This window comes from Beijerinckia sp. L45 (assembly GCF_009765775.1).
Lineage (GTDB): Bacteria > Pseudomonadota > Alphaproteobacteria > Rhizobiales > Beijerinckiaceae > RH-AL1.
Map to the genome: position 1 here is coordinate 27,166 of NZ_LMUU01000195.1, position 54,264 is coordinate 81,429.

Below are 54,264 nucleotides of genomic sequence, written 5' to 3' on the forward strand. Positions count from 1 at the left end.
GCGTGTCCTCTGGCCGGATGTGCGCTCCATCGTCATGCTCGGCATGAATTACGGCCCTGACGCCGACCCGCTGGCCCTCCTCGCCGACCGCGGCGCGGCCAACATCTCGGTCTATGCCCGCCACCGCGACTACCACGACGTCATCAAGGGCAAGCTCAAGGAACTGGCCGGCTGGCTGGTGGCGCAGGGCGGCTCGGGGACGGAAGTCAAAGTCTTCGTCGACACCGCGCCGGTGATGGAAAAGCCGCTGGCGGAAGCGGCAGGGCTCGGCTGGCAGGGCAAGCACACCAACCTCGTGTCGCGCGGCTTCGGCTCCTGGCTCTTCTTGGGCTCGATCTTCACCACCCTCGACCTCGCGCCCGACATGCGGGAAGCCGACCACTGCGGCAGCTGCCATGCCTGCCTCGACATCTGCCCGACAGCGGCGTTTCCGGCCCCCTATCAACTCGATGCGCGGCGCTGCATCTCCTACCTCACCATCGAGCACAAAGGGCACATCCCCCGCGAATTCCGCAGGCCGATCGGCAACCGCGTGTACGGCTGCGACGACTGCCTTGCCATCTGCCCGTGGAACAAATGGGCGCAGGAGGCGAGCGAGGTAAAACTCCGCGCCCGCGTCGATTTTTTGGCTCCTCGCCTCGCCGATTGGCTGAGCCTCGACGATGCAGGCTTTCGCACACTGTTCTCCGGCAGCCCGGTCAAGCGCATCGGGCGCACCCGCTTCATGCGAAACCTGTTGATCGCGGCCGGCAATTCGGCGGAGGCCGCGCTTGTCCCCCTCGTCACGGCGCATCTTGGCGATCCCTCGCCCTTGATCCGGGCGATGGCGGTCTGGGCGCTCGGCGAACTTGAAACCGCCCCGGTTTTAGCCATGCTCAGGGACCAGCACGTTGGAACCGAAGCCGATTCCGCCGTGCGTATCGAATGGGCCACCATCGATAGGCTTCACCCGCGAGTTGCGAGTATAACGCCCTTATGAATCTTTTCGTGTTCGGCCTTGGGTATAGCGCCCGTCACTTCATCAGCCAGTATGCGGATGCCTTTGAAACCATCAGCGGCACCGTGCGTGACAAGGACCACCAGCGTCCGCCCGTCGATGGCGTCGAGATGCTGCACTTCAGTCCCGAGGGCGCCAGTCCGGAGATCGACGAGCGGCTGTCGCAGGCCGACGTGATCCTCGTCTCGGTGCCGCCGGGCACCTCGGTCGATCCTGTGTTGGCCCGCTTCGGCCGCAAGATCGCAAGCATCAAGCGCCCGCAGCGCATCCTCTATCTCTCCACCATCGGGGTCTACGGCGACCACGGCGGTGAATGGGTCGACGAGACCGCCGCGCCGACGCCGACCAGCGAGCGCTCGCTGGTCCGCGTTCAGGCGGAAAAAGCCTGGGCCGCGATGGGGCGTGACCGCACCAAGGCCGTCCACATCCTGCGCCTCTCCGGCATCTACGGTCCCGGGCGCAACGCCCTGGTAAATCTCGCCGAGGGCAAGGCGCGGCGTCTGGTCAAGCAGGGCCAGGTGTTCAATCGCATCCATGTCGAGGATATCGCCCGCGCCATCGCCGCGCTGCTGGTGCACGAAGGCGAGAACGACGTGTGGAACGTCACCGACGACGAGCCGGCGCCGCCCCAGGACGTGGTCGCCTACGCCGCCGAGCTGATGGCCATCGAACCGCCGCCCGAGCTGGATTTCGAGATCGCCGAGCTCACCCCGATGGCGCGCAGCTTCTATGGCGAGAACAAGCGCACTTCGAACCGCAAGATCAAGGAGGAGCTCGGGCTGGATCTCGCCTATCCGACCTACCGCGAAGGCCTCGCCGCGCTCTGGGCGGATGGCGAAGGCCGGCTCGCCGCGCCCGTCGCGCTATGAAGACCGCTGCGCGCCTCGTCATCGGCTGGGCCGCCGTCGCCGCCGTGTTCGCCGCGGGCGGTTTGCTCGCGGGGCTGGCCCCGCTGCCGGAGGCCCTGCTTTTTGCGGGTCTGCTGATCGTCATTCTTTGGTCCGCCTTCGGCGTCGTTGCCGAGGCCGACCATCTCGCGGAGCTCCTGAAAGAGCCGCTCGGTACCCTGATCCTGACGCTGGCCATCGTGCTGATCGAGGTGGCCTTGATCAGCGCGGTGATGCTCGGCGGCAAGGATGCGCCGACGCTCGGGCGCGACACGATGTTCGCCGTGCTGATGATCGTGCTCAACGGCATCGTCGGCCTCGGTCTGCTCATCGGCGGCTTCCGCCACGGCGAGCAGCGCTACAACCTTCAGGGCGCGTCGGCCTATCTCGCGGTCATCATCCCGCTGTCGGTCATCGCATTCCTGTTGCCGAACTTCACCAAATCGACCGAGGGCGGCACGCTGTCGAGCGCGCAGGAGATCGCCTTCTCGATCTTCACGCTGATGCTCTACGCGATCTTTTTGTTCGTCCAAACCGGCCGCCATCAGGCGTTTTTCCTGGAGCCGGAAGGCAGGGATGCGGCCATCGAACCGGCAGAACCGCGTCCGGCCGGGCAGGGCGGCGCGATCGCCCGGCATGCCGCCATCCTCGTGCTGTCGATCCTGCCCATCGTGCTCCTGTCGAAGAAGCTTGCGATGCTTCTCGAACACGGGCTCTCCGCAGCCAATGCACCGGCGGCGCTCGGTGGCGTCCTCATCGCCATCATCGTGCTGGCGCCCGAAGGCATTTCCGCGCTGCGCGCGGTTTCCGCCAATCAACTGCAGCGCGGCGTCAATCTATGTCTCGGCGCCGCTGCCTCGACCATCGGCCTGACCGTGCCGGCCGTGATCGTCGTCAGCATCATTTCGGACCAGACCATCGTGCTCGGCCTGCCGCCGGCGGAAATGATCCTTCTGGCGACCACGCTGGTCCTCTGCACGCTGACCTTTTCCGGCGTGCGGACGACGATCCTGGAAGGCGCAATGCATCTCGTGATGTTCTTCGTCTATCTCACGCTGATCTTTTCGCCTTAGCGCGGCGCCGGCTGCGGCAGGGCGTAGACCCGGCCTCTGCAGCCTTGGCCGGGAGCGCCCGCGCAGGCAATCGCACGGCCCGCCACCGAGCGTTCTACGCCCTCGTGTCCCCTTGACGGCGGCCTGCGATGCGCCGATTTCTCGCGGCGCGGCGCGTTGCCGCCGAAAGGGTCTGTCATGTCCATGAAGAAATCCGTGTTCGGTCTTTGCCTCGCAACCGCCCTCGCGATCAGCGGCGCGGCGATGGCGCAAACCTCGCAGACAGCGCCGGCCGCCAAGGCCGCCAAGCCGGCTCCGATGATGATGACGGCCTCGCCAGGCACCGCGCTGCTCGACATCAATACCGCGACCAAGGATCAGCTCGTGGCCCTGAAGGGCGTCGGGGAAAAGCGCGCCACCGACATCATCGCCGGCCGCCCCTACAAGGGTAAGGATGAACTCGTTCAGAAGAAGATCATCCCCGCTGCGGTTTATGCCGACATCAAGGGCCAGATCGTCGCCAAGCAAAAATGACGCTGGTCACCATCCGTTAACCGCGCATTCGCTCTGTACTCTGAAATCGAGCGGTAGATTGGTAACCGCTTGATTTCAGATGGCTACTTATCCATAAGGCGTGACGCCGACGAATAGTTGAATTGTCGATCAATATTTATACGAATTTGTCTCAAATGCTTTATACTTGAATTAAAGCTGTCTATGCATTCTTAACCATGCAAGTAAACGTCGGTCCCGGGTGCAATGCACGGAGCCGCTTTAACGTTATCGCAACATCTGCTGGCTAGCGTCTGGATACCGGCGAGGCTTCCCGATGGGGCGCTCCTGGGGCTCTTAACAAACCCAACGAGGTACCTCTATGAAAAATCTTTTCAACCGTTTCGCAGCCGATCAGTCCGGCGCGACCGCTATCGAATACGGCCTGATCGCTGGTCTCATCGCTGTCGTCATCATCGGCGCGATCCAAGTCGTCGGCACGAGGCTCTCGGCCAAATTCAACGCCGTAGCCAACAACCTGACCTAGCATTCGCGGACTTCCGAAAAGCGGCATCGCTCGGCGATGCCGCTTTTTTCGTTTTAAGACGGGTCCGGTTTAGGCCGCGGTTAAGGATAGCGTAAAGCCTCGCGTCTATGCTGCGCCTGAACCACGGATTATGACGTCCGCTTTCACGCGGTGGGATCCCCGACCATGCTCCAAGCGTCGACGCTGCTGTTCTTCCCGATGCTGATGATGTTCGCGGCGATCTCCGATCTGTTCACGATGACGATTTCCAACCGGATCTCCATCGCGCTGGTGCTGATCTTCATCCCGCTCGCCTATTTCGGTGGCGTTCCGCTCCCCGAAATCGGACTCCATCTCGCCTGCGGCGCGGGAATCCTGGTCCTCACCTTCGGCATGTTCGCGTTCGGCTGGATCGGCGGCGGCGATGCCAAGCTCGCGGCGGCGACGGCTGTCTGGATCGGCTGGGATCATCTCGGCGATTACGGTCTCGATGCCGCTCTGCTGGGCGGCGCCTTGACGTTGGGCATCCTGATGTTTCGCAATCGTCCGCTCCCGCGCTGGGGCATTGCCGTCGAATGGATGACGCGCCTGCACGACAAACAGGCGGGCGTGCCATACGGCATCGCTTTGGCGATCGCCGGTCTGTTCGTCTATCCCGACACGAGCCTGTGGATCGCCACCGTCGTCGCTTAGAGTATCGGCCGCAACGTCGGACTTTCCGCGTGCGGTCCGATCTTCTAATCTCGTGAAGCCGAGGCGTTTCGCGGCTCGCTCACGGACCGTGTTTCGGCGCATCGTCCAAACCAGTCTTCGATTGATCGATCACTTTGCGGACAAAGCATGAGCGCCGCCGGGCGCGTGCCGTTTCAGCGCATCCGGTCACAACCATGCGATTCATTTTGTTAACCTTAATTTGAGGTTTCACTGGTCTTATCGACGAGGCTCATCAGGAGCGACGCTCGGTTTGGACCAACATGAAAACAGCTCGCCTCGTGGTTATTGGTGTTGCGCTGGCGGCCGGCTTGGGCGCGGCCTACATCGTAATGGACTCGAAGCCGCCCGAGCCGGTCCGCGTGGTCGTCCCTGCGGCTCCGGTCGAGACCGACGCTGTTCTCGTCGCCGCGCGCGACATCGGGTTTGGCGCCGTGATCACGGCCGACGACATGCGCTGGCAGCCCTGGCCGAAAGGGCAGATGCCGCAAGGCATCATCGAAAAAAGCCTGCGTCCGAATGCCTTCGACGAGATCAAGGGCTCGATCGTCCGCTCCAACTTCCTTGCAGGCGAGCCTTTTCGTCCGGACCGCCTCGTAAAGGGAACCGGCTCCGGCTTCCTCTCGGCCGTCCTGCCGAGCGGCGCGCGTGCCGTCGCCATCAACATCGACGAAAAGGGCACGACCACCGCCGGCGGGTTCATCCTGCCTAACGACCGCGTCGACGTCGTGCGGACTTTTCATGCCGAAGACGGCGCGCCGGGCAGCTTTGCCAGCGAGACCATTCTCACCAACATCCGGGTTCTCGCGATCGGCCAGAGCGTCCAGGAAAAATCCGGCGAACGCGTCGTCGCGGGCGGTACCGCGACGCTCGAACTCACGCCGGAGCAGGCGGAGCGCGTGATCCTGGCGCAGCGCACCAGCCAGCTCTCGCTGACGCTGCGCAGCATGGCGGACTCGGCTCAGGAAGTGGTGGCGCCGACGATTATCGCGCAACCGCCGAGCATGACGATCGTCCGCTTCGGAAACGCCAGTCAGGCGCGCGTCCGATGAGCCAATCCTTCCCAACAAGGATGATCCCTTTGTTCTCCCGCAACCCAGCCTTCGCGCTCGCGCTTGTCGCCCTTCTCGGTGCGACGCCGGAGTCCATCGAGGCCCGGTCGCAGAACGCCCCCGCGATCGGCGGCGCGACGGAAGGATCGCAGCGGATCAGCATGGGCGTCGGCAAGTCGCTCATTCTCGATCTGCCACAGGACGCCGCCGAAATCTTCGTCGGCAATCCCGCGGTCGCCAACGCCATCGTGCGGACCGCACGCAAGCTCTACATCATCGGCGTCGCCAACGGCCAGACGAGCGTCTACGCGCTCGATCGCCAGGGCCACCAGTTTGCCTCCTTCGAAATCAACATCGGTCGCGATGTCGGCGAACTCGGGCAGATCCTGCGCGCCGCGCTGCCCGGCACCGACATCGTTGCCCGCACCATCAACGATACGATCATCCTGACCGGCACGGTCGACTCGGCAGAGGATGCGCAGCGCGCGTCCGATATCGCCAAGGGCTTTGCTAAAAGCGCCAACCTGGGTGGCGCGAGCGCCGCCAATGCCGATGGTCTCGTCGTCAATTCCCTGGTGATCCGCGGCCGCGACCAGGTCATGCTGAAGGTCACGGTCTCGGAGATGCGCCGCGACATCGTCAAGCAGCTGGGCGTGACGTCGAGCACCTGGGGTCCGCTGACCCAGGCCAATCCGTTCGGCATCAACGGTCAGTATTCTGCGACGGCCCTGCAGATCGCCTCGGGCAGCAACTTGTCGGCGACGCTGCAGGCCTTCGAGCGCTACGGCGTCTCACGGACGCTCGCGGAGCCGACAGTCACCGCCGTGTCGGGTGAAAACGCCAAGTTCACCGTCGGCGGGCAGTTTCCCTATCCGACGGGAACGGTCTGCGTCACGACGACGAGCTGCACCACCGGTGGCGCCGCGTTCAAGGACTACGGCATCACCCTCAACTTCTCGCCGGTGATCCTGTCGGAAGGCCGGATCCTGCTGCATCTCGCGACCGAAGTGACGGACATCGACTTCCAGAACTCCGTCATCATCTCGGGAACGCCGACGCCTGGCGTGCGAACCCGGAAAAACGAAACCACGATCGAGCTGCCGTCCGGCGGATCGATCGCGACGGCCGGCCTGATCGAGCAGCAGACACGGCAGGTCATCAATGGCCTGCCCGGGCTGCTCAATCTGCCGATCCTCGGGACGCTGTTCCGCTCCCGCGACTATCTGCGCTCGGAGACGGAGCTGATGATCATCGTCACGCCGATCATCGTCAAAGCCGTCAAGCCGAACGAGATCGCGCGGCCGGACGATGGGTTTGCCGAGGCGAGCGATCCGCAATCGTGGCTGCTCGGTCGCGTGAACCGGCTGTACGCGACGCCGAGCAATCCCGAAGCGGTCAAAAACTACCGTGGCCGCGTTGGCTTTATCCAGGATTGATGACGATGCGCCCCGATCAAACTTCCCCGTTTCAGTCCCCGAAGCCGATGCGCCGGCGCGCGAGCGGCGTAGCCAAGGCGGTGTTCGGCGTGCTCATGCTCGCGCCGCTTGCCGGTTGCGGCACCTCGGACCGCATGAAAATGTCGGCGATCGCAAACGACGACTATCGTCTGCGTCATCCCATCGTGCTCGCAAAAGAAAGCGTTTCGATCGACATCTTTCCGTCTTTGGCGGCAGGCGGCCTCGATCGCCACTCCGCGAAGCAGGTCGCGTCCTTCGCCGAGGAATATCGCCAAGGCGGCCGCGGCCCGATCCTCGTCCTGGTCCCGCGTGGACCCGGGCAGGGTGAATCGCGTGGGATGGTGGCCGGCATCCGCCGCGCCTTCGAGTCCGGCGGCGTTCGCGCCGCGATCGACGTAACGACCTATCCGATCGGGAACCAGAACCTGTCGTCGCCGGTCCGGTTGAGCTTCGCTGGATTGAAGGCAAAGGTTGGCGACCAATGCGGCCAATGGCCGAGCGATCTCGCGTCCGGCTCGACGATCGACGAGTGGCAGAACAGACCTTATTACAACTTCGGGTGTTCGACGCAGAGCATGATCGCGGCGCAGACGGCGGATCCCCGGGATCTCGTCGGACCACGCGGCGAGGACGCATCCGACACGTTGATCCAAAGCCGCGCCATCGAAAACGTCCGCAAGGGAATCGATCCCTCGACGACCTGGACCGTCCACAACACGTCCATCGGTACGGTGGGAGGCAGCTGATGATCGGCGGGGCAGGTTCGGAAGCCGAGATGATCGCGCCGGTTCCGCGCATCTCCATTCAGGCGTTTTGCGAGACCCAGGAGGTCGCGCAGATCGTGCAGAAGGCGGTCGGCGACCGGCGGATGGAAAAGGCGCACGTCAAGGTCCACATGGGCGGCGCGACAGCCGCCGTGGAGGCCTATCGCAGCGCCCCGACGCCGAACATCATCGTGCTGGAAACGTCCGGAGACCGCAGCGAGCTCATCTCAAGTCTCGAGTCGCTGGCCGAATACTGCGACGCGGGCACCAAGGTCGTGGTCACCGGGCGGCTGAACGACATCGTGTTGTACCGCGAGCTCATGGCACGTGGGATCAGCGACTATCTCGTCGTGCCCTTCGAGGTTCTCGATTTCATCAGGACCATCTCTGCGCTTTACACCCATATCGACGCCGAGCCGCTCGGCAAGATCATCGCCGTGACGGGCGTGAAGGGCGGCGTCGGCGCGTCCGTCGTGGCCCACAACATCGGCTTCTCGATCGCCCGCGATCTGCAGCTGCAGACGGTCATTGCCGACATGGATCTCGGGTTCGGAACCGTTGGTTTGGACTTCAACCAGGATCCGCCGCAAGGCATCGCCGAGGCGGTATTCGCGCCCGATCGTCTCGACGCCAACCTCGTCGATCGTCTGCTGTCACGCTGTACCGATCGGCTCAGCATTCTCGCCGCGCCGGCGACACTCGATCGCGTGTACGACTTCTCCGACACGGCCTTCGATCACCTCATCGACATCCTCCGGACCTCGACGCCTTACGTCATTCTCGACGTGCCTCATGTGTGGAGCGCGTGGGCACGGCGCATGCTCGTCGGCGCCGACGAGATCGTCGTCGTCGCGACGCCGGAACTTGCCAGCCTCCGTAACGCCAAGAGCATCGTCGATACGCTGCGGCTCGCTAGGCCGCATGACGGCGCGCCGCATCTCGTGCTGAATCAGGTCGGGGTGCCCAAGCGGCCGGAAATCAGCATCGCCGACTTCTCCAAGGCCGTCGATCTCAAGCCGGTCTGCTCGATCCCCTTCGAGCCGAAGCTGTTCGGCACCGCGGCGAACAACGGCCAGATGATCGCCGAGGTGGAGGCGGCCAGCAAGGTCGCGGAAATGATCAGCGACCTCGCGCGAATCGTGACCGGAAAGCACGAAATTCGCCGGCCATCGAAAAACATACTTAAGCCTTTCATGGATAGACTGTCGCGGAAGAAGGCATCCTGACGGAGCCGGTCACGCTGTCGAACCGCATACGGAGGCGGTCGATCGGAGAAATTCATGTTTGGCAAACGCGCGATCGTTGCAGTCAGCGCGGGGGATGAGAAGCCGCGCGCTGCGGCTGTGCCCGTGTTCGAACCCCGCGTGACACCGGCTGCGTCGAAGGCCGCAGCCCTGCGCCCGCCGGTCCAGGCGAGCCCCGTGATCGTCCCGGATCAGGCGCGATCGGACGAATATTACGTTACCAAGAGCATGATCTTCGGCGCTCTCATCGAGGCGATCGATCTGTCGCAGCTGTCGCGTCTCGACGGCGAAAGCGCGCGCGAAGAAATCCGCGACATCGTGCAAGAGATCATCTCGATCAAGAACGTCGTGATGTCGATCGCCGAGCAGGAAGACCTGCTGAACGACATCTGCAACGACGTCCTCGGCTATGGCCCGCTCGAGCCGCTGCTCGCCCGCGACGACATCGCCGACATCATGGTAAACGGTGCGTTAAGAACCTTTATCGAGGTCGGCGGCAAGATCCAGCTGACCAACATCCGCTTCCGCGACAATGCGCAGCTGATGAACATCTGCCAGCGCATCGTCAGCCAGGTCGGCCGCCGCGTCGACGAAGCCTCGCCGATCTGCGACGCCCGCCTTGCCGACGGATCGCGCGTCAACGTGATCGCGCCGCCGCTGGCGATCGACGGCCCGACCCTCACCATCCGAAAGTTCCGCAAGGACAAATTGACGCTCGACCAGCTCGTCCGCTTCGGCGCGATCTCGATCGAAGGCGGCGAAATCCTCAAAATTATCGGCAAAGTGCGGTGCAACGTCCTGATCTCCGGTGGTACCGGCTCGGGCAAGACGACGCTGCTGAACTGCCTGACGAACTACATCGAAAGCGACGAACGCGTCATCACCTGCGAAGACGCCGCGGAACTGCAGCTTCAGCAGGCGCATGTCGTGCGTCTGGAAACCCGGCCACCGAACCTCGAGGGCAGCGGCGCCGTCACCATGCGCGATCTCGTGCGCAACTGCCTGCGTATGCGCCCCGAACGCATCATCGTCGGCGAGGTGCGCGGCCCCGAGGCGTTCGATCTGTTGCAGGCGATGAACACCGGCCACGATGGGTCGATGGGTACACTGCATGCGAACTCGCCGCGCGAAGCCTTGAGCCGCCTCGAGTCGATGATCACCATGGGCGGCTTCGCCTTGCCGAGCAAAACCATCCGCGAAATGATCGTCTCCTCCGTGGATGTCATCATCCAGGCCGCGCGTCTGCGCGACGGATCGCGGCGTATCACCCATGTCACCGAGGTCATGGGCCTCGAAGGCGACGTCATCATCACCCAGGACGTCCTGGTCTACGATCTCATGGGCGAGGACGCGGCCGGTCGCCTCAAGGGACGCCATCGTTCGACCGGCGTCGGGCGACCGCGGTTCTGGGAGCGTGCGTCGTACTACGGCGAAGAGGCGCGGCTTGCCGCGGCACTCGACTCGGCCGAAGTCAAGGACGAGGTGCTTTGATGGGCACGGCACCCTGTGCTGCGGTCCGGCGTCGCCTCGCGGAGCAGACGCCATGGATCTGAGCCAGCTGGCGCTTCCCCTGCTCGCCGTCATATCGGTGGGGGGCGTCCTTTACGCCGTCCTCGACCCGATTCTGGCCGGAAATTCGGCGGCGGCGAAACGCAAGGCCGCGCTCGAGACGCGGTCGCCGTCGGTCGTCGTGGCGCGCGGCAATGATGCGGCGAAGCGCCGGAAGCAGGTGACCGACAGTTTGAAGGAGCTCGACGCCCGGGCACGAAGCAAGAAGATCAGCTTCGAATCCAAGATGGCGCAGGCGGGGCTTAGCTGGAGCAAGCAGCGCTTCATCATCGGCTCGATCGTTTTGGGGATCGGCGCCGGCGTGGCCGGCTACATCCTGAACGGCAGTCCCCTGATCGCCGTCGGCCTGGCGATCATCGCAGGCTTTGGCCTTCCGCGCTGGTTCGTGAACAACCGACGCAAGAGCCGCATCAAGAAGTTTCTCGAAGAGTTTCCCTCCGCGATCGACATCATCGTGCGCGGTATCAAGGCGGGTATTCCGCTTGGCGACTGTCTGCGCAACATCGCCGGCGAAGCGGCCGAACCGGTGCGTGCGGAGTTCCGCCACATCATGGAGGCGCAGCAGATGGGCCTCTCGATTCCGGAAGCGGTCGAGCGCATCGTCGACCGCGTTCCGACGCCGGAAGCGAGCTTCTTTTCCATCGTCATCAGCATCCAGGCCAAGGCCGGCGGCAATCTCGCCGAAGCGCTGAACAACCTGTCGAACGTGCTGCGCGACCGTAAGAAGATGCGCGGCAAGATCAAGGCGATGTCGAGCGAGGCCAAGGCCTCCGCCGGCATCATCGGCGCGCTGCCGTTCGTCGTCGCGTTCTTCGTCTATCTCACCAGCCCTGCCTATATCATGCTGCTGTTCACGACGACGACCGGCAATACCGTGCTTGGCGTCTGCGCCTTCTGGATGGGCTGTGGAATCTTCATCATGAAAAAGATGATCAACTTCGACATGTAGGGCAGGCCGCAATATTACGGCCAGCGCGCGTCGTTTGCGCTGGAACGGTGACCGAGACGTCCGAACCAGAGCCGCGACCATGCAATATCTCATGAACAGCCAATTCGTCTTCGGCGCGCTCGTCGCGATCGCGACGTTCGCCACCGTCGTATCGGTGGCGATGCCGCTGTTCGTGTCGGAGCCGCTGCAGAAGCGCATGAAGGCCGTCGCCAGCGAACGCGAAAAAATCCGCGCACGCGAGCGCGAGCGCCTGTCGGTCAGTCGCGGCAGCCTGCGCTACGAGCCCAAGGCCTACATGAAGCGGATCGTCGATCGCTTCAATCTGTCGTCGTGGCTCGGTACGGAGAAGGCCAAGGCGCAGATGCTGCGCGCCGGCTTTCGCGGCAGCCAGGCGGAAACGGCCTTCCTCTTTTTCCGGCTCGTGGTACCGATCTGCACGCTGATTGCCGGGGCGCTCTATGTCTTCGTCATCGGCGACTTCGACTGGCCCATAACGGCGAAATTCGGCTCGGTCATCTTCGCCGCCTACGCCGGCCTGAAGGCGCCGGAACTCTACATCTCCAACACCATCGCCAAGCGCCAGAAATCCGTCGCCCGGGCGTTTCCCGATGCGATGGATCTCATGCTGATCTGCGTCGAATCCGGCATGTCGATCGAGCATGCGTTTCGCAAGGTCAGTCAGGAGATCGGCGTCCAGTCGATCCCCCTCGCCGAGGAGCTGACGCTGACGACCGCGGAGCTTTCCTATCTGCCGGATCGCAAGACGGCCTATGAAAACCTTGCGATGCGGACCGGCGTGCAGTCGATCAAGTCGATCGTCACGGTGCTGGTGCAGGCCGAGCGCTATGGCACGCCGTTGGGCACCGCGCTCCGCGTCCTCGGCAAGGAAAGCCGCGAACACCGGCTGCTTCTCGCGGAGCAGAAAGCGGCGGGCCTGCCGCCGAAGCTGACGGTGCCGATGATCCTGTTCTTCCTGCCTGTCCTGTTCGCCGTGATCATCACGCCGGCGGCGATCCAGGTCACCCACCAGATGCAGTAGGCAGAAGTCGGCAGTTGCCGACTTCTGCAGCTAAAAAAGCTGCGGCCAAAATCGGCCTCTATCGACTTCGCACCGGGCCAAACCCCGGCGAGGCGGCTTTACTGCGCGTCGTCGGTCGCGGCGGTTCGGGTGCGCTCCGGCGCGTGCCGCGGCGCCATCGCCGTCTTTTTCCGATCACCGGTCTTGATGTCTTTCCAGGTGTCGGATTGCGCGATCATCTGACGGATCGAGGCGACATTGCTGGCGGCGTCGATCGGCGCGAGATCGCGGCGGGAGATGTCTTCGGCCTCGCTGAACTTGCCCTGCAGTGCCAGCACGAGGGCAAGGTTCTGGCGCACGCGCATGTCGGCGCCGGGCTGGTCGGCCGCCGTGCGCAGCGTCGCTTCGGCGTTCGGCATCTGCCGCACCAGGGCGTAGGAAAGGCCGAGGTTGGAGAGCACCTGCGGCTGGTTCGGCACGATCTTGAGAGCGGCGGTATAGTAGCTTTGCGCTTGCGCATGGTCGCCGAGTTGGTCGGCGACCGAGCCTTGCGCCGACAGAACCGACCAGTTCGGCCGCTCCGGCGTGTGGGCGCGCCCGAGGACTTCGGCGGCTTCCTGCAGGCGTCCGGCATCGGCCAGTGCCTTGCCGTAGGCCGCAAGGACATCGAGATCCTTGGGATGTTTGACGGCGATGCGCTGCAGCACTGCGACGGCCTGCGCATATTGCGTCAAGGCCTTCAGCGCGCGCGCATAGGCAAGCCCGATGACCTTGTCGTCGGGATGCGAATCGAAGCGGGTGCCGAGCTGGTCGGCATAGGCGTGCAAGGCGCCGGGTTCGGTCGGCATCGGGCCGGGGCCGGGTCCGATCGAACCGGTGATATCCGACATGCCGGGCGTCTGGCAGCCGCCGAGCATCAGGGCGACGCTCAGGGCCAGGAGGGCAGGGCGTATCGAACGGCGAGCCCCGAAAGGCATGATCTGGAATCCTCGGGACGACGGGATGGTCTTGTCGGTCGAAAAAGGGCGCAGGCCGGTTATCATGGGCATCTCGATCCGCTTGGCCTTGCCAGGCCAGACCGAAGCAATAAAACGTTAACGCTAACGAAGCCTTAAGAGCCGCCCCATTTTGGGGCGCCTCGGCGAGGCTCGGCCCCTGGCGAGGCGCGCCTCGCGGGCTTGTGAACATGAGAAAGGGCTTGGATGCCGTTGCAGCATGGGTCGTCGGTGAGTGACGGCATACCGATCTACGGCGTGACCGCGAAGGACCTGCCGGCGCTGCTCGCAACCTTGCCGGCTGCGGCGGCGGCCTTCGTTACCGCCTGTGGTTTCAAGGCGGCCGAAGGCCATCACGTTCTGGTGCCCGGTGAGGCCGGCGATCTCGCTGCCGTCCTGTTCGGCGTCGAGGCCGACGAGGCGGTCCACCGCGACCCGTTCCTGATAGGCAAGCTGGCCGGCCTTCTGCCCGCGGGGCTGTACCGCTATGCCAGTGGCATCCGCGATCCGTTTCTGGCGACGCTTGGCTGGCACCTGAGCGCCTACCGCTTCACCCGATTTCGCAAGGCCGAGACGACGATGCCCGAGCTGCGTGTGCCCGACGATGTCGACGGCGAGCGGGTGGCGACGATCGCTCAGGCCATCGCCCTCGGTCGCGATCTCATCAACCGCCCGGCCAACGATCTGACGCCGTCGGCCCTCGAAGAGGCGGCCCGCGCCCTCGCCGAGACCCACGGTGCCAGCTTCGCGGTGATCCGCGGCGACGATCTGCTGACCCGAAACTTTCCGCTCATCCATGCGGTCGGGCGTGCGGCGACCGAAGCGCCGCGTCTCGTCGACTTCACCTGGGGCGATCCCGCAGGGCCGAAGGTCACGCTGGTCGGCAAGGGCGTGTGCTTCGACACCGGCGGCCTCGACATCAAGCCGAGCTCCGGGATGATCCTGATGAAGAAGGACATGGGCGGCGCCGCGACGGCGCTCGCCCTCGCCGCGATGATCATGCGGCGCAAGCTGCCGGTGCGCCTCCGCGTGCTCGTGCCGATCGTCGAAAATGCCATCGCCGGCAACGCCTTTCGTCCCGGCGACGTGATTTCGAGCCGCAAAGGCAAGACGGTCGAGATCGGCAACACCGACGCCGAAGGGCGGCTCATTCTCGCCGATGCCCTGGCCTTGGCCGATGAGGAGGCGCCGACGCTGCTGTTCGACTTCGCGACGCTCACCGGTGCCGCCCGCGTGGCCTTGGGACCGGACCTGCCGCCGTTCTACACGATGGACAATGACCTCGCCCTTGCGATCGCCCGGCATGGGGCAGCCACCAACGACCCGGTGTGGCGGATGCCGCTGTGGGATCCCTATGACGCGTTGTTGAAGAGCAAGGTGGCGGACCTCAACAACATTTCCGGCGGACCCTTTGCCGGCTCGGTGACCGCCGCGCTGTTCCTCCGCCGATTCGTCGAGAAGGCCGGGAGCTGGGTGCATTTCGACGTCTACGGCTGGTCGCCGGCGACCAAGCCGGGCCGTCCGGAAGGCGGCGCGGTGCAGGCGGCGCATCTGCTCTTCGATCTGCTCGAAACGCGCTTCGGTCCGGGTGCCGGCGCCGCCGACGACATGCCGAGCCAGGCCGCGGTGTTTGAGCCGGTGCTGCATTGAGCGGGCGCGATGGGTTCGACCCGCGCCTGACGCCGGCGCGCTTCGATCTGGCGGCGGCGCATCTCGAAGGGCGGGTCGCCGCCGAGCGCTTCGTGCGCGGCGAGCGCCGAACCATCACGGCGGACGTCGCCGACATCCGCCGTCTGCCGCGTCCGGATGCGCCCCTCGATACGCAGGCCCTCCATGGCGAACCGGTCACGCTTTACGACGAGGACGAGGGCTGGGGCTGGATCCAGCTCGAGGGCGACGGCTACGTTGGTTATGTCGCGATGCACGCGCTCGGGTTCGAAGCGCCACAGCCGACGCATGTCGTCGGCGTCAACCGGACTTTCGTTTATCCCGCGGCGGATATGAAGCAGCCGATCGTTGCCGCGCTACCGCTCGGGGCCGGGGTCGCGATCGATCGCACGCAGGGCGAGTTTTCACATTGTGTTGAAGGCGGCTTTGTCTTCACGCCCCATATTGCGCCGGTCGCGACCCCTGCGGACGATTTCGTCGCGGTTGCAGAGCGATTTACCCATACCCCGTATCTGTGGGGCGGGAAATCCGCTCTGGGGATCGACTGCTCCGGTCTTGTTCAGGTATCGCTCGCGCGCAGTGGTATCGGCGTTCCGCGCGACACCGACCTGCAGGAGCGGGCTGCCGGCGCCGCCGTGCCCTTCGATGCCGGTCTGAGCGGCCTGCAACGCGGCGACCTCGTGTTCTGGCGCGGCCATGTCGGCATCATGTGCGATGCCGCCATGCTGCTGCATGCCAATGCCCATCACATGAGCGTCGCCATGGAGCCGTTGCAGCAAGCAGCCGCGCGAATCCACGCAAAAAGCCAAGCTTCGATCACGTCCGTTCGCCGGTTCGGCAAATATATGAAATGATATATTCGGATGTGGTGCGCGAAATCTTTGCGGCTAAGCTTCTTATCGGTCTTGTCTAATACGCGAGACGCGTTTACTTGTGTGCGCAATCGATTTGGCCGATGGTTTGGCCTTGCATCAAGTTCCGATGCCTACGGACCGCCTTCCTACACTTATCGAGACAACAACGATGCGCTTGCGTTGAGTGCATTGCCGATGGCTGACGAATAGGAATACCTGTAATGTCCACTGGAACTGTTAAGTGGTTTAATGCGGAAAAGGGTTATGGCTTCATTCAGCCGGACGACGGCGGCAAGGACGTTTTCGTCCATGTGAGCGCGGTTGAACAGGCCGGCATGCGGAGCCTGCAGGAAGGCCAGAAGATCAACTACGAGATCGTCGCTGATCGTCGCACCGGCAAGTCGTCGGCCAGCAATCTTCGCGCCGAGTAAAGTTGGTTCGATCCCGGTCGCGCCCGCCCGATAAAACGTGAAAGCCCCGGCATCCCCGGGGCTTTTTCTTTCGAGCGGAGCGATGTGCCGCGCGTTCTGGCGTGGAACGTCGCGATTTACTGGGCGTAGCTCGTGTAGAGGTAGGCCGCCTGCCCGAACGGTCTGCCGTTGCCGGACGAGGGCGCCGGCAAAACAGCGTGGCCGTATCGTTGGGCCGCCGTCCGCGAAAAGTGCCGGACCGCAATGCTCGCGACGGCGACGGCATCGAAGGCGCGGCGCAGATCCAGGCCTTGCCGCAGGCGCTTCTTGCCTTCGGCGTAGATCATGACGGCAAGCTTTTCTTCAAAGGCGGCACTCGTCCCGCAATGTCCGGCCAGCACGCCATAGGCATCCGAATAGGCAATCTCAAGTATATGAATATGCCAAGGCTGAAGTTCGACGTCCAGCCCGTAGTATGAATATGCCACTTCATTGCTCCCGTGCCGGGTCATCTGTTCTTGATGGATGGTACGAGTGGCTCATCGGGAAGGTTTTGTCGGCACTGCTATCTAATCGGCGCAATATATTGCGTGGTGAAATAGCGCATAAGATTCCAGGCAGGCTCAAACATCGGCGGCGCCGAGGATCGCGGGTCCGAAGGCTTCGGGCAGCAGCGCGCCGAGCGTGAAGCTCGCCTTGATGCCGCCGGGTCCGCCGGCATGGATCGGCGTGTCCGGCCCTGCAAACTCCCGGATGCGCTGGCGGCACGCCCCGCAGGGCGTGATCGCTGCCGTGCCCGGCCCGGTCACCATCACCTCCACGATTTTGCGGTCGCCGCCCGCGATCATTGCCGCGATGGCGCCCGCCTCGGCGCAGGTGCCGACGGGGTAGGCGGCATTCTCGACATTGGTCCCGGCATAGATCGCGCCGCTCGCCGTGCGGATGGCGGCCCCGACCGTGAACTTGGAGTAGGGCGCATAGGCGTGAACCCGGGCCGCCTCGGCGGCCTGCCGGAGATCGTCTGCCGCACCGACGGCCAACGGCGAAAGAGCGTCGCGCAACGACTTGCCTACCCTTTTGCGAGGACATGCTCTAGAAGGGCGCTCTCACTGCGCCGCCCCCAAGAGTTCTGATGAAACTTACGCTCAACTGGTTGAAAGATCACCTCGAAACGGAGGCCTCGCTCGATACGATCGTGGCGACTCTGACCAAGATCGGCCTCGAGGTCGAAGAGGTGAAGGACCCGGCGCGCGCCCTCGGTGGGTTCGTGATCGCTGCGGTTCTGGAGGCCAAGCCGCATCCCAATGCCGATCGTCTGCGCGTCTGCACCGTCGATTTCGGCGCCGCGGCCCCGATGCAGGTGGTGTGCGGCGCGCCGAACGCCCGCGCCGGCATGAAGTCGGTCTTCGCGCCGGTCGGCACCTATATTCCCGGCAAGAAGACCACGTTGGGCCCCGGCGTGATCCGCGGTGTCGAGTCGAACGGGATGCTCTGCTCCGCGGCGGAACTCGAGCTCTCCGAAGAGCATGACGGCATTCTCGATCTGCCTGGCGAGGCGCCGGTCGGCACGCCTTACGCCCAGTGGGTCGGCCTCGATCCCGTCATCGACATCAACCTGACGCCGAACCGCCCCGACGCGATGGGCATCGCCGGCATCGCCCGCGACCTCGCCGCCGCCGGCCTCGGTACCGTGAAAACGCCTGCGGTCGCCCCGATCACGGGCGGCGCGCCGAGCCCGGTGACGGTCCGCATCGCCCTCGACGGCGCGGACGCGGCCCTGGCGCCGGTCTTCGCCCTGCGTGGCGTCTCCGGGGTCAAGAACGGGCCGGCCCCGGACTGGCTGCAGGCGAAGCTGCGATCGGTCGGTCTGCGCCCGATCAACGCCCTGGTCGACATCACCAATTTTCTGACCTTCGACCGCGCGCGGCCGCTCCACGTCTTCGATGCCAAGAAAGTGTCGGGCGGCCTCGTCGTGCGGCGTGCGGCCCCAGGGGAGACGCTGAAGGCGCTCGACGGCAAGACCTATACGCTCGACGCCAGCATGGTGGTCATCGCCGACGACAGCGGCGTGATCTCCCTTGCCGGCATCATGGGCGGCGAAGCGACGGGTTGCGACGAGACCACGACCGATGTGCTGATCGAGGCGGCGCTGTGGAGTCCAAATGCGATTGCCGCGACGGGCCGTAAGCTCGGCATCGTCTCCGATGCCCGCTATCGCTTCGAGCGTGGCATCGATCCCGCTTTCACCCTGCCGGGCCTCGATCTCGCCACCCGCCTCGTGCTCGACCTCTGCGGCGGCACGGCCTCCGGCGTCACGCTGGCCGGCACGGTGCCCGAACCCGACACGCGGATCCTCTTTCCCTACAGCGAAGTGCGCCGGCTTACGGGCCTTGATCTGCCGAGCACCGAGATGCTGCAGATCCTGGAAGCGCTGGGGTTCCAGCTCGCCGGGTCGCCGGGCAATGCCGATCTCATCTACGTCAAGGTGCCGTCGTGGCGCCCGGACATCTTCGGCAAGGCCGACCTCGTCGAGGAGGTGATCCGCATTGCCGGCGTCGACCGCGTCGTCAGCACGCCGCTGCCTCGGCAAAGCGCCTCGATTCCGGCCGCGATCCTGACGCCGCTACAAAAACGGACTCGCCAGGCTAAGCGGGCGCTCGCCGCCAGCGGCCTGGTCGAGGCGGTGACCTGGTCCTTCGTCTCGCACGAACAGGCCGTGCTGTTCGGCGGGGGCGAGCCAGCTCTCGTCCTCGCCAACCCGATCGCCTCGGACCTCTCCGACATGCGCCCGAGCCTGCTGCCCGGCCTGATCGCGGCCGTCGGGCGCAACGCGGCGCGCGGCGCCGCCGACCTTGCGCTCTTCGAGGTCGGCCAGATCTTCAAGGGCGACGGGGACAAGGATCAGCGGATCGCGGTGGCCGCTGTGCGCAGCGGCACGGCGAAGCCGAGCGGCGGCGGCCGGCATTGGAGCGGCGCCGCGGGTTCGGTCGATGCCTTCGACGCCAAGGCCGACGCCATGGCCCTGCTCGACGCGCTCGGCGTGCCGACCGGCGGCCTGCAGGTCGTTGCCGGCGGTGCCTCGGCGTTTCACCCCGGCCGCTCCGCGGTGCTCCGCTTCGGCCCCAAGGGCGTGCTCGGGTCGTTCGGCGAAATCCATCCGAGCGTGCTTGCCGCGATGGACGTGGCCGGCCCGCTCGTCGGATTCGAGCTGATCCTCGATGACATACCGGCGCCGAAATCGAAGCCCACGAAGGCCAAGGCGCGGCTGGATCTCTCCGATTTCATGCCGTTGCAACGCGACTTCGCCTTCGTCGTCGATCGCGGCGTCGAAGCGGGTGCGATCGTCAAGGCGGCGCTCGGTGCCGAACGGACCCTTGTGACCCACGTTGCCGTGTTCGACATTTACGAAGGGCAGGGCGTTCCGCCCGGCCAAAAATCGGTCGCCATTACGGCGACGATCCAGCCGCGCGATCAGACCCTGAAAGACAACGAGATCGAAGCCGTGATGGGGAAAATCATTGCCGACGTCACCAAGAAAACCGGGGCGGTTCTAAGAGGATGAAGCGGTTGCCGACGATCATGCCGACGCGTGTCACACTTGTTGCCCTGGCTCTTGCTTTCGGCGGTTTTTCCGTCGGTATCGCGCGAGCGGACGAGCCGCGTACGATTAACGACTGCGAGAAGATCTCGGCGGCCGATGCCTACAACCAATGCCTGGCCAAGTTCGGCCCGGAGTCGAAGGTCAAAAGTCTCGAGCCCGAACGCCCCGGCGACATGAAAGCCAATGGCGCCGAAGCGGCGGCCGGCGCGAAGCCACTCGCGCATAAGGGCGGCGGGCGCCACGGCGGTGGCCGGCATCGGGCGGCCGGCGGCGGCCGCAAGCGGGCCTCGTTCACGGTTTCGCACCGACGCCACAAGTAAGCGCGTCGGCGGAGCCGGATCAAAGCCATGAGCGTCACGCCGACGCTTGGAATCGCACGACGCTCCATGCAACATGGCGCCATGCTCCCGTCGCGCTTCTGGACCGAACTCACCTCGTCCGATCTGGACGATGCCGACATGGCCGAGGTCATCGCGGTGCTGCCGGTCGCTGCCATCGAGCAGCATGGGCCGCATCTGCCGCTCGGCACCGATGCTTTCATCATGGATGGCTATCTCGAACGCGCCTATGCGCGGCTGCCGGCGGATCTGCCGGTCGTGTTCCTGCCGGTGCAGCGTTGCGGCTGTTCGGTCGAGCACGGTGACTTCGCCGGCACGCTGAGCCTGTCCGCCCGCGCGGCGCTGAGCGCCTGGAGCGAGCTTGCCGAGGCCGTGGCGCGCACCGGCTGCCGCAAGCTGGTGATCGTCAATTCGCACGGCGGCAATTCCGGGCTGATCGATATTCTCGCCCGTGAACTGCGCGCTTCGAACGGGTTGTTCGTGGTGATGGCGGCATGGCAGCGCTTCGGCTACCCCGACGGCCTGTTTTCCGAAAATGAGCGGGTTCACGGCATCCATGGCGGCGAGATCGAGACGTCGCTGATGCTGACCTTCCGGCCCGACCTGGTCCGCCGTGACAAGCTCGAGAATTTCGTGCCGACGAGCGTCGCGATGGAACGCGATTTCACCTGGCTGCGCGCCGGGCGTCCGACCGGCTACGGCTGGATGGCGCAGGATATTTCTACCGTCGGCGCGGCGGGCGATGCGGCCGCCGCCACCGCGGAAAAAGGCGAGGCCTGCGCCGACTACGGCGCGACGGCGTTCGTCGAGCTGTTGCAGGACGTCGAAGCCTTCGATCTCGCCGGGCTGGTCGAGCACGGCGGCCGCATCTGAACCGCTACTTCGGTGCCTGCCACGGGAAGAGCCAGGTCTCCGACAAGGTCTTCGCGCCGGCGCGCAAAAAGCCGCGGACGTCGGCGGTCTGGTCTGGATCGAGTTGCACGTCGATCGTGGCGCGGAACCCGTCGATATAAGGGTTCCACTGCGTATAGGAGCGAATGATCTTCCCGGCGCTCGTGCTGGCGACGATCTGCACCGAGGCGGGGTCGTCCTTGTAATAGTCGAGATCGCCGCCGGCGAAATCGATGAGAAAGCGGCGCGTGCCCGGCGTGTTGGGCTCCGGCGACCCGAGGGCCCGCGCCGTGGTCTGAAATGTGTTCAGCGTCTTGGCGCTGTCGGAGAGATGCCCGAAGTCGAGGCTCGAGGTAATGGTGTAGCTGTAGGTCAGCGGCGTCCCGACGACGAGCGGCTGCTTGTTGACCCAGGATACCACGACGTTGTCGTTGCTCTCGTCGGTCGTCGGCATCTCGAACAGCTCGACGTGACCCTCGCCGAACTTCGATTTCGGCTCGACGAAGTAGCTCGGGCGCAGCTGATAGGCGAGGTCGATGTCCTGGTAATGGTCGAAGCGGCGGTCGCGCTGCAGCAGGCCGTAACCCTGAACGTTCTGGTCGGAGAACGAGGACAGCTTGGCGATGGTCGGATTGCGCAGCGGCCGCCAGATCCATTCGCCGGCGCCGGTGTGCATCAGCAACCCGTCGGAATCGTGCAATTCGGGACGAAAGTCCTCGTTGAAGCGGTGGTCGTTCTCGCCGATGTAGAACATCGAGGTCAGCGGCGCGTAGCCGACCTTCACGTCGTCGCGCCGTGGTATCAACGTCGCCGTGACCTCGATGGCGCTCTCGTCTCGCGGATAGCAGTCGAACTGGAACGCGCCCGTGGTCGCCGAACTGTCTAGCAGGGCGTAGATCGTGAGCTTCTCGACGCCGGGTGCCGGCGTGTCGATCCAGAACTCCCGGAAGAACGGAAACTCTTCCTGGTTGGTGCCGCCGCCGAGCTGCAGCGCGCGGGCGGAGAGGCCGTATTGCTGATTGCGCCCGAGAAAGCGGAAATAGCTGGCGCCGATGAAGCTGATGAACTCGTCGAATTTTTTCGGGTCGTTGACCGGAAAGCGGATCTTGAATCCGGCGAAGCCGAGGTTCACCGGCAGCGGCTTGTCGAGCTTGGTCTTGCCGAAGTCGAACTGGCCGGGCTTGTAGGGCAGCGGCGTCGGGATCCCGTCGCGGATCGTATTGATCGTCACCGGCCGCTTGTAGAGGTGGCCGAGATGATAGAGCTGCATCCGGAACAGGCTGCCGTTGGCACCGAGCAGCGACTTGTCCTCGCGGAAGTCGATCTCGCGCCACGCATCGAAGTCGAGCTTGTTGAGTTCGTCGGGCAGCGGCGGAAGCTGGCCTTCGAACGGCGCGGAAGCGAGGTCGCGCGCGCGCTTGACGACGTCGTCGAGACTGAAGCGGGTCTGCTGTGGCGGATGCGCGGTCTGCGCGCCGGCCTGATCGACGGTCATGGCGCTGGCGCCGGCGACGAGAGCGCCTTGAACGATGGTTCGACGACTAAAAATGGTTTGTCCTCCGCCGCTCAAGTCGCGTGTCGCTCGGCGACGGGGCGAGTCCGTAACGCCGTTTGCGCGGGACGGCAAGTCGCGCCGGCCTGCTGTCCCGAGGAGAACGCCGCAATTGAGCCACCTTCGAAAGGCTTTGTCGACGGCTCGAAAGCCTGTAGGGTTCGTTACGATTTGATGGATCGGTTGTTTTGGCCGGTCGTGTCAGCGTCCTGATGCCCGTTCGGCCTCTGTGTTTTGCCATTTCGCCCGAGGCCGATCGCTCAAATGCACCTTTCCCGGACAGTCATGTGTGGACGCAGACGCTAAGTTTTAGCCCACATGGTGCCAGTCGATACGCGATGAGCGTCGAGCTCGGCGTGGAGCCCGCTATCGAATCCGATGGCGAGCGCCACACGTTCTTCGACCATCGGCGCGTGTCGCTGCGCTGGCTCGGCGGCACGATCCTGACCGGGTTCATGGGTGCCGCCCTGATCGGCTCGGCGATTTTCGCTGCCCTCGACCATCAATCCAACTTCGCCGAGGCGCCGGTTCCGGCGTCGCCCGCGCGCAAGGAGGTCGTCGAGGCCGGGATCAACCCGCGCAAGGGCGACCGTCTGGTCAAGCCGGTCGATATCGTGGCGGCCAAGCAGACATTCCGCGTCCCCACGCCGACGAAGATCGGCGACAAGGAGGCGATGCGCATTCACACGTTCTCCCATGTGGAAACGACGCTTCTGACCGCAACCGCCGGCTTCGCCGACGACGTTCCGGAATTCAATCCCTTGAAAATGCTGGCGGATGCCCGCAACACCGTCGATGCCGCGCCGGAGCCTCTGCAGGACGATGCGGAAATCTCCTGGGCCAACCGCGATTTCTCGCCGCAGAACCTGACCTCCACGATCGCGCTGTCGGAAGACGAAGTGCAGGCCCAGGTCGCCGAACACGTGAAGAGCTCGCTTGCCGCAGGAAGTCGGCCGTTTTCGCTGCCCTCGCAGCTGTTGTTAACGCGCACCAGCCGGGCCAATTCGATTGGCGCCTTGGCCTACGCCAATCCCAACGACGGGATCACGCGGTCGCCCTTCTCCTCGATCGAGGTCCGGATGGTCCCGGAGAACGTCTCGGTCATCCCGCGGTCGTCGCTTCCCACCGATGCCAGCCAGATGGACGAGCGCATGGTGATCATGCGCCACAACGAGTCGTTCGAGAACATGCTGATGACCGCGGGCGTCGCCCGCGACACGATCCCGCCCATCGTCGCGGCCTTCGCGGCCAAGCCGGGCGATCCCGTCGTGGCCGAAGGCCGTCGCATCAAACTGCTGTTTGCCGATTCCGATGCTCCCGGCCAGGCGACGGTGCTGGCCCGCATCTCCGTTTACGCCGACCAGACGCTGGAGACCTCGATCGCCTTGAAGGACGACGGCGGCTACGTTCGTCTCTCGGCGCCCGCCACCGCCGCGGCGGCGAAGCCGGCCGCCAAGAGCGATGACGACGGCGACGACGATACCGGCGGCATGCGTCTCTACAATTCGTTGTACGAAACGGGGCTGAAACAGGACATCCCGCGCCCGATCATCGACGATCTCGTCCGCGTCTTCGCCAACGACGTGGACTTCCAGCGCGGCGTGTCCGGCGGCGATTCCTTCGAGGCCTTCTATGACGAAGGCGAAGACGCCGATGGTACCAAGGAGCTTCTGCACGCTTCCATCACCGCGCGCGGCGAGACATACAAATACTATCGATTCCAGACCCCCGACGACGGCCTCGTCGATTTCTACGACCAGAATGGCCGCTCGACGCGCAAATTCCTCGTCCGCACCCCGATCCTGAACTTCAAGATCACCTCCGGCTTCGGCATGCGTTTCCACCCGATCCTCGGTTACGCCCGCCCGCATCTCGGCGTCGATTTCGCCGCGCCGATCGGCACCCCGATCTTCGCCGCCGGCAATGGCACGATCATCAAGGCCGGCTGGAACCCGGCTTACGGCCGCCGGATCGAGATCCAGCACGCCAACGGCTACGTCACTACCTACAATCATATGTCGGGCTTTGCCCGTGGCGCCGTCGACGGGGCCCGCGTGAAGCAGGGCCAGACCATCGGCTATCTCGGCCAGACCGGTCTGGCGACCGGCCCGCACCTGCACTACGAGGTGCTGGTCAACGGCCACTTCGTCGATCCGATGAAGGTCAAGCTGGCCCGCACCCGCGAGTTCGACGGCAAGATGCTGGCCCAGTTCACCCACGAGCGGGATCGCATCGACGAGCTTCTCTCCAAGGCGCCGAACGCCCCTCAGGTCACCGCCCGCGCGAACTGATCACTGGCCGTGTCGTTGTCGTTGCGAGAGGCCGGCCGAGCCGGTCGAAGATCGCGATGTCGAGGCTGACGCCGCTTCCGGCGAGCGCATTTGCGGCCGTCGCCCAGGCCGTTTCCGCGACTCGCCCGGTAACGTCGAGCCCTTCGGCTTCGGCGCGGGCCAAAACCTCCGCAGCCGTATTCGCGCCAGCGATGCCTGCGACCAGAGCGCCGCTGCCGCCGACCTCTGCCACCCGAGCTGCCAGCCAGTCGAGGTCCACGCGGCCGCGCCCGGAGTGCAGGTCGAGCAGGCCTTGGCCGAGCTTGACCATTTTGGCGAAGCCGCCGGCGATAGTCACCCGCTCGACGGGATGCCGGCGCAGATACTTGAACAGGCCGCCGGCGAAATCCCCCATTTCGATCAGCGCCGGTTCGGGCAGGCCATAGAGGGCCTGCACGGCCTGCTCCGACGTCGTGCCCGTCGCGCCGGCAATATGGGGCAGGCCCATCGCCCGGGCGACATCGACGCCCCGATGGATCGTGTCGATCCAGGCCGCGCAGGAAAACGGGATGACGATCCCCGTCGTCCCCAGGATCGACAGGCCGCCGACGATGCCGAGGCGTCCGTTCAAGGTCCGCTCGGCGATCTTTTCGCCGCCGGGAATCGAGATGGTGACGACGAGATCGCGCGGTGCGTCTATGACCTCGCCGAGCGCCGCCGCGATCATCGCCCGCGGCCCCGGATTGATCGCGGGTTCGCCGACCGGGAGCGGCAATCCTGGCCGGGTCACCATCCCGACGCCGCTGCCGGCGCGAAAGGTCAGGCCGCTGCCGGCGGGGCCGCGCGCGACGCGGCTGATCACCATGGCGCCGTGAGTGACGTCGGGATCGTCGCCGGCATCCTTGATGATCCCGGCTTCGGCGAAGGCCGCATCCAGCGCCTCGTGGGCGATCGCGAAGGCTGGTCGCTGGCCGCCCGGCAGCGGGATCGCGACCGACGATGGGCACTGTCCGCTCAGCAGCGCCTCGCAGGCCGCCTTGGCCGCCGCGGCCGCGCAGGCGCCGGTGGTCCAGCCTCGGCGAAGCGGCGTTTCGGGGCTGCTGGCGTCAGACATCATGAGGCGTTCTCGCCCCCGCGTCGCGTCGACGCAAGAGCGGTGTCGCGGCGGCAGGGCGGGAACTTCGCTCCAAAGCGGCGCTTACATCGGCGCACCTTCCGGCTTGTGGCTGCGAGAGCGAGAATCCGAATGTCCTATAAAGAGACCCGCACTGTTGACCTGACCCCGTATTCCGGTCCCGCCGGTGGTCAGGGATCGCTGAAATCCGTCGCCGAAATCCTGACGCGCGAGCACTCCCTCCTGACGTCCGGCACCCTGATGATGCGGCAGAACAAGACGCACGGGTTCATGTGCGTCAGCTGCGCCTGGGCCAAGCCCGGCAAGCCTCATCTGTTCGAATATTGCGAGAACGGCGCCAAGGCGACGGCCTGGGAGCTCACCACGAAAACCGTGCCGGACGACTTGTTCGCCACGCACACGGTGAGCGAACTGCGGACCTGGCCCGACTACAATCTCGAAGAGGTCGGACGTCTCACCCGGCCGATGCGCTACGACCGCGCCAGCGACAAATACGTCCCCTGCGACTGGAACGAGGCCTTTCAGGCGATCGGCGCCGCGCTGAAGGCCATGGATCCGGAAAAGGTAGTCTTATACTCGTCCGGCCGGACGTCGCTCGAAGCCTCTTACATGTATGGCCTGTTCGGCCGGCTCTACGGCACCAACAATTTCCCCGACAGCTCCAACATGTGTCACGAGAGCACGTCGGTCGCGCTGCCGGAGTCGATCGGCGTCCCCGTTGGCACCGTCGCGCTCGACGACTTCGACCACACCGACTGCATCTTCTTTTTCGGCCAGAACGTTGGCTCCAACGCGCCGCGCATGCTGCATCAGTTGCAGGACGCGCGCAGCCGTGGGGCCGAGATCATCACCTTCAACCCGCTTCTCGAGCGTGGCCTCGAGCGCTTCGCCAACCCGCAGTCGCCGACCGAGCTTATCCAGAACAAGGGTACGGTGATCTCCACGCAGTACCATCAGGTGCGCGCCGGCGGCGACATCTCCGCGATGTTCGGGATCTGCAAGGCGGTCATCGCGGCGCATGACGTGGCCAAGAAGGCTGGCACGCGGAGCCCATTGGATGAAGCTTTTCTGGCCGAGCACACCAGCGACTTCGAAAAGTTCGCGAAGGCAGCGCGGGACTACACCTGGGAAGAGCTTGAGGCGGGCTCCGGCCTCACACGCGCGGCGCTGGAAGACGCGGCTGCCGCCTACATGCGCTCCAAGGCGACGATCGGGATCTACGGCATGGGCCTGACCCAACACCGCAAGGGCGTCGAAGCCTGCCAGATGGTCGCCAACCTGCTGCTTCTGCGCGGCAACATCGGCAAGAAGGGCGCCGGCATCTGCCCAGTCCGCGGCCATTCCAACGTGCAGGGCCAGCGTACCGTCGGCATTACCGAAAAGCCCGCGCTGGTGCCGATGGACAAGCTGCGCGAACTCTACCACTTCGAGCCGCCGACGAAGACCGGCCTCAACACTGTCGAAGTCTGCGAAGCGATGGTGAAAGGCGACGTCCAGGCCTTCATCGGCTTCGGCGGCAATTTCGTTCGCGCCGTGCCGGAGACGGTTGCCATCGAGGACGCGTGGAAGCAGATCCCGCTCAGCGTCCAGGTCTCGACCAAGCTCAATCGCTCGCACCTCATCTTCGGCGAGATGGCCTATATGCTGCCGGTCATCGGCCGGCTCGAAGTCGATGCGCAGGCGAGCGGTCGTCAGGCCGTGTCGGTGGAGGACAGCACCGCCTGCATCCACGGCTCGCGCGGCATGCGCAAGCCGTTGTCGCCGCATCTGCGCTCCGAGCCCTGGATCGTCGCCGAGCTCGCAAAAGCGACCCTTGGGCTCAACACGGTCCCGTGGGACGACTGGGTTTCAGACTATGCCAAGGTGCGCGACGCCATCGAGGCGACTTATCCGGAGATGTTCAAGGACTTCAACAAGCGCCTCTATACGCCCGGCGGCTTTCCGCGCCCGATCGCAGCGCGGAATCGCAAATGGAACACCAAGAGCGGCAAGGCAACCTTCGTCACGCCGGTCGGCCTCGACGAAAATCCCGACGAATGCGGCAAGAACGGCAGCGTCTTCCAGCTGATGACGTTGCGCAGCAACGATCAGTTCAACACCACCATCTACGGTTTCGACGACCGTTTCCGCGGCATCAAGGGCACCCGCATGGTGGTCTTGATCAATGCGCGGGACATGGCGCGCTTCGGCTTAAGCGAGGGGCAGAAGGTGACGCTCTCGACCTTCAGCAAGGACAACGTGTCCCGCGAGGTGACCGGCTTTCAGATCCACACCTACGATATTCCGGATGGCTGCATCGGCGGCTATTATCCCGAGTGCAATCCGCTGATCCCGCTGTGGCATCATGCGGAGCGCAGCAAAGTCCCGGCTGCGAAGTCGGTGCCGGTGGTCATTAAGAGGGCGGACGGTGAGGTCGCCCGCCCTGCGGCCTGAGTTGTCTTTACGACGCCGCGGCCGTTACATCGCACCATGACGGAGGGACTTCTGATTTCGGCGCCGCGTTCGGGCAGCGGCAAGACGGTGCTGACGCTCGGGCTGATGCGCGCTTTCGCGCGACGCGGCCTGCGCGTCGCGGGTGCCAAGAATGGTCCGGACTATATCGATCCCGCCTTCCATGCCGCCGCAACCGGCCGCGTCAGCCTCAACCTCGACACCTGGGCGATGGGGCCTGGCCTGATCGGCGGTCTCGCCAGCTTGGCGACTACGGACTGCGATCTGCTGATCTGCGAAGGCTCGATGGGCCTGTTCGACGGCGTCGCCGCGCCGCCCCGTGCGTCCGGATCCTCGGCCGATCTTGCTGCAACGCTCGGCCTGCCCGTCTTGCTTGTCCTCGACGTCAGTGGCCAGTCGCAGACGGCGGCGGCGATTGCCAAGGGCTGCGACACGCTCGACCCCGGCGTGCGCATCGGCGGCGTCATTCTCAACCGCGTCGCCGGCGATCGCCATCGTCGGCTGGCGGCCGATGCGATCGAGGCCATCGGGCTCAAAGTCGTCGGCGCGCTGCCGCGGTCGACGACGCTGGTCCTGCCGGAACGCCATCTCGGCCTGGTCCAGGCGGAGGAAACGGTAGGACTCGATGCGATGCTCGACGCGATCGCCGACTTCGTGGCGATGCACGTCGATCTCGACGCGGTGCAGGCTCTCGCGAGACCGTTGGCGCACGCGACGCCGGGGTCTGACGCGTCCGCTCTGCCGCCGCCGGCCCAGCGGATCGCGGTGGCGCGTGACGCCGCGTTTTCATTCCTCTATCCGCACATCCTGCAGGGCTGGCGGGCGGCGGGCGCCGAATTTCTGTTCTTCTCGCCGCTTGCCGACGAGCCACCGCCGGCGGATGCGGACCTATGCTGGTTGCCAGGTGGCTATCCCGAACTCCATGCCGGGCGCCTCGCCGCTGCCGGCACGTTTCGCGACGGTCTCCGCCGCTTTGCGGACAAAAAACCGATCCACGGCGAGTGCGGCGGCTACATGGTTTTGGGCGAAACGCTGATCGATGCCGATGGCGTCACCCATCGGATGGCGGGCTTGCTCGGTGCCTCGTCCAGCTTCGCGAAGCGCAAGATGCATCTTGGCTACCGCGATGTGACGCTCGAAGCCGACTGCAGCCTCGGCGTCAAAAGCGCGCGACTGCGCGGCCATGAATTCCATTATGCGACCGGCTTCGACGGCGCGATCCCGGATCTGCCGTTTGCGATGGCCGCAGACGCTCAGGGCAATCCGCCCGCGCCTTCGGGAACGCGGCGCGGCCTCGTCACGGGCAGCTTTTTCCATGTCGTGGCAATGCGGACCTGATCAGCGCATCTCGCCGCGCACGGCATCGACCGTCGCGCCGAGCAGCACGATGAGCGCGGACAGCAAGAACCATAAAAGCAGCACCACCACGGCGCCGAGCGATCCATAAGTCGTGTCGTCGCTGCCGAACCGCGTCACGTAAGCCGAAAATGCCCAGGTCCCGGCGATCCACAGAATCGCGGAAAACAGCGTGCCGACGCTGATGAAGCGCCAGCGCGGCGCCCCGAGACTTGGTCCGAACCGGTAGATGACGTCGAGCGCGAGAAGGATGAAGGCGGCGAGGATCGGCCAGCGCGAATAGGCGAGCCATGCGGCAAGCCGCGGGTCGAGATCGAGGTAGCCGAGCGCCAGAGGAATGACGGCCACCGTCGTCAGCGCCACGATGGCGAAGATGATGGCGCCGAAGGCCAAGCCGATGGCGATGCCCTCGGTGACGAAGACGCTGCGCGTTTCCGGCTTCTCGACGGCGACGTTGAGCCCGGCGATCAGCGACGACGTGCCAGCGCGCGCGCCCCAAATCGCGATGCCGAGACTGAACAGCAGCCCGAAGTTGAGGTTGGAACTCGGCTTCGAGATCAGGGCGGTCAGCGCGTCGTTGATGAGTTTTGCCGTTTCGCGCGGGAGCAGGGCCGTAAGCTGCAGAACCTGAGTCTGGACGATGTGGGCATCGCCGAACAGGCCGTAGATGGACACGAGCGCACCGAGCGCCGGGAACACCGCGAACATCGCATAAAAGGCGACGCCGGCAGCGACGAGGCTGAGGTTGTCCTGGCTCATCCGTCGGATGACGCGGGTGATAATCGTATAGAGCGAGCGGGCCTGCCGGCTGTTGCGCAGCCAGTCCGGTGCCACGCCCGGCAGCGGATCGGTCTTGTCGAGCGGGCCGGGGTCGCTGAGCATCGCGACAGCCCGCTTTTGGGCAGCGCTGGTGGAAGCGGCGACGGCAATACCGAGAACGATGATGTACCAGGGCAGAAGCGACTTGTGAGTCAGAGTGTTGACGGTCAAGGCAGGGGCCGCGGCCTTGCCGGCCGGTGTCGGCGCCTTCGTCGTCCAGCCCATCTTGTCCTTCCCCAGCCCGATGCAAAATCGATCGGACAGAAAAACGTTCCGCTCAAGCTTGGAAGCGAGCCGCGTCTCCCGTCGAGGTGCCTTTATTCAACGATGCCAGTCTCCGAACTCAACAGCATCGTTTCGATTACACCGACGAAGTGGGAACACTGATCGATAAATCCCTGAAGGGCCGGAGCCGTAAGGACCAGTTCGTTGTGAATATCGTAGTCTGCCGCTTTATATTTGTACGCTTGAGCCAATAGCGCTGTGTCTGCCTGCAATATGTTTCTCGTCAATCGGGAGAATTCGCTTCGCACACCAGAGTGCGTCTTCCCGACCTTGCCCGTTCGATCAAGTATGAAGGCTTCTGCAGCATGAAAGATGGCATAGTAGCCGCATCGCGCCGAGAGGTTGAGCAATCCGATGGCCATAGTTTGGTGAGCTTCACGGAGACATTCGTACGCCTTGGCGAGATAGTCCTCCGAACCGGCTCTCACAGATCCCGCCCGTCTTTGCGGAGCTCAGGCATCAAGCCGCTCCGTCGTTGGTAGGCTTCTGCCCGGAACGGCAAGGCGTTGATCACGGCACCCGTGTCGAACAGGATGGCAGTCTCCAGGTCGGCTAGCCGCACGACCTCGGCGTGAAGATCGAACACATCTTTGAAGAAAACCGCGATGTCGTAGTCCGAATCCGGGCGGGCATCGCCGCGCGCCCGCGATCCGAACAGCACGACCCGCTCGATCCGCGCGCCATAGGCCTGATCGAGGTCGGCGCGAAAGCGGCGTAGGATGAGATCATCCGATAAGATCGTCGGCATGGCCCGATTCTCTGCGTGGCTCTATAGAGGGTGAAGGCAGGGAAAGTGATGCATATCAGAACTTGTATGACCAGCGTGGTGTCGACATCGAGCGATTGCGGTAAGTCCGGGGCGCCCTGCTAAATGGCATGGTCGCCGCAGCAGGAAGCCGCCCTGAAAGCCGTCTCGGCCTGGCTGAAGGCCGGGGAGCCGCAGGTGTTCCGCCTGTTCGGCTATGCCGGCACCGGCAAGACGACGCTCGCCAAGCAGCTCGCCGCCGACATCGACGGCAACGTCGTGTTCGCCGCCTTCACCGGCAAGGCGGCGCTGGTCCTGCGCGCCAAGGGCTGCAAGGACGCGCGCACCATCCATAGCGCAATCTACCGCATCAAGGATGCCGATGCCGAGGAGCCGACCTTCGCGCTCAACGACGACGCGGCGGCCGCCAGCGCCAGCTTGATCATCATCGACGAGTGCTCGATGGTCGATGCCGATCTCGGCCGCGATCTGCTGTCCTTCGGCAAGCCGGTCCTGGTGCTCGGCGATCCCGCGCAGCTGCCGCCGGTCAAGGGCGGCGGCTTCTTCACCGATGCCGAGCCGGACATCATGCTGACCGAGGTGCATCGCCAGGCCGCCGACAACCCGATCGTGCGTCTCTCGATGATGGTGCGCGAGGGCGAGCGCATCCCGCACGGCGCCTATGGCGAGAGCCGGGTGATCCGCCGCGCCGAGATCGATGCAGACCAGATCCAGCAGGCCGACCAGGTGCTGGTGGGCCTGAACCGAACAAGGCGCTCGTTCAACGCCCGGATCCGTCAGCTCGCCGGCCACACCGACCCGTTTCCGCAGGCGGGCGAAAAGCTCGTCTGTCTGAAGAACGAGAAGACCAAAGGGCTCCTCAACGGCGGCATCTGGGTGGTGAAGACCGCCGCCGCCAAGCGCGCGGGAAAACTGCGTTACGGCATCGTGCCGGACGACGACCCGTCGAAAAAGCCGCTGCGTATCGGCGTGCTGCCGGCCTATTTCACCGACGGCGAAGAGGCGATCCCGCCGGCGCAGCGGCGCTCGTCCGACGCGTTCGACTATGGCTATGTCCTCACCGTGCACAAGGCGCAGGGATCGCAGTGGGACGACGTCGTGCTGTTCGACGAGAGCGGCGCTTTCCGTGAGCACCGCAACCGCTGGCTCTACACCGGCATCACCCGAGCGGCGGAAAAGCTGGTGATCGTCCTATGATCTTTGCGCCGTCCCGACGCGCCTTTATCGCGACGGGGGCGGCGCTCGTTCTGGGCGCGACCGCGCGGGCCGACGACGCGCCGGTGGTTGTCGGTTCGAAGCTGGATGTCGAAGGCGGCATTATTGGCGCGATGATCCTGCAGACCCTGGCCGCGGCAGGCATCCCGACCGTCAACCGCCTGCTGCTCGGCCCGACCGCCATCCTTCGCCAGGCCATTCTCGCCAGCGCGGTCGACCTCTATCCCGAATATACCGGCAATGCGGCCTTCTTCTTCAACCGCGATGGCGAAGCGGTCTGGAAAGACGCGGCGGCCGGCTATCGCCTCGCGGCCGACCTCGACAAGGCGAAGAATGATCTGATCTGGTTGCCGCCGGCGCCCGCCGACAACACCTGGGTCATCGCGGTGCCGGGCGCCGTGGCCGCGGCGCACGGCCTCAAGACCCTCGTCGATTTTGCGCGCTGGGTCGGGCAGGGCGGCGTCAAGCTGGCGGCTTCCGCGGAGTTCGTCGAAAGTGCCGCCGGCCTCCCGGCTTTCGAATCGACCTACGGCTTCCGGCTCACTGCCACGGCGCTGCTCGTCCTCTCGGGAGGCGACACTTCCGCCACGATCAAGGCGGCAGCCTCCGCGATTTCGGGGGTCAACGCGGCGATGGCCTATTCGACGGATGGCGCGCTGGCGGCGCTGGGCCTGATCGCGCTCGTCGACGACCGGCATGCCCAGCCGGTCTACGCCCCCGCCGCCGTCGTCCGCGGCCCGGTGCTGGATCGGCGACCCGCCATCGCCGGGCTGTTGCGGCCCGTCTTTGCGGGCCTCGATTTGCCGACTTTGCGTCGTCTCAACGAGCGCGTCGCCGTCGAGGGCGAGGACGCAAGCCTTGTCGCAGCAGACTATTTGAAGTCGCACAGCAACGGCTGATACGCGTTCCTTTAGAAGGGGTTGGGATATTCCAGGCCGCCGCGCACGCGCAGATGCGTCGCGGCGCCTGTCCGCGGATCGGCGCTGTCGGAACGCAGCGTCGCCGCTGATGCACTGCCTGCGCCCCAGCCGGAACTCGGCCGTAGGCCTGCATTGGTGCCCATCTGCACCCGGACATGACCACCAATACGCATGCAGGTGTCGCTGCCCTCAACCGCCGCGAACTCCGGCCCATAGGCGGCGCAACGATTCGCATTGCTGACGAACCGCGTCGTCCCATATTCGGCCGCATGACCGGAGCCGCCAGCAGCGGCAATCATCACGAAGGAGCCGAGAAGCGAGGACGAGGCATAGTTCAGGAAAGACGTCATTTCGACCTTTTCGACAGCCACCAGCCAGCCGAATCTGGCCCTACAATTGGGCGACATCAAGGAAGCCGGCCTTAGCGATGCGCGATCCAGTCGCCGATCGTCGCCTGCACCAGGGCCATCGCGGCGACGCCCGCCGTATCGGCCCGGAGAATGCGCGGGCCTAAAGACAGCCGTACGATGGAGGGCAGCCCCAGAAGCGCGGCGCGCTCGGCGTCATCGAAACCGCCCTCCGGACCGATCAGCACCGCCAGCGGACGTCCGGCGACGCCGTGCAACGCGGCCAGCGCGTCGCCGAGTGGCGCATCTTCGTCGCAGAAGATCAATGTGCGGCCAGGGTCCCAAGCAGCCAGAAGCGCCGTCAGCGGCGTCGGCTCCGCCAGCGTCGGCAGCGTGATGATCCCGCATTGTTCGGCCGCTTCGATCGCGTTGGCCCGCATGCGCTCGATGTTGATCCGGGTATTTTGGGTGCGGCGGGTCACGACGGGGTGGATGGCGCTCGCGCCCATCTCGACGGCCTTCTGCACGATGTAGTCGAGCCGGGCGTGCTTCAGCGGCGCGAAAAGATAGTGCAGGTCGCCGGGCGCCGTCTGCTCGCGGACGCGCGCCTCGAGGCGCAGCGCCATCACCTTGCGCGTCACCGCGACGAGCACGGCGCGCCATTCGCCGTCGCGACCGTTGAACACAAGGATCGGAGCGCCCTCAGAAAGCCTGAGTACGTTGCAAAGATAGTTGTGTTGAGACTTGTCGAGCGTGATCGCCCGGTCCGGCTCGAAACCAGATCCGGTGTCCGTTTCGAGGTACAGTCTAGGCGCGGAGAAGTCGTAATGGGACATGCCAGCCGACTAGCATACGTCTGCGAGGATTCGCGATGCTTTTCAAATGCGCGCGTCTTTGCTATGGCTTGCCGCTCGAATTTTGTAACAGTGCGAGAGGACTTGTGTTCATGACCGCAGGTCAGTTTGTCCGCCGCGCGGCGTTGATCGCGCTTCTTCCCGCCGCCGGCCTGTCCGCCGGTGTCACGGCCGCGGTTGCGGGCGACTGCAACGCCGACATCGGCGCGCTGTCGCAGACGCGGCAGTCCTTCATCGAGAAGCTCAACGTGCTTGCCAAGGCGTCGAAAGGCAAGCTCGATCCGCTCGCCTCCTGCGCGCCCTTGCAAGGGCTGGTGAAAGCCGAAGGTGCGCTGCTCAAGTATCTCGAATCCAACAACAAGTGGTGCAACATTCCCGACGAGACGGTGGCTTCGCTCAGGGCCGGCGCCGCCAAGTCTGTGGGCTTCGCCACGCAGGCCTGCAACTTCGCCGCTCAGGCGAAGAAGCAGCAACAGCAGCAGGCAAGCGGCGGCGGTCTGAACGCTCCCGAAGCACAGAAACTCCCGACCGGCCCGCTCTAGAACCCACGATGGCGATGTGACGGATAACGTGCGCGCCGCAAGTCCGATCGTGCTTCCCGATGCGGCGCCGGGTCAGCTTCTCTTCCGCATCACCCCTCGGTCCTGGCAGCCTTATCTCCAGCTCGCGCGGCTCGACCGCCCGATCGGTTGGTGGCTTCTCGTGCTCCCATGCTGGTGGTCGAGCGCGCTGGCGAGCATCGCGGCGCACCAGCCGCCGCACGTCTCTCACCTCGCGCTGTTCGTCGTCGGCGCCATGGCGATGCGCGGCGCCGGATCGACCTACAACGACATCATCGACCGTTATGTCGATGCCAAGGTCGAGCGCACGCGGTATCGGCCGATTCCCTCGGGCCGTGTCAGTGTCGCGGCGGCGCGGATTTTCCTCGTCTTTCAGGCCTTGATCGGCTTGGCCGTCGTGCTGTGCTTCAGCCGCTTCACCATCCTGCTCGGCATGGCGTCGCTGGTCATCGTCGCGATCTACCCTTTCATGAAGCGGATAAGCTCGTGGCCGCAGCTCGTGCTCGGCCTCGCTTTTGCCTGGGGTGGCCTGGTCGGCTGGGCCGCGGCTATGGGCTCTTTGGCGGGGGCACCGGTGTGGCTCTACGCCGGCGCCGTGCTCTGGACGATCGGCTATGACACGATCTATGCGATCCAGGACGCCCGCGACGATCCGGCCGCTGGCATCAAGTCGACCGCCCGCATGTTCGGGGCGTCCGTCCGCCCGGCCGTCGGGGTGATCTATGGCGGCGCCCTCATTCTGATCGAAGGCGCGCTGTTCAGCGCCGGCATCGGCGGCAACGCGCTGGCCCAGCTTGGCGTCGCGGGCTTCGCCTTGCATCTCGGTCGTCAGATCTGGCGCGTCGATGCTGCCGATCCCGTTGGCGCGCTGGCCCTGTTTCGCTCCAACCGCGATGCCGGCCTCATCCTCTTCGCAGGGCTGGCGCTGGCCGCTCTTGCGCAAGTTGCGTAGACGGGGATTTCGTTAACTCTCTTTGCAAGACATTCGCCTGGTAACGCGGGAGTTTAACCCGCACGCAACAGGGGCGAGCCTAAACAAGACCGGTAAGTGTGGAGTATTCCCGTGCCGAGTCCGCGTCCGAGTGCCGTTGCGATCACCGAATACCGCCTGGCGGGCAATCGAGAGCTGATGGCCCCTCAGGCGCTTGCGACGATCGCGCCCGCCGATGCACTGCACGGCGATGCTGCGATGTACAAGCTTTCGAAGCGTCTCTGGTCGATTGAGGTCCATCGCAGACTGGAGATCCAGACGCGGCGTGCGCTCGAGGCCTAAAGCGCCGACCGCTTAAGCGGACTGACTGAAGCGCTGAGCCGTCGCTCTCTTTTCAAGGGTCAGCGGATCGGACGCAAAAGTCTGCAACGTCGCGTCCGATGCTCCAGGGAGCACGGAGTGAATCGGCGAGCTTCACGGCGGCTCGATTGCCGACGCGCGTCGCCGGCGTATCCCGTAAGCGCCTGATCGCGATGCGATCTTTGGAACATTCAGCCAAGCTGAGCATTTGATCGGCACCTAGTCGAACATCAGAACAGGCGGTCATCATGTTGAAATGGGCTCTAATCTTCTTCGTGATCTCCGTCATCGCCGGCGGCCTCGGCTTCTCCGGCATCTCGTCGGCAGCCAGCGGCATCGCGCGCATTCTGTTCTTCGTCGCTTTGGCGATCTTCCTCGTGTTCCTGGTCCTCGGCCTCACCGTCTTCAAGGCGGTCGTCTAAGACTTCGCCAAGATATCGACGGCGAGCCCGTAGAGCCGGGCTCGCACCGGGGGCGCGAGACTGGCCAGAGTCTCGAGGTAAGTCTGGCCCGCCACGCACATGCGTTCGTCGGCGATCGGCGGGTCCGCGCTCTTGCCGTCGAGCAGGGCCTCGATCTCCGGCCGGCTTAGCCCCTTTTCGGTCAGCGCCTTGTCGAGGGCCTGGAAGTCCCCGTCGCTCGGCGTACTCCGCTGAATCTGGTCCATCCGGCCGCTATTCATCGCGTCGAGGCCGGCAATGGCGGCGTCGGCGATCAGAGCGCGATGATCGGCGGCGAAGGTGAGAAACCCGGTTCCGCTGGCGCCATAGAGGAACGCCACGCAGAGGTGAACATCGTGCTGCGCCAGGGTGCGCATTTCGCCGAGCTGTAAGATGAAGATCTGGCCGAGCGCCTGGTCCGAGGCTTTCGCGGCGAGGACGCCATCGGCGCGACGCAAGGCGACGACGGTATCTGCCATGATTTCGTCGACCGATCCTTGCTTGCCGGTGCTCGTCGCCTGTAGCGCCAGCCCGTTGAGGATCGTGTCGTATTCGCTGGGGAACACGAGCCGCAGCCGATCGAAGAACCGGACGTAATCCGGCGATTCCGCGACGCTCGCCTCGATTTTCCGACGTGCCGCCGTCGCCGCCTCGGTCTGCGGGATCGGCGTGGCGGCATCAGGCGGAGCAGGCGTCCTTGTCGCCTCGACGGCCGGCTGGTCCGTACGAAAGGCGCGATCCAGGAAGCTGGCGCCGAGAAGCAGCGCGACGATCGCGGCCAGGCCGAGCAGCGCAAGCCGCAGATTCTTCATGACCCGTCTGTCCTACACATCGGCAACCTAAGCGATTTTGCCTGCAACCGTGTCGCACGGCAAGGCTGGCGCGAAGCTTGGCCTCAAGGCGTGTCGCGCAGACGGGCGAAGCCCGCGTCGAGGTCGGCCTGCAGGTCGGCGATATCCTCGAGTCCGATCGAGAAGCGCAGGCTATGGCCTTCGGGCGCCCATGTCGTCGCCGTCCGGTAGGCGGCGCAGTCGAAGGGAATGACCAGGCTCTCGTAGCCACCCCAGGAATAGCCCATGCCGAACAGGTTCAAACCATCGAGCATCGCGGCGAGGGCTTCGGTCGAACAGGGTTTCAGATTGATCGAGAAAAGACCGCTGGAGCCACGGAAATCGCGCTTCCAGAACGCGTGGCCGGGGCACGACAGGAGCGCAGGGTGAAGAACCCGCGCAACTTCGGGCCGGGCGGCCAGCCAATGCGCCATGGCAAGCCCCTGGCGCTCCGCCTCGCGCAGTCGCAGGTCGAGCGTGCGCAGGCCGCGCAGCCCGAGAAAAATATCTTCGGGGCCGGCGCACATGGCGAAGGCGTCGAAGGTGGCGCGCAGCCGCGCCGCCCAGGCCGCATTCGCCGAGGTCAGCCCGAGTAGCAGGTCGGAATGGCCTGACAGATATTTGGTGCCCGCCTCCACCGCGATGTCGATGCCCGCGGCATGGGGCGGATAGAACAACGGTGTCGCCCAGGTGTTGTCGAGGATGGTGCAGAGGTTTTTGGCCTGCGCCACGGCGATGAGGGCGGGCAGATCGGGAACTTCAAAACTCTGCGAGCCCGGCGCCTCGAGGAACAGCACGCTGGTGTTGGGCCGAACCTGCGCCGCGACGGCGGCGCCGATCATCGGATCGTAATAGGTGGTCTCGACGCCGAGCCGCGCGAGGACCGTGTTGCAGAAATTGCGGGTCGGCCGGTACACCGTGTCGGCGACGAGGATGTGATCGCCTGCCTTGACCGCACACAGCAGGGCGACGGTGATCGCGGCGAGGCCGGTCGGCGTCAGCACCGTCGTGGCGGCGCCGGCGAGCTCGCTCCACGCTTCTTCCAGGGCCCGCGACGTCGGCGTGCCATCGGTGCCGTAGCTGAACCGGCCGGTGCGCGCGACGAGGTCGGCATAGGTCGGGTACAGCACCGTCGACCCGCGATAGATAGGTGTGTTGACGTAACCAAACTGCTCGGACGGCCGCCGCCCGGCCGCCGCTAGCCGCGTCCGCATGCTCAACCCCGCCCGGCCCTCCGGCGTCGTCTCGGTCATTCCAGATCCTGTGCTGTTTCGCGGCGCATCACGGTGTTCCACTGTTCGCCGCAAGAGCCCCCGATGCCGTCCCGCCGTCAAGTCGCGAGACACCGGCAAAGCCTTTGCCGCCCGTTGCCCCGCCCGCGAAGTTCGGCTAGGTTGCGCCGGCGCAGGCTTGGCCTCCCGCACCCGTAGCTCAGCTGGATAGAGCGCTGCCCTCCGAAGGCAGAGGTCATAGGTTCGAATCCTATCGGGTGCGCCACTTCGGTACAGATCTGCGAACACCATCCGCTGGAGCCGCTCCACCCGCGATCGCTTGTTCGAGGGTAGCGGTGTTGCCGACGATCCTGACGACGTCATCGTCGACTTCGACGCGTTCGATGACCGATTGCAGATAGGCCTTTCGAAATGGGATCGCTCCCGTTGCGATATTGTCCCGCATCAGGCGGCCGAAGCGCTCGATTGTCTCGGGGTCGAAGGTCATGGCCGACGATCGTGTCTCGCGGATGCGATCGAGCGCCGCCTTTGCCCGCTCTCGATCATGTTTGAGAGCGCCGACGCGCTCCTTCAGGATATCGTCGAGGTCGGTCAGGCCGTCCTCGACCATTTGGTAAAGGCGCTTGAGCCGCTCGTCGGCGTCCGAGATTTCCGTCTGCAGGCGCGCGACTCGTGAATCGACCTCGGCAGCGCGCTCCGAACGCAAAGCCATCACGGAGCCAAGAAGGGCCGTGAGCCGATCAGGCTGGAACAGCCGCGCCTGGAGATGATCCACGACCAGGTTGTCGAGACGATCCATACGGATCGAACGGCCCTTGCAGGCCGCCTTGCCCTGCCGGGCACAGGTCGAGCACGTATAGTAGCGATGAACCATCCCGGACTTCGACGTTCCCGTTCGCAACGTCATGGCGCCCTGGCAGGTCGCGCACTGTGCCAAACCAGTGAGCAAGATAGGGCCGGTCAGGACCCGTGGCGCGATCGAGCGCGGATTATGAGCCCGAAGGGTCGTCTGAACAGCGTCGAAAACGGTTCGATCGATGATCGAAGGGATGTCGAACGTGATGTGCTCGGCGTCCGGTTTCATCCGAAGCGTCTTCGAACACCGCTTGTTGAAGGTGGCCCGCCCGATATAGGCCTCGTTCGTCAGAATCTTGTGGATACCACTGACGCCGAACCGAGCACCCGAGCGGGTGCGATGCCCGCGCTCGTTCAGCCAGACCGCGATTTTCTTGACGCCGATCGGGCCTTCGCGGCCATCCCCGTCTTTGTAAAGTCGAAATATCAGCCTGATCGTTTCGGCCTCCACCGGATCGACAGCCATTTTTTTCTTGATACGAATGCCGCGCTTCTCGATCTCTTCGGTCGTGTATCCAAGAGGAAGCGGCGATCCATTGTAAAAGCCCTGACGAGAATTCTCACGCATTGCCCTAAGAACGTGTTTTCCGTTTTCTCTGCTTTGATATTCGTCGAACAACGCGATCACTTGGCGCATCATGATTTGAGCGGGATCGTCGCCGAGTTCCTGCGTGATCGAGATCAGCCTGACGTCGGCTTTCGCGAGTTTCCGGATGTACATTTCCAAACCGAACGCGTCGCGAAAGAACCTCGAATACGAATGTACGATGATCGCGTCGTAGGGACGATCGTCGTCGAGCGCACGTTCGATCATCTTCTGAAATTCGCCACGCACGTCATCGGTTGCTGATGCTCCCGCTTCGATGTAATGAGCCGTGAGATTCCAGTCTTTCGCCACACAAAAGGCCGCGATTTGCTTTCGTTGATCAGGAATAGACAGATCTGACTCAGCTTGCCGACCCGTGGATACTCTATAGTACCCACAACAGGAGAAAGATTCTCCAGCTACGAGCGGCGAACATTCTGGTTTTATTTTACGCAAACGCATGACTTCACTCGCTTTGGCGTGGCCATCATAGATCCGATCCAGGCGCGGACAAAGGGGTCGGCGTCCTAATTTCCCAGAAGCAGCTGGTCGATAAGCCTTCCGAGGAAGGTCTCGACGACGTCCACCTCCTTACCGACAACAGACGGGACCGAAGGCCACGTGTCCGCGACGATGGGCGTATGCGAACCAGCCTTGCAACGCGGGATACGCTCGGCCGGCCTGCATCGGCGTCCGGACGCAATCATTGTCTTGGGCTTGGGTGTATGGCCGCGGCTAGACATGGCGGCCCCGCTGGACGCGGAGCCGCGCAGCGTCGCCTTCCGTCTTCGGCGGCCGGATGCCGCGAGAAATATGTGGCGAGCGCTGGGCTGCCATGGTCGCCTCCAATAGGAAGCGACTTCAGTAGCCATGGAAATGGTGATGCGATTTCGTCGTCGAATGGAAAGAAGCTAAGATGCCGAGCCCTTATGAGGCCAACGCGCGAGGCCGTTTCGTATTCCGCAGCCCCTGCGATGCGATCGCCTACCGTATTTTATAGTTCGGTAAGATCTGACGATCGGCGATCGAGGTCCCTTCAGGCCGGAATACGGGGGGCATGGGTTCACCTAGACGCCCTATTTCGATCCTTAAAGCCGACCTGGTTCTCACACCCAAATGAGCTGCTGCCTCAAAACAATAAAAAAGGACCGGCAAAATGCCGGTCCTTTCTCATTCGTTGAAGAGATACGCCGCCGAACAGCGATCATGGTGTTCAGGGCGCATGGAGCAGATCGGAACGAGACCCAGATCTCTTTACAGCTGGCAGAGCCTCGCGGCGAGCAAGGCCTCGACGAGATCCGCAGCGCCTTCGAGGCGAGGAACCATTGCCCGGATCGCGTCGGGATCGAGCCTTTCGGGTCCGTCCTGGATAGGGAGGACGCCGAAGGCTTCCTCAGCGACGCGGCGAGCAAAGCCGTGACACGCCCAAGCTTGGTCGACACCCGGCCTTTCGCGACCCCGCAACGTCTCGACTCCAGCGACAACGCGATTGCCCGCCGCTTTGAGTGCGGCCTTGGCCGCTTCGTTGTTTGCACACATGAGAAACTCCTACGCTGGACAACATGGACGCCGGTGCCCGTCGGCGACATCAAGATCTCACCTCGGCAAGGTGCTTCGATTTGCTCGCGAAATAGAAAGGCGAAATTATTTTTCAGGGCTTTTGTCGCCGCGATCTTCGAGCACAACGCGCTTAAGTCGCGAGAACCGCACTTGGCCGGGCCAAAACCTTGCCTGAAAATCTTTTTACGCGGAAATCGTAGTCGACGTTGCCATGCCACCTTTTCGCCGAACAGATACAAGAGGAAGTTCGCATTGGCTCCGATTCACCCGACGACACACGCAATCGCATCTGGTTTGCTCGGCATCGAGCTCCCGTCGGGAGACCGTCTGGCATTTATCGCGGATCACGCGCGCCGGATCGCTGACAGACACGATCTGCCGGCTCGGGATGCCCTGTTTCAGGCGGTGACGGATGGATGGGATCTCGGCATCAGGTCAACCGGCACATTCGGTGCTGAGATCGCGGCGACCCGACTCCGCGAGGGCACCGGACTGCGTCTTATCATAACGGTATTATTCGACCGTCGCGTGTGCGCGGGCTGGACATTTTTATGGATGGTGCAGAACGAAGGCTCAAGCTTGCGCGCTACAGGAGCCCTCTATCCAAACGACACCGCCCCGTCCTTCGCTACCGCTCGTTTCGCCGCCGAGCGAGCGGCCGAAGAGAGAGCGCTGAAATGGTTTGGTAACTCGGCCGCGACCGGTTTCGGCCCGTGGTAAACGTTCGAAATTGGCTTGGCGAAGACCGGACATGGCCGGAATCTGCCTGTCAGCTTTTCGTGTGAAACCCAATGGAGCCGACATTTAGTTCACACGCATTTACTAGCGAAGCCCTTAAACCCGATACAAAGTCGATTTCAACGTAGTCATCGACGACGTCTTTGACTCGCCGAAGTACCAAAGGCGGCACGACCGATAAGTCGCTCGGTTCAAACCCGGCCCATTCGTGTCAACCAGCGCAGCGTCCGACGGCGCGGTATACTTATTCAAAATCGATTTGAGAGGCCGGCGTACTGGCTGCGTTGATGTCTGCGCTAGTGAGGACAGATACCGGATGCCCCTTAGCAGCGACGTTGATCATCGCTCGTCCGACGTTCTCCGTCGTGGTCGCCAACTTCGGAAACCACCGCATCAAGATCGCCGAAACCGGTGATACCATCACGTAGATCACCATGTACCAACGCGTCTTAGAGACGACGCCGTGTAGGGGCTGGATAAAGGCGGGTCTAAAGAAATAGGCAGCCTTGAACGGCAAGGCCGTCAGTGCATCCTCCGTCCGCGCCTTGACGCGAGACCACATCCGGCGGCTTTCGCGATGGGTACCCTCGCCTGTCACATAGATGAAGGTCATCTCAGGGTTGAGTTCCGCCAACGCCGTGGCGATCGTCATCGTCAGATCGTAGGTCACACGGGTGTAGACGGCCTCGGACATGCCGACAGACGAGACGCCGATGCAGAAGAAGCAGGCGTCATAGCCGGCAAGCGAGCCCGCTTCGCCCTCGAACCCTTGCATTTGGGGAAGGACGATCTCCAATAGCTTCGGATCCGCCTTCCCAGATCGAGAGCGGACAACTGAAACTACCGCAGTTACCCGCTCGTCAAGGAGACTCTCGCGCAGGACGCCTTGACCAACCATGCCGGTAGCACCGAAGATTAAAACTCTCATGACGCCAACTTAGCTGCTGTTGACGCGTCAAGCCAATGACTGGGTTGCCGCGCCAATTGTCCTGCGTCGGAGCGCGTGTTGTGACCGAAGTTGGTTAGGCCGCTTCGAAGCGAGCACCATTGGACAGCGGATCCAAGGCGGAGCCTTCCCAAGGTCGCGGGAGCCAACTGAGCGGCCGAATCGCGTCGACGTCGCCGATGACTCCACCTCTTGGTTTGGCTATCAGCGAAATTCGCGAGCGATTGACGACGATGAAAGTGCTCCTGATGCTTGCGACTGCGTGGCGCGAAACCAACGAGCCGACGGGCCTTAAGCATTGCGAGCCATGAATGTCGCAGGCGTGCCCTTTCGCGAGTCGATGAAGACGATATCGGTCGGATCGCGTCGCGGTGTATCGATCGACAGGAATACGAGAGGTTCGGCGAGTATATCTGGCAGAGCGTGTACCGTGCCGCGCTCGAAAAAGAGCAACTGCCCGTGACCGAATTCAGCCTTTGTTGATTCATCGTTCATCCAGAACGTACCTCGACCCGAGAGTACGTATAGAAATTCGTCGCATCCAACATGATAATGGGTGGGGGTGCCTCTGTAGACGCGGAATACGCGGGTGCTCGCGGTTTCTGTGTCCGTGATATAAGTGTCGACTAGCAAGGTGCTTGCAGTCTCCGGCAAAGCCGCGGCTATAGCTTCAATGTCGAAGCGTCCGGTGGTCGTGTGCGCTTCCTTCACTGGATTTTTCCTATCCTTCGATTCGTCGTGTCGTCTCGTTCTGACTCGATACGGTCGCGCGGCACGGCTGTACCTTCATTCGAATCCTTCCAACACGATCTTACCCTTGGCTCGCCCGCTCTCGATGTGCGCGTGAGCGCGTCGAAGGTTCGTCGCATTGATGGCGCCATACGTTTCGCCGAGTGTCGTACGAATCCGTCCGGCGTCAACGAGGCTTGAGACTTCGTTCAGCAGTTGACCTTGGGCAGCCATATCCGGCGTTTCGAACATCGACCGCGTGAACATGAATTCCCAATGCGTCGACACACTTTTGCGCTTGAAAAGTGCGACGTCGAGTTGACCGGGATCATCGATGAGAGCGCAGTGCCCCTGCGGCGCGATAAGGTTGGCGATCTCGTCAAGGTGCGCCGCGGTGCCCATCGTCGAGAGGACGAATCTTGGCGACCCGATACCCAATGCCGATATTTCTGCCGCCAAGGGCTTGCTGTGGTCGATCACGTAATGTGCCCCAAGCTCGCGGCTCCAAGCCTGTGTCTCCGGCCTTGACGCCGTCGTGATCACAGTCAGGTCGGTAAGCTGCCGGATGAGCTGTGTCGCGATCGAGCCAACGCCACCGGCCCCGCCTATGATGAGGATGGATGCGGGTTTGCTTGATCGCGAGTCCGAGATCCGTAGGCGCTCGAATAAAGCTTCCCAGGCAGTGATCGAAGTCAGGGGCAGCGCGGCTGCCTCCGCCCACGACAGCGAGACCGGTTTCCGCCCGACGATACGTTCGTCGACCAGGTGGAACTCTGAGTTCGTTCCAGGCCGGCCGAGCGCGCCGGCATAGAATACGGCATCGCCTGGCGCGAAAAAGGTAACGTCGGGTCCCACCGCCTCGACTGTGCCTGCGCCGTCCCAGCCAAGGATCTTCCACGAACCGACCTCAGCGGTCGCACTGATCCGGACTTTCGTATCGACCGGGTTCACCGATACGGCGTGGATAGCCACCAGAACGTCACGGCCACGAGGCTGAGGTTTGGGAAGCGTCACGTCAACGAGCGAAGCGAGGTCAGTGATCGGGAGAGGCTTTTGGTATCCAACGGCACGCATGATGATTCCTTATTCTATCCGCGCGACGTGGCGCGTTGCGACAAGCCGGAACAGCCGGTCTGGTCGCTACTTGCGACCGGCGGCTTCCAGGATCAGCGACGTGATTGGCCCAGGCTGAGAAATCAGGGCGAGATGGCTGGCCTTCACTTCGATGGTTTCGCCTTCATGCGCTTCGCCATAAAGCGCTCAAGGTCGGGATTGATCGTCCGGTCTTCGGTCGACACCGCATAAAAGCTGGGCTTCATACGCCAAGCCGCCTGCGTGGTTTTGCCTGCGAGCAGGGCTTTGTGGAACGGCTGCTGCACGGCAAAAAGCGCTTTGGCCTTGGCTTCCGGCAGGTCGCCCGCGAAATCCTTGAGGAACGCAGCTTCGGTGAGCCGCCCTTCGTCCCCATCGAAGACGATTCCTGCCGAAGCGGGCGGGGTCGGATAGGTTTTTGCGAGCGCCGTATAATCTTCGCCCGCGTCGGGGGCCCGAGCGGCCACGTAGACGAGCGCCGAAATCTTGGGATCTATACCGGCCTCCGTGACGATCATGCCCGAGAAGGAATGACCAACGAGGACCGTCGGACCGTCCTGCCGCGCGATGACACGCCGCGTCTCCGCCACGGCTTCGTTGAGCGTCGTCAAGGGATTCTGCACGGATGTCACGTTGAGGCCTGCCGCCTGCAGGCGTGGGATGACCTCCGACCAGCACGATCCATCGGCGAAAAGGCCGTGGACGAAAACGACGTTGTTGGCCATGGGCACGCCCTGCGCGAAGGCGCTCTTGGGAAGCAGCGAGGCGGCAGCGCCCGCGACCATCATGGTGGTAAAGGTACGACGGTTCAGCATGACTGAGATTCCTGATTTGGTAAGAGACCGATTGCGGTATTCTCCGGCGGCACGGTACGCCGCCGAAATCGGTCCGGGTCGAGAACGCGTCTTCAACCGATTGCCGGAACGCTTAGGACGCGTCGCATCAGCGACGACTAGGGCGACACCTCTTTCGGCCAGGTAAAGCCCGTGAGACGTTCCGCGACGGACCATAGGCGCATGCCGACAGCGGCGTCGCGCGCCTCGGCCCCGACCTTTGCCAATCCGACCGGGCCCTTGAGTTCGAGAAGGCCCTGCGGACCGTAGTATGCGGCAGGTTTGGCGTCGGGCGAGGTCGCGGCGAACAAGGTCGGCAGAGCCCCTTCGGCCGCGGACTGCGCCAACACGGGTTCGAGCATCCCGCCGATCCGATCGGCGAGGGTCCGGCGAGCGCCGCGTCCCATGCGTGGGCCGCTCTTTTGTAGGTCCGTGACGGCCCAACCGGGATGAGCCGCATTGCTCATCACGCTCCATGTCCCGGCATCGCTGCGCCGCTGTAGTTCGAAGGCGAACAAGATCATGGCGAGCTTGGATTGAGCATAGGCCGCCCAGGGCTTGTAGGATCGCTCCCACTGCAGGTCGTTGAAATGAATCGCCGCTTGCAGCCGATGCGCGCCGCTACTGAGGTTGACCACGCGTGGCGCCCGACCGTTTCGCAGCAAAGGCAGCAGGCGGGCAGTCAGAGCGAAATGGCCGAGAAAATTCGTGCCGAACTGCAGCTCGAACCCGTCCTTGGTGACGTTGCGTGTCGGCGGCGTCATGACACCGGCATTGTTGATCAGGAGATCGATGCTGTCCTGCTCGCTGGTCAGCGTCGTAGCGAAGCGGGCGACGGACGACAGGTCGGCGAGATCGAGATCGGCGTAACGGATCGTGGCGCCAGGATAGGCACGCAGGATGCGATTCAGCGCGGCGTTGCCTTTGTCGGTGTTGCGGCCGGTCAGCAGCACGTCGGCGCCCGCGCAAGCCAGCGCGAGGGCCGTTTCATAACCCAAGCCCCCTGTGGCGCCTGTGATGACGACGCGGCGTCCGCTCTGGGACGGGATATTGGATGTGGTCCATGTGGTCATGACGGGAGCCTATGAGGTTGGGAAGGGTGTGGCCGGGCCGGGCAGTCTTCGGCCGCCATCGCTAGCGGCTGTGACGATCACATCGCGAGCTTTGCAATGCCCATCTGCTTGAACAAGGTGAGGTTGTCCTCGATGTGCCAATTGTCGGTGATGCGCCCATCCGTGATCTTGAGCAGGTCGGTTGCGATGAAATCGACCGGCTGGCCCGCTCCTTTGACCGCGCCCATCGTTCCCCTAAAATGGCCGGTAAAGCGCATGTGAACGGTGACATAGTCGCCCGCGACGATCATCTTTTCGATGGCGACCCGGAGATCGGGAACGGCAGCCCGAAACATCCGGGATGCGAAGGCAGGACCCTTAGGCCCCTGGGGCCGTCCCTCCGGCAGCGTATGGTCGACGAAGCCTGTCGCTAAAGCTGTCTTGAGCCCGTCCTCGTTGCCTGTGTCCCAGAAATAATAAAAGGCGCGGACGGAGCCGAGGTCGGCGTCACGCTGGGCCGTCGGAACGCCGGAAGCGATGACGAGGTTCGCTATTCCCACGTCCGCGGCCTGCGCGACCGTCTTCCCCGGCAACAGGGCTGCGGCGACGAGCGACCAAGCAAAAACTGTGGATGTCATTGAATCGATCCTTCGCTTCGGCACAGTGGCAAGGACCGCCGTCGGCGGCCCGAGCTGCTCTGTGCCGTGATGGTGAAAATAAGATCTGGACCCGAGGCCTCAGGCCGTCGGACCTGGCAGGCCGGTCACGCTCGGCGAGGCGCGGCGAAGTATTGGCGCCGTATCACGCTGGCTAAGCGTGTATTTTGCGATCTCGTCCTTGCGGGCGAACCACACGCCGTCTTTGCTCTTGGCGTAAGCGAGGAATCGGTCGAGGGCGCGGACGCGACCGGCATGGCCGGAGATGCGGTCGTGGAGACTGATCACCATCATCCGCCGACGTTTGGCTCCCTCCTCGTAGAGCTGGTCGAATTCGTCCCGAAGCGCTTGTTCGTAAGCGGTGGGGTTCCAGCCCTGGAAGGGAAACGAGACGATGTCGTTCATGTGGAATGTATAGGGGACGGTGACGAAATCGCGACCCCGTACCGGCACGATGAAGGGTTCGTCGTGGCTCGGTTCGTCGATGTGGTAGAGGAAGCCGAGGTCCTGGAGCGTTTCCAAGATGTGGATGGAATTACGCATCCAGTACGCGTTCCAACCGACCGGCATCTGGCCGGTCACGCGGTGGATGGTCTCGACGCCTTCTGCAATGAAACGCTTCTCGGCCTCGCGGGAGAGCTGGTAGCTGTTCTCCCACGCCCGCCCATGCGCGGCGGCCTCATGCCCCCGACGAACGATCTCCTGGGCGAGGTCCGGCGACGTCTCGACCGCCTTGCCGATCATGAACGACGACAGCTTGATGCCGTGCTTATCCATCAGGTCCAGAATCCGCGGGATGCCCTCGTAATGGCCGTAGGCGAAGAAAGCATTGGTCGGCAGGTCTGGGACGCCGGTCTCGATCGGGTCCGGGATCACCCCGCCTGCGCCCGAGATTGGCTGACCGCCGCCCTCGAACATCAGAGAGAGGCTTACGGCAAGCCGGGCGCCGTTCGGCCAGTAAGAGGTTTGTGCGTTCATGCTGTAGCTCCTTTCTAGAGGGACGCTGGCGGCAGCCAGTGCCAGGACGCCGCCGCCAACGAGCTGGCGGCGATCGATCTGGGGAGATGCCGAAAAAGGGCGTGGCGGCTGGGAAAGCTGGTCCGAAGGGTCCAAGACGCGTTCCTTTCAACGAGTGGCCGGCGGAAGAAGCGGAGCTTTTCGTCATCCGATCCGCTTCGTCGCCGTCGGCGTTTCCGACATCGCTTTTCTAGGAGGCGCGCGGCGTGAGGTCCTTTCAGAGATCTGAAATTTTCTGATCTCTTCTGCTGCCTGTCGCGCAAACCGCGATCGTGCGATCTTGAAATCGTCGCGCGGCTCCGGGCCATGGCCAATGCGTTTTGCCGTACCCTTTTGTCTGGGGAGACGATTGTCTACGCTGTGACCTGTCAAAGCCGTACGAGCGAGGTGTAAGGCGTGCCATTGCAGGAGACCGTCGTTTTCCTAGGGCGATCCGAAGTAGATCTGGCCCGCCGCGAGCTTCGCGATCTCCATGGCGTAGTGCCTCTCGGTAGCCGAGCCTTCGATCTTCTGGAACTTCTGCTGCGCGCGCAGGGGCAATTGGTCACGAAGGACGAGATCCTACAGAGCGTGTGGGCGGGTGCCGTGGTCGGCGACAACGCGCTGCACGTGCAGATTTCTGCCATTCGTAAGGCGTTGGGCGACGACCAGGGCTTTCTCAAAACGGTATCCGGGCGCGGCTACCGGTTGATTGAACCCTCGCAGATGGCGGCACTGACCGAGCCGGATCCTCGACCCGCGCCGCATCCGCAGGCGCCCAAGCTGCCCCTGCGGCTGACGGAATTGATCGGTAGGGCCGGAGCCATCGAGGACTTGCTCGGCCTCCTTAAGGTGCACCGGCTGGTGACGCTGACGGGCCATGGTGGAATCGGCAAATCCAGCTTGGCATTGGCCGTCGCAGATCGGGAGACGGCCCTCGCGGGGGCAATCTGGCTGGTCGAACTTTCTGGGCTCTCGGATGCCCGGCTGGTGCCGTCGATGGTCACCACGGCGCTTGGTTTCGCCACGGGTGGCGGGACGATCGAGCCGGCGACGGTTGCGCGTGCGATCGGCGATCGTCGGCTTCTCCTCATCCTAGATAGCTGCGAGCATGTGATCGACGCGGTCGCGCGGCTTGCTGATACGATTCTCCGCGTTTGCCCGCATGCCAAGCTGCTCATGACGAGCCGTGATCTCCTCCGTGTGGAGGGCGAAGTGGCTTATCGAGTCGAAACCCTGGATACGCCTTTACCCGAAGAAGCGGCGGGTCCGTCGTCGACGGATTACGGCGCCGTCCGCCTGTTCGTGCAGCGTGTCGAAGCCCTTCGTGCTGGCTGGACGCCTGGCGAAGAGGATTTGACGGCGATTGGAGCCATCTGCCGAGCCTTGGACGGCATCCCGCTGGCGATCGAGCTGGCGGCGGCACGCGCGGCGGCGCTCGGCTTGGGCGAGGTCCAGTCGAACCTTAAAGATCGGTTCGCGATGCTGGTGGACGGCCGTCGAACGGCGCTCCCGCGCCATCAGACTTTGCGGGCGACGATGGACTGGAGCTATGACCTGCTTACCGACAGCGAACGTTGGGTCCTGTCTCATGTCGCCGTCTTTCCAGACGGTTTCACTCAGGAGGCTGCGGCATGCGTGCTCGATCTCGACGCGCGCCGCGTCGCCGAGGATATCGCAAGCCTTGTCAACAAGTCTCTTGTTCTCTTGGACGAAACGAGGGGAGAGCCGAGATGGCGTCTGCTCGACACGACGCGTGCCTATGCGACCGAGACGCTCGCTGCATTCGATTGCCTCGAAACCGCACGTAACCGCCACGCGGCATTCTTTGCAGAGCTGTTCGCGCCGTCGGCTCTAGCCAATCGGCTCTTTTCACCCGGTCAGCGGCTCCCTTTCTTCCGGCGCGAGATCAACAACGTTCGCGCCGCGCTCGACTGGTGTTTTGCGCCGTCCGGAAACGCCGCGACGGGCGTGCAGCTCACGGCCGCGTATCTGCCGGTGTGGTTGGACCTGTCGCTGTTCGCGGAATGCAACGAGCGGGCGAACCGCGCCTTGGACCGCTTGGAGGATGGTCTCGATCTCCAGCCGACACTGGTCATGCAATTGGCAACGATCCTCGCCATCACGCTGATCCATACGGAAGGCGTTGTGGCCCGGACACGACGCCTGCTGGACAAGGCGCGAGAGGCCGCGGAACGGGCGGCAGACCCGACCGCGCTTATACAGGTCCTGTACGGCGAGTGGATGCTGACAATCTACAACGAGCAACTGCCCGATGCCCTGGGTTTCGCCGAGAGGCTGGACGTGGAGGCGCGCCGCTCCATCGATCCTACGCATGGCATTTTGGCTGATAGGATCCTCGGCCACGCCCTCCATTACAGCGGTCAACTTGGTTCCGCACGCAAGCATCTAGAGGCGGTCCTCGATCATCGATCGGTCCTGGAGGACCGCCGCCCGGCAATCTGGCTGCATTACGATCATGCCGTACTAGGTGGTGCGATGCTGGCGCGTGTCCTCTTCCTTCAGGGAGAGACCGAACACGCTCATGAAGTAGCCGAGACAGCCCTTCGTCGCGCGCGATCGCGTCACGACACGCTCGCGACATGTGCGGCGCTTGGAGCGGCGCTTTGTCCCCTGTCTCTGTGGTCGGATGACCTCGATGCGGCCCAACAACACCAGACTGAGTTGCGCAACCTCGCGACCCGGCACGGCTACACGTTCTGGATTCGCTATGCCGATTGCGCCGGTGCTCAGCTCAAAATCCGCGAGGGCCATCCGGGGGTTGGTGTCGTCGCGCTCCGCTTCGGAACCGAACTGCTACGGGGGACAGGACAGGCAACCCATTGCGCCGAACTGGTTCCTGATCTGGTGGAAGGGCTATTGGCCCTTGGGGAGGTAGCGGAAGCCTCAACCATCCTCGACCAAGCGTTCGTGGACGCCTCGCGCTCGGGCGTCCAATGGCACCGCCATGAACTCGAACGCCTCAAAGCCATTCGCATGTTACGGGACGACGAAGCCGATAGGTCGAAAGCGGCAGAGCGCCACCTTCGCCGAACGATGCAAGAGGCGCGGAAAGATGGAGCCCTATTTTGGGAACGCCGATGCGCGGTCACCCTCGCAAGACTTCTGGCCACTCAGAATCGTCAAGATGAGGCGTTGCTTTTTTAGACGTCGACTTATGAAAGGACGAGAAAAACGATCAATTGTATCGGTCCAGGCCGGGATGCGACGGATCGCGTTCAACTGAATGTCTGCTTTCGGAAAATAGGTGAAAGCTTGAGGCGTCCGACTTAGGGCGCAAGGCGGACAAACAGCTTCCCGGCCGGAGCCGAGAAGCCGGTTCATGGGATCGCTGCTGCTTCTTTCATCAGGGCCGTTTAGGCCTGTCGTGTCCGCGAGCTTGAGGCGGTTGGCCGTCTCGCGATGATGGACGGTGCCCACGCGGGCGCCATAGCTGCTGAAACAGGATCGGCGAGACCGTAATCTCGCCGATCCTCTCTCAGCTAGGCTTTCATCAGCTGGGGCGCCTTTCTATGCTTTGTCGCTTGCTCGTAAGCGTAAGCAAGACCGAGAATGTCTGCCTCGCTCCATTGCCGCGCGACGATCACGAGATTGAACGGGGCGCCGGACGCGTAGAAGCCGGCGGGCACCGTGACGGCCGGCAGGCCGCCGATGTTGATTTCGCTCACCACCATCGCATCGATGACCTCTTCGCCGTGCAGAGGTCCAAGCGGACCGCGCATCTGCGGGTAGATCAGCGCGTCGAGGTTCTGTTTGTCGAAGACCGCGTTGAAGATCTCGAGATAAGCTTCCCGCAGGGCGATGAAGGACGACATGTCCGGCGGCCGCGTCGGGTCCTTCATGACCTCCATGAATTCGGGCGAATGCGGCATGTAGTTCAACACGCCTTTCGGTCCGAACGCGTTTTCTTTCTCCGTTGCCTTCGCGAAGTCGGCGAACGACTTCAAGGCAACCGTCGACCCCATCCGCTGCAGATATTTTTCGACGTCGTAGGGAATGGATTCCATGCCGCGCGCATCGAACTCCGCGCCCGGCATGATCGGCTTGCGCAGCTCCCGGAACCCGGAACCTGCGAAGGGGTCCTCGACAAGGTCGGCCCCAAGGCTCTTGAGCTCGGCTTGCGCGCGCCCGTAAAGGCTCACGGCCTCTTCGGCGAGCGTCGAGATACGCCAGCCCTGTCCGAAAAGACCGATGCGTTTTCCGTTCAATGCGTCCTTGTTCAATTTCGAAGCGTAGCCGCCCATGGGACGCTTGCCTACGCTAGCGTTCGTCTTGGGGTCCTCCATCGAGAAACCGGCAAGCGCATCGAGAGTAAGAGCTGCATCGCGCACGCAGCGCGCGATCGGACCGACGACGTCGCGCAGGCTGGCGAGCGGCATGACGCCGGCGTTGGGAACCAGCC

At 63.9% G+C, this 54,264-nt stretch carries 50 protein-coding genes, 1 tRNA gene and 1 pseudogene; 31 read left to right on the top strand and 21 right to left on the bottom strand.

The window, feature by feature from the left end; translation table 11 throughout:
* From queG to GSQ79_RS20895, 13 genes are all read left to right on the top strand, one after another.
* On the top strand, window positions 1–979 hold a 979-nt coding region (queG, locus tag GSQ79_RS20835; protein WP_158810676.1), incomplete at its 5' end, for a tRNA epoxyqueuosine(34) reductase QueG.
* Window positions 976–1,866, top strand: a complete 891-nt coding sequence (locus tag GSQ79_RS20840) for an SDR family oxidoreductase (RefSeq protein ID WP_158810678.1) — start codon at window positions 976–978, stop codon at window positions 1,864–1,866. The genes queG and GSQ79_RS20840, both read left to right, overlap by 4 nt.
* Window positions 1,863–2,957: a calcium:proton antiporter gene (locus tag GSQ79_RS20845; protein ID WP_158810680.1), complete on the top strand. Its 1,095-nt coding sequence runs from the start codon at window positions 1,863–1,865 to the stop codon at window positions 2,955–2,957. The genes GSQ79_RS20840 and GSQ79_RS20845 overlap by 4 nt, the downstream gene beginning before the upstream one ends.
* 183 nt (window positions 2,958–3,140) lie before the next feature.
* A complete protein-coding gene (locus tag GSQ79_RS20850) occupies window positions 3,141–3,470 on the top strand; it encodes a helix-hairpin-helix domain-containing protein (RefSeq protein WP_158810756.1) in 330 nt (109 codons plus the stop codon).
* Between the two features lie 340 nt (window positions 3,471–3,810).
* Window positions 3,811–3,975, top strand: coding sequence for a Flp family type IVb pilin (locus GSQ79_RS20855; protein WP_158810682.1), 165 nt, complete (start codon window positions 3,811–3,813; stop codon window positions 3,973–3,975).
* Between the two features lie 165 nt (window positions 3,976–4,140).
* On the top strand, window positions 4,141–4,647 hold the full coding sequence (locus GSQ79_RS20860; RefSeq protein ID WP_158810684.1) for a prepilin peptidase: 507 nt from the start codon (window positions 4,141–4,143) through the stop codon (window positions 4,645–4,647).
* A gap of 281 nt (window positions 4,648–4,928) precedes the next feature.
* Window positions 4,929–5,717: a Flp pilus assembly protein CpaB gene (cpaB, locus tag GSQ79_RS20865; RefSeq protein WP_158810686.1), complete on the top strand. Its 789-nt coding sequence runs from the start codon at window positions 4,929–4,931 to the stop codon at window positions 5,715–5,717.
* 20 nt (window positions 5,718–5,737) lie between these two features.
* The gene (locus GSQ79_RS20870; protein ID WP_158810757.1) at window positions 5,738–7,153 is read left to right on the top strand and encodes a type II and III secretion system protein family protein; all 1,416 of its coding nucleotides are present in this window, start codon (window positions 5,738–5,740) and stop codon (window positions 7,151–7,153) included.
* Window positions 7,154–7,158: 5 nt separating this feature from the next.
* On the top strand, window positions 7,159–7,920 hold the full coding sequence (locus tag GSQ79_RS20875; protein ID WP_158810688.1) for a CpaD family pilus assembly protein: 762 nt from the start codon (window positions 7,159–7,161) through the stop codon (window positions 7,918–7,920).
* A complete protein-coding gene (locus GSQ79_RS20880; protein ID WP_158810690.1) occupies window positions 7,920–9,164 on the top strand; it encodes an AAA family ATPase in 1,245 nt (414 codons plus the stop codon). Before GSQ79_RS20875 ends, GSQ79_RS20880 begins: the two co-directional genes overlap by 1 nt.
* 54 nt (window positions 9,165–9,218) lie before the next feature.
* Window positions 9,219–10,673, top strand: coding sequence for a CpaF family protein (locus tag GSQ79_RS20885; RefSeq protein ID WP_158810692.1), 1,455 nt, complete (start codon window positions 9,219–9,221; stop codon window positions 10,671–10,673).
* A gap of 52 nt (window positions 10,674–10,725) precedes the next feature.
* On the top strand, window positions 10,726–11,700 hold the full coding sequence (locus tag GSQ79_RS20890) for a type II secretion system F family protein (RefSeq protein WP_158810694.1): 975 nt from the start codon (window positions 10,726–10,728) through the stop codon (window positions 11,698–11,700).
* Window positions 11,701–11,779: 79 nt separating this feature from the next.
* Entirely contained in the window at window positions 11,780–12,739 is a 960-nt protein-coding gene (locus GSQ79_RS20895) for a type II secretion system F family protein (RefSeq protein ID WP_158810696.1), read from the top strand.
* Window positions 12,740–12,837: 98 nt separating this feature from the next.
* On the opposite strand, the gene GSQ79_RS20900 is transcribed toward GSQ79_RS20895, so the two are convergent.
* Window positions 12,838–13,767 (bottom strand): tetratricopeptide repeat protein, encoded by a 930-nt coding sequence (locus GSQ79_RS20900; RefSeq protein WP_368669962.1) that lies wholly within the window; start codon window positions 13,765–13,767, stop codon window positions 12,838–12,840.
* A gap of 177 nt (window positions 13,768–13,944) precedes the next feature.
* Between GSQ79_RS20900 and GSQ79_RS20905 the strand changes: the two genes are divergently transcribed.
* From GSQ79_RS20905 to GSQ79_RS20915, 3 genes are all read left to right on the top strand, one after another.
* Window positions 13,945–15,363 (top strand): M17 family metallopeptidase, encoded by a 1,419-nt coding sequence (locus GSQ79_RS20905; RefSeq protein WP_246725475.1) that lies wholly within the window; start codon window positions 13,945–13,947, stop codon window positions 15,361–15,363.
* Entirely contained in the window at window positions 15,360–16,235 is an 876-nt protein-coding gene (locus tag GSQ79_RS20910) for a C40 family peptidase (protein WP_158810700.1), read from the top strand. The genes GSQ79_RS20905 and GSQ79_RS20910 overlap by 4 nt, the downstream gene beginning before the upstream one ends.
* A gap of 221 nt (window positions 16,236–16,456) precedes the next feature.
* Entirely contained in the window at window positions 16,457–16,666 is a 210-nt protein-coding gene (locus tag GSQ79_RS20915) for a cold-shock protein (protein WP_158810702.1), read from the top strand.
* Window positions 16,667–16,782: 116 nt separating this feature from the next.
* Here the strand turns inward: GSQ79_RS20915 and GSQ79_RS20920 are convergent, their stop codons facing one another.
* Together GSQ79_RS20920 and GSQ79_RS20925 are read right to left on the bottom strand one after the other, a co-directional pair.
* Complete coding sequence (locus GSQ79_RS20920; protein ID WP_158810704.1) at window positions 16,783–17,133, bottom strand: hypothetical protein; 351 nt, start codon at window positions 17,131–17,133, stop codon at window positions 16,783–16,785.
* Window positions 17,134–17,268: 135 nt separating this feature from the next.
* The gene (locus GSQ79_RS20925) at window positions 17,269–17,706 is read right to left on the bottom strand and encodes a cytidine deaminase (RefSeq protein ID WP_246725476.1); all 438 of its coding nucleotides are present in this window, start codon (window positions 17,704–17,706) and stop codon (window positions 17,269–17,271) included.
* Between the two features lie 71 nt (window positions 17,707–17,777).
* Here GSQ79_RS20925 and pheT point away from each other — a divergent pair, with 71 nt between their 5' ends.
* The 3 genes from pheT to GSQ79_RS20940 all read left to right on the top strand — a co-directional run bounded on the left by pheT (window position 17,778) and on the right by GSQ79_RS20940 (window position 21,457).
* Window positions 17,778–20,207 (top strand): phenylalanine--tRNA ligase subunit beta, encoded by a 2,430-nt coding sequence (pheT, locus tag GSQ79_RS20930; RefSeq protein WP_158810706.1) that lies wholly within the window; start codon window positions 17,778–17,780, stop codon window positions 20,205–20,207.
* A 5-nt stretch (window positions 20,208–20,212) separates the two neighbouring features.
* Window positions 20,213–20,566 carry a hypothetical protein gene (locus tag GSQ79_RS20935; RefSeq protein WP_158810708.1) on the top strand — a complete coding sequence of 118 codons (354 nt, stop codon included), beginning with the start codon at window positions 20,213–20,215 and terminating at the stop codon, window positions 20,564–20,566.
* Between the two features lie 81 nt (window positions 20,567–20,647).
* The gene (locus GSQ79_RS20940; protein ID WP_158810760.1) at window positions 20,648–21,457 is read left to right on the top strand and encodes a creatininase family protein; all 810 of its coding nucleotides are present in this window, start codon (window positions 20,648–20,650) and stop codon (window positions 21,455–21,457) included.
* A 4-nt stretch (window positions 21,458–21,461) separates the two neighbouring features.
* Here GSQ79_RS20940 and GSQ79_RS20945 read toward each other — a convergent pair whose 3' ends face one another.
* A complete protein-coding gene (locus GSQ79_RS20945; protein WP_158810710.1) occupies window positions 21,462–22,970 on the bottom strand; it encodes a glucan biosynthesis protein in 1,509 nt (502 codons plus the stop codon).
* A gap of 395 nt (window positions 22,971–23,365) precedes the next feature.
* Between GSQ79_RS20945 and GSQ79_RS20950 the strand changes: the two genes are divergently transcribed.
* Complete coding sequence (locus tag GSQ79_RS20950) at window positions 23,366–25,318, top strand: M23 family metallopeptidase (protein WP_158810712.1); 1,953 nt, start codon at window positions 23,366–23,368, stop codon at window positions 25,316–25,318.
* Here the strand turns inward: GSQ79_RS20950 and GSQ79_RS20955 are convergent.
* Window positions 25,299–26,411, bottom strand: a complete 1,113-nt coding sequence (locus GSQ79_RS20955; RefSeq protein ID WP_158810714.1) for a cobalt-precorrin-5B (C(1))-methyltransferase — start codon at window positions 26,409–26,411, stop codon at window positions 25,299–25,301. The two genes, GSQ79_RS20950 and GSQ79_RS20955, sit on opposite strands and share 20 nt — an antisense overlap.
* A gap of 132 nt (window positions 26,412–26,543) precedes the next feature.
* Here GSQ79_RS20955 and GSQ79_RS20960 point away from each other — a divergent pair, with 132 nt between their 5' ends.
* A complete protein-coding gene (locus GSQ79_RS20960; protein WP_158810715.1) occupies window positions 26,544–28,865 on the top strand; it encodes an FdhF/YdeP family oxidoreductase in 2,322 nt (773 codons plus the stop codon).
* A 36-nt stretch (window positions 28,866–28,901) separates the two neighbouring features.
* Window positions 28,902–30,221 carry a cobyrinate a,c-diamide synthase gene (locus GSQ79_RS20965; RefSeq protein WP_158810717.1) on the top strand — a complete coding sequence of 440 codons (1,320 nt, stop codon included), beginning with the start codon at window positions 28,902–28,904 and terminating at the stop codon, window positions 30,219–30,221.
* Here the strand turns inward: GSQ79_RS20965 and GSQ79_RS20970 are convergent, their stop codons facing one another.
* The 3 genes from GSQ79_RS20970 to GSQ79_RS20980 all read right to left on the bottom strand — a co-directional run bounded on the left by GSQ79_RS20970 (window position 30,222) and on the right by GSQ79_RS20980 (window position 32,091).
* Window positions 30,222–31,283, bottom strand: a complete 1,062-nt coding sequence (locus tag GSQ79_RS20970; protein WP_158810719.1) for a YihY/virulence factor BrkB family protein — start codon at window positions 31,281–31,283, stop codon at window positions 30,222–30,224.
* Window positions 31,284–31,375: 92 nt separating this feature from the next.
* Entirely contained in the window at window positions 31,376–31,771 is a 396-nt protein-coding gene (locus tag GSQ79_RS20975) for a HEPN domain-containing protein (RefSeq protein ID WP_158810721.1), read from the bottom strand.
* A complete protein-coding gene (locus GSQ79_RS20980; RefSeq protein WP_158810723.1) occupies window positions 31,768–32,091 on the bottom strand; it encodes a nucleotidyltransferase domain-containing protein in 324 nt (107 codons plus the stop codon). The genes GSQ79_RS20975 and GSQ79_RS20980 overlap by 4 nt, the downstream gene beginning before the upstream one ends.
* Before the next feature lie 123 nt (window positions 32,092–32,214).
* On the opposite strand from GSQ79_RS20980, the gene GSQ79_RS20985 reads away from it, so the two are divergent.
* Both GSQ79_RS20985 and GSQ79_RS20990 read left to right on the top strand, forming a co-directional pair.
* Entirely contained in the window at window positions 32,215–33,306 is a 1,092-nt protein-coding gene (locus GSQ79_RS20985; RefSeq protein WP_158810725.1) for an ATP-dependent RecD-like DNA helicase, read from the top strand.
* Window positions 33,303–34,223, top strand: a complete 921-nt coding sequence (locus GSQ79_RS20990) for a glycine betaine ABC transporter substrate-binding protein (RefSeq protein WP_158810727.1) — start codon at window positions 33,303–33,305, stop codon at window positions 34,221–34,223. The genes GSQ79_RS20985 and GSQ79_RS20990 overlap by 4 nt, the downstream gene beginning before the upstream one ends.
* Window positions 34,224–34,234: 11 nt before the next feature.
* Here the strand turns inward: GSQ79_RS20990 and GSQ79_RS20995 are convergent, their stop codons facing one another.
* Both GSQ79_RS20995 and GSQ79_RS21000 read right to left on the bottom strand, forming a co-directional pair.
* Window positions 34,235–34,594 carry a porin gene (locus tag GSQ79_RS20995; protein WP_158810729.1) on the bottom strand — a complete coding sequence of 120 codons (360 nt, stop codon included), beginning with the start codon at window positions 34,592–34,594 and terminating at the stop codon, window positions 34,235–34,237.
* A 71-nt stretch (window positions 34,595–34,665) separates the two neighbouring features.
* Entirely contained in the window at window positions 34,666–35,427 is a 762-nt protein-coding gene (locus tag GSQ79_RS21000) for a 16S rRNA (uracil(1498)-N(3))-methyltransferase (RefSeq protein ID WP_158810730.1), read from the bottom strand.
* 68 nt (window positions 35,428–35,495) lie between these two features.
* On the opposite strand from GSQ79_RS21000, the gene GSQ79_RS21005 reads away from it, so the two are divergent.
* The 4 genes from GSQ79_RS21005 (at window position 35,496) to GSQ79_RS21020 (ending at window position 37,718) form a co-directional block, all read left to right on the top strand.
* Entirely contained in the window at window positions 35,496–35,987 is a 492-nt protein-coding gene (locus tag GSQ79_RS21005; protein WP_246725478.1) for a hypothetical protein, read from the top strand.
* 46 nt (window positions 35,988–36,033) lie between these two features.
* Window positions 36,034–36,957 (top strand): 4-hydroxybenzoate octaprenyltransferase, encoded by a 924-nt coding sequence (gene ubiA / locus GSQ79_RS21010; RefSeq protein ID WP_246725481.1) that lies wholly within the window; start codon window positions 36,034–36,036, stop codon window positions 36,955–36,957.
* 111 nt (window positions 36,958–37,068) lie between these two features.
* The gene (locus GSQ79_RS21015) at window positions 37,069–37,278 is read left to right on the top strand and encodes a hypothetical protein (protein ID WP_158810732.1); all 210 of its coding nucleotides are present in this window, start codon (window positions 37,069–37,071) and stop codon (window positions 37,276–37,278) included.
* 266 nt (window positions 37,279–37,544) lie between these two features.
* The gene (locus tag GSQ79_RS21020; RefSeq protein WP_158810734.1) at window positions 37,545–37,718 is read left to right on the top strand and encodes a DUF1328 domain-containing protein; all 174 of its coding nucleotides are present in this window, start codon (window positions 37,545–37,547) and stop codon (window positions 37,716–37,718) included.
* On the opposite strand, the gene GSQ79_RS21025 is transcribed toward GSQ79_RS21020, so the two are convergent.
* Complete coding sequence (locus tag GSQ79_RS21025) at window positions 37,715–38,548, bottom strand: hypothetical protein (protein ID WP_158810736.1); 834 nt, start codon at window positions 38,546–38,548, stop codon at window positions 37,715–37,717. The two genes, GSQ79_RS21020 and GSQ79_RS21025, sit on opposite strands and share 4 nt — an antisense overlap.
* An 83-nt stretch (window positions 38,549–38,631) precedes the next feature.
* Window positions 38,632–39,819, bottom strand: a complete 1,188-nt coding sequence (gene metC / locus GSQ79_RS21030) for a cystathionine beta-lyase (protein WP_158810737.1) — start codon at window positions 39,817–39,819, stop codon at window positions 38,632–38,634.
* A 167-nt stretch (window positions 39,820–39,986) separates the two neighbouring features.
* Here metC and GSQ79_RS21035 point away from each other — a divergent pair.
* Window positions 39,987–40,063, top strand: a tRNA-Arg gene (locus tag GSQ79_RS21035).
* On the opposite strand, the gene GSQ79_RS21040 is transcribed toward GSQ79_RS21035, so the two are convergent.
* On the bottom strand, window positions 40,049–41,701 hold the full coding sequence (locus GSQ79_RS21040) for a recombinase family protein (protein ID WP_158810739.1): 1,653 nt from the start codon (window positions 41,699–41,701) through the stop codon (window positions 40,049–40,051). The genes GSQ79_RS21035 and GSQ79_RS21040 overlap by 15 nt on opposite strands.
* A 654-nt stretch (window positions 41,702–42,355) precedes the next feature.
* Between GSQ79_RS21040 and GSQ79_RS21045 the strand changes: the two genes are divergently transcribed.
* Entirely contained in the window at window positions 42,356–43,519 is a 1,164-nt protein-coding gene (locus GSQ79_RS21045) for a hypothetical protein (protein WP_158810741.1), read from the top strand.
* 262 nt (window positions 43,520–43,781) lie between these two features.
* Here the strand turns inward: GSQ79_RS21045 and GSQ79_RS21050 are convergent, their stop codons facing one another.
* The 7 genes and pseudogenes from GSQ79_RS21050 to GSQ79_RS21080 form a co-directional block, all read right to left on the bottom strand.
* Window positions 43,782–44,465, bottom strand: coding sequence for an epimerase (locus GSQ79_RS21050; RefSeq protein ID WP_158810742.1), 684 nt, complete (start codon window positions 44,463–44,465; stop codon window positions 43,782–43,784).
* A gap of 309 nt (window positions 44,466–44,774) precedes the next feature.
* Window positions 44,775–45,194 carry a cupin domain-containing protein gene (locus tag GSQ79_RS21055; protein WP_158810744.1) on the bottom strand — a complete coding sequence of 140 codons (420 nt, stop codon included), beginning with the start codon at window positions 45,192–45,194 and terminating at the stop codon, window positions 44,775–44,777.
* 75 nt (window positions 45,195–45,269) lie between these two features.
* Entirely contained in the window at window positions 45,270–46,286 is a 1,017-nt protein-coding gene (locus GSQ79_RS21060) for a zinc-binding alcohol dehydrogenase family protein (RefSeq protein ID WP_158810746.1), read from the bottom strand.
* 66 nt (window positions 46,287–46,352) lie between these two features.
* Window positions 46,353–47,119, bottom strand: a pseudogene (locus GSQ79_RS21065) (alpha/beta fold hydrolase).
* A gap of 137 nt (window positions 47,120–47,256) precedes the next feature.
* The gene (locus tag GSQ79_RS21070; protein WP_158810748.1) at window positions 47,257–48,210 is read right to left on the bottom strand and encodes an oxidoreductase; all 954 of its coding nucleotides are present in this window, start codon (window positions 48,208–48,210) and stop codon (window positions 47,257–47,259) included.
* Between the two features lie 77 nt (window positions 48,211–48,287).
* Window positions 48,288–48,827, bottom strand: a complete 540-nt coding sequence (locus GSQ79_RS21075) for an ester cyclase (RefSeq protein ID WP_158810750.1) — start codon at window positions 48,825–48,827, stop codon at window positions 48,288–48,290.
* A gap of 99 nt (window positions 48,828–48,926) precedes the next feature.
* Entirely contained in the window at window positions 48,927–49,823 is an 897-nt protein-coding gene (locus tag GSQ79_RS21080; RefSeq protein ID WP_158810752.1) for a polysaccharide deacetylase family protein, read from the bottom strand.
* 441 nt (window positions 49,824–50,264) lie between these two features.
* Between GSQ79_RS21080 and GSQ79_RS21085 the strand changes: the two genes are divergently transcribed.
* Window positions 50,265–53,009, top strand: a complete 2,745-nt coding sequence (locus GSQ79_RS21085) for a winged helix-turn-helix domain-containing protein (protein ID WP_158810753.1) — start codon at window positions 50,265–50,267, stop codon at window positions 53,007–53,009.
* Between the two features lie 335 nt (window positions 53,010–53,344).
* Here GSQ79_RS21085 and GSQ79_RS29720 read toward each other — a convergent pair.
* A partial coding sequence (locus GSQ79_RS29720; RefSeq protein ID WP_246725479.1) for an amidase family protein occupies window positions 53,345–54,264 on the bottom strand: 920 nt, incomplete at its 5' end.

Excerpts from the sequence above, each read along its gene's own strand:
- GSQ79_RS21045 (WP_158810741.1), top strand. The coding sequence starts at position 42,356 with ATGAGCTGCTGCCTCAAAACAATAAAAAAGGACCGGCAAAATGCCGGT.
- GSQ79_RS20850 (WP_158810756.1), top strand. The coding sequence starts at position 3,141 with ATGAAGAAATCCGTGTTCGGTCTTTGCCTCGCAACCGCCCTCGCGATC.
- GSQ79_RS20955 (WP_158810714.1), bottom strand. The coding sequence starts at position 26,411 with ATGTCTGACGCCAGCAGCCCCGAAACGCCGCTTCGCCGAGGCTGGACC.
- GSQ79_RS20900 (WP_368669962.1), bottom strand. The coding sequence starts at position 13,767 with ATGCCCATGATAACCGGCCTGCGCCCTTTTTCGACCGACAAGACCATC.
- GSQ79_RS20860 (WP_158810684.1), top strand. The coding sequence starts at position 4,141 with ATGCTCCAAGCGTCGACGCTGCTGTTCTTCCCGATGCTGATGATGTTC.
- GSQ79_RS21060 (WP_158810746.1), bottom strand. The coding sequence starts at position 46,286 with ATGCGTGCCGTTGGATACCAAAAGCCTCTCCCGATCACTGACCTCGCT.
- GSQ79_RS20915 (WP_158810702.1), top strand. The coding sequence starts at position 16,457 with ATGTCCACTGGAACTGTTAAGTGGTTTAATGCGGAAAAGGGTTATGGC.
- metC (WP_158810737.1), bottom strand. The coding sequence starts at position 39,819 with ATGACCGAGACGACGCCGGAGGGCCGGGCGGGGTTGAGCATGCGGACG.
- GSQ79_RS21075 (WP_158810750.1), bottom strand. The coding sequence starts at position 48,827 with ATGACATCCACAGTTTTTGCTTGGTCGCTCGTCGCCGCAGCCCTGTTG.
- cpaB (WP_158810686.1), top strand. The coding sequence starts at position 4,929 with ATGAAAACAGCTCGCCTCGTGGTTATTGGTGTTGCGCTGGCGGCCGGC.
- GSQ79_RS20885 (WP_158810692.1), top strand. The coding sequence starts at position 9,219 with ATGTTTGGCAAACGCGCGATCGTTGCAGTCAGCGCGGGGGATGAGAAG.
- GSQ79_RS20970 (WP_158810719.1), bottom strand. The coding sequence starts at position 31,283 with ATGGGCTGGACGACGAAGGCGCCGACACCGGCCGGCAAGGCCGCGGCC.
- GSQ79_RS20945 (WP_158810710.1), bottom strand. The coding sequence starts at position 22,970 with ATGACCGTCGATCAGGCCGGCGCGCAGACCGCGCATCCGCCACAGCAG.
- GSQ79_RS20985 (WP_158810725.1), top strand. The coding sequence starts at position 32,215 with ATGGCATGGTCGCCGCAGCAGGAAGCCGCCCTGAAAGCCGTCTCGGCC.
- GSQ79_RS20940 (WP_158810760.1), top strand. The coding sequence starts at position 20,648 with ATGCTCCCGTCGCGCTTCTGGACCGAACTCACCTCGTCCGATCTGGAC.
- GSQ79_RS20875 (WP_158810688.1), top strand. The coding sequence starts at position 7,159 with ATGCGCCCCGATCAAACTTCCCCGTTTCAGTCCCCGAAGCCGATGCGC.
- GSQ79_RS20980 (WP_158810723.1), bottom strand. The coding sequence starts at position 32,091 with ATGCCGACGATCTTATCGGATGATCTCATCCTACGCCGCTTTCGCGCC.
- GSQ79_RS20965 (WP_158810717.1), top strand. The coding sequence starts at position 28,902 with ATGACGGAGGGACTTCTGATTTCGGCGCCGCGTTCGGGCAGCGGCAAG.
- GSQ79_RS21020 (WP_158810734.1), top strand. The coding sequence starts at position 37,545 with ATGTTGAAATGGGCTCTAATCTTCTTCGTGATCTCCGTCATCGCCGGC.
- GSQ79_RS21050 (WP_158810742.1), bottom strand. The coding sequence starts at position 44,465 with ATGAGAGTTTTAATCTTCGGTGCTACCGGCATGGTTGGTCAAGGCGTC.
- GSQ79_RS20855 (WP_158810682.1), top strand. The coding sequence starts at position 3,811 with ATGAAAAATCTTTTCAACCGTTTCGCAGCCGATCAGTCCGGCGCGACC.
- pheT (WP_158810706.1), top strand. The coding sequence starts at position 17,778 with ATGAAACTTACGCTCAACTGGTTGAAAGATCACCTCGAAACGGAGGCC.
- GSQ79_RS20990 (WP_158810727.1), top strand. The coding sequence starts at position 33,303 with ATGATCTTTGCGCCGTCCCGACGCGCCTTTATCGCGACGGGGGCGGCG.
- GSQ79_RS21000 (WP_158810730.1), bottom strand. The coding sequence starts at position 35,427 with ATGTCCCATTACGACTTCTCCGCGCCTAGACTGTACCTCGAAACGGAC.
- GSQ79_RS21040 (WP_158810739.1), bottom strand. The coding sequence starts at position 41,701 with ATGCGTTTGCGTAAAATAAAACCAGAATGTTCGCCGCTCGTAGCTGGA.
- GSQ79_RS21080 (WP_158810752.1), bottom strand. The coding sequence starts at position 49,823 with ATGAACGCACAAACCTCTTACTGGCCGAACGGCGCCCGGCTTGCCGTA.
- GSQ79_RS20995 (WP_158810729.1), bottom strand. The coding sequence starts at position 34,594 with ATGACGTCTTTCCTGAACTATGCCTCGTCCTCGCTTCTCGGCTCCTTC.
- GSQ79_RS21070 (WP_158810748.1), bottom strand. The coding sequence starts at position 48,210 with ATGACCACATGGACCACATCCAATATCCCGTCCCAGAGCGGACGCCGC.
- GSQ79_RS20840 (WP_158810678.1), top strand. The coding sequence starts at position 976 with ATGAATCTTTTCGTGTTCGGCCTTGGGTATAGCGCCCGTCACTTCATC.
- GSQ79_RS20890 (WP_158810694.1), top strand. The coding sequence starts at position 10,726 with ATGGATCTGAGCCAGCTGGCGCTTCCCCTGCTCGCCGTCATATCGGTG.
- GSQ79_RS21025 (WP_158810736.1), bottom strand. The coding sequence starts at position 38,548 with ATGAAGAATCTGCGGCTTGCGCTGCTCGGCCTGGCCGCGATCGTCGCG.
- GSQ79_RS20960 (WP_158810715.1), top strand. The coding sequence starts at position 26,544 with ATGTCCTATAAAGAGACCCGCACTGTTGACCTGACCCCGTATTCCGGT.
- GSQ79_RS20950 (WP_158810712.1), top strand. The coding sequence starts at position 23,366 with ATGAGCGTCGAGCTCGGCGTGGAGCCCGCTATCGAATCCGATGGCGAG.
- GSQ79_RS20895 (WP_158810696.1), top strand. The coding sequence starts at position 11,780 with ATGCAATATCTCATGAACAGCCAATTCGTCTTCGGCGCGCTCGTCGCG.
- GSQ79_RS20845 (WP_158810680.1), top strand. The coding sequence starts at position 1,863 with ATGAAGACCGCTGCGCGCCTCGTCATCGGCTGGGCCGCCGTCGCCGCC.
- GSQ79_RS20870 (WP_158810757.1), top strand. The coding sequence starts at position 5,738 with ATGATCCCTTTGTTCTCCCGCAACCCAGCCTTCGCGCTCGCGCTTGTC.
- GSQ79_RS20880 (WP_158810690.1), top strand. The coding sequence starts at position 7,920 with ATGATCGGCGGGGCAGGTTCGGAAGCCGAGATGATCGCGCCGGTTCCG.